Here is a 57180-nt window from a genome sequence, read left to right as displayed (position 1 = left end):
CGCATCGAGCGCGACGACCAGGGCCGGATCGTCGCGCTCGACGGTCCGGACGGTCGTGTCGAGTACGCGTACGACGACGCCGGGCAGCTCGTCCGCGCGGGCGACTCCGCGTGGGAGTACGGCGACGGCGGGCGGCTGCTGCGCGAGGTCGTTGACGGTGCTGCGACGACGTTCGAGTACGACGCTGCTGGGCAGCTCACGGCCTCTGTTCGGGACGAGGAGCGGACGGAGTACCTGTACGACGGGCTCGGTCGACGGATCCGTCGTACCCGCCCGGACGGGTCGACCGAGGAGTACGCCTGGTCCGGCCTCGGGTCCCTGACCGCCGTCGTGTCGCGGGACCGTTCGTACGGTGAGACCGGTCGGGTCGAGATGTGGACCGACGTGCTCGGGGAACTCGCCGAGGTCGGCGGCGCCGAGGTGTGGTGGGACGCCGCCGCGCCGCTGCCCGCGATGGTGTCGATCGGCGGGGAGAGCGTGCTCGACCTGCCGGGCGGCGCGGTCGCCGTGGGCGATGCCTGGTCGATCGCAGGCTGGCGGAGCGCTCGTTCCACGGACCCTTCGGACCCGTGGGCGGTGCTCGCCTCGGTTCAGGGAGCGGCGCTACCCACCGGCGTCTCGCTCACCGCGGACGGAGGGCTGTCGATCGCCGGGCTGGAGTGGCTCGGGGCGCGCGTGTACGACCCGGCGGCGCGGGGCTTCCTGTCGACCGACCCGTTGGCGCCCGTGCTCGGTGCAGCGTGGTCGGCGAACCGGTACTCGTACGCCGGGAACGACCCGATGCACGCGATCGACCCCCTGGGGCTCCGACCGGCGACGGACAAGGACCTGGCGGCATACCGGGATGCGAACCAGAGCTTCTTGTCGCGGGCTGCGAACTGGGTCGGAGACAACTGGGAGTACATCGCCGCCGGAGCAGCGATCGTCGGGGGGATCGCTCTCATGGCTACTGGCGTTGGGGGACCCGCCGGTATCGCTCTCTTGGCCGCGTCGGGGGCGCTTCTCAGCGGAGGAGTGTCTGTTGCTTCTCAGAAGGCCACCACCGGAGAGGTGGACTGGAAGAAGGCGGGCGTCGACACGTTGGTTGGCGGGTTGCTCGGTGGCCTCGGTGGTGCTGGCAGCCTCATCGGAGCTGGCGCCAGGACTGCAGTTCAAACGGCGGGGCGAGCGTTGGCTTCACAAACCGCCCGCGCTGTAGCAGTCAACGTCGGTGTCAACGGGAGTGTGGGCGCGGTTGGTGGCGCAGCTGGTTACTTCACAGAGCACGGTTTCACCAACTTCGACGGACGGAAGTTCTTGGCGTCGACCGTGGGAGGAGGCGCAGCTGGGGCAGCAGGCGGCCTCGCCGGTCCGGCGGGAGGCACTGTGGCTCAGAAGCTTGGCCCGGTACTCGGGCTCAGTAGTCGCAGCAACGGAGCGCTGGGCACGATATCTTCATCGCTGTTGTCCGGCGCAGCATCTGCCAGCGGATCGGTTGTGACCAACGTCGTCGCTGGTGAAGACGTGAATCCGATTGCAGCAACCCTCAGCGGACTGACTGGGGCTGGCCTCGCTCCAGTTGGGGGCGGGCCACACGTGCCGGAGATGCGCGGGGTCAACACCCTCAGCCAGCTACCGGTCGGGCACCCTCGATCGTGGTCGAGCACATTCGATCTCAGCAAGCCGAACACTCGGGGTCTCTGGGCGTCTTCAATCGGAGGTACAGTCATTGGAGGCGCTGCTGACTGGGCCGAAGACGTTACCGGACTCAAGGATCTACTGGGAGCAGGATGACGAGGAACAGCAAGAGTTCCCGGCCTGAGAATTCGTCGCTCGACCGATCGCTGCTCCTTGTCTACTTGGGAATTCTGGTTCTTGCGCTCTTGACGGGCGCATTCTGGGCAACCATCGGTCTAGGGGGCTCCAGTGTCGCTATCGCGATTGGCATAGGCGCTGTGGCCATGCCGATCGGGGCCGCCACGGGCAGAGCCCGACACAAATGGGTGCGACGGGCTGGTCTGTTGTTGATTCTGGTGCTCCTCCTGGTGTTGTCAGCGGTGGCCGGGAGAGGGCACTCTTACCAATTTGCTTGGCTTTTTCCGGCCATCAGTGGGCTGCTTCTTGCTCGAAGTGAATGGCCTTGGTGGCGGGCGGTTCCCAGTCGGGATGGAGCGAGCGAGAGCCGCGCCGAGTAGAGGTGAGCCAGCAGCAGTTGCATGCCGGTCGACAAGACGTTGCCGGAAACATTGCCCACCGGAGCGGTGGGGCGGATTGTAGGATGTGACATGACTGTCCTGCTTGTTCGGCCTCGCGAAAGTCGGCGCGGCGGATGATTCCCGTGGCGCAGGGTTGTGACGGTCCTCCCGTCGAGGTTCATCGGGAATGGTGAAAGGCGGGAGGCGTGGCGTCCGAATGACTGGGAGCTCGTCTGTTGCGGCGAGGAAGAAGCGTCCGGTCGTCGGAATCGCCATAGTATTGCTGCTGTTCGTCGTTCCAGGGCTGCTCTTCTTCGTGATCCCCGTCGGGCTCACGGCGTACGATGACTCGCACCGATTGTCAATCATGTGCACCATCAGTAGCGCCGTCACTGGAGCGGAATCGAGCGGATCGTTCAAGGGGGGCGGTGCGTCGGGGCATCAGGTCGTTGTCGTGACCGAGCAGTGTGGCAAAATTCTGCTTCAAGACCGCATCACTTCCTCGAACGCGGATGCCGTCGCGAGGGAAGTGTCGGATGCCGACCGCGTTCGTTTCAGTGTTGGCGTCGCGGCCTACCGGCTTCGCGCTCAACTTGCACTCTTCGGCGTGTCACCGACTGCCTACAGCTTTGAGGTAGTGGATGGCAGCTGATCCGAGCGGGAGGCCTACCGGACCGTGACGAACGAGCGGCGCCGACTCAAGCCGGACGGTGGTGGCGTTCGACAGCCTCGGGGGGTGTTGATCGCTTGCGGAGTGCTCGTCGTTGTCGGCACTCTGATCCCTCTCCTCTTCGCTGCGCGACCTACTCCATCGTGTGCGACAGGCGGTTTTCGTGCGCGACGCGACTCGATGCCGCGGTGCTGCCACGGTTGACCGCGGCGGAATGGGAGGAGAGTCTGAGCCACCCCGGCCTGATACGTTGGATGCAGGCACCGGCCTTGCTGGCGCCTGACATCGAGTACCGCGCACAGGGGGCGCCGGCGCTCGAGGGGGCGTGTGAGACCGGCCGCTGGGCGGCATGAGCACAGAACTTCGGGGACGTCCGGCGCGCGAGTGCTGACCGTGAAGGACCACCATGACGACGCCGAACAACGGGCAGCCCGGCGACTGGCAGCCGAACAACGGGCAGCCCGACAACGGACAGCCGAACCAGCAGACGCCCGGGTTCCAACAGCCGAACCAGCAGGCGCCCGGCTTCGGGCAGCCGAACGAGCAGCAGATGCCCGGCTTCCAGCAGGCGGGCCAGCAAGCTCCCGGGTACCAGCAGCCGGGCCAGCAGGCACCCGGGTACCAGCAGCAGCCCTACGCCGGCGCGAGCGGGAGCGTTCCCCCCTGGCAGCCGCCGACCCCGGAGAAGAAGGGGAAGAACGTCGCACTCCGGATCCTCATCCCGGTCGTCGCCGTCATCGCCGCGGTGGGTGCGTCGCTGGGCGTCCGCGCGTTCTTCAACGCCACCGCCGAGCCCTCGCCGTCGGCCCTCGCGACCGAGGCGGCGAAGCAGGTCAACGAGAACTACACCTTCCCGCTCGAGCTCGACGAGGTGACCCGCTGGGACGGCGTGACGGCCGACGGCGCGCAGCTCGAGTACGCCTACACGATCGACTCCTCGGTCGATCCGGCGAGCCTGACCGCGGCGGACCTCAAGTCGTCGGTCGTGTCGAACGTCTGCCAGAAGAAGGAGTCGCGCGACCTGCTGTCGAAGGCGATCGTGATGCGCTACTCGTACGTCTTCGACGGCACGGACCGCACGATCGACTTCTCGGTCACCAGCGCCGACTGCTGACCCCGGGCGGAGGCTGAGGAGGGGTGACTCCTGCACGCCGGGTCTTCCATGCGCTTCTCGCGGCGGTGGCGCTGACCAGCAGCGGGCTCATCGAGCTCGGGCACTTCGGCGTCCCGGGCTGGGCGTTCGCCGTCGTCACCGTCCTCGGACTCGGCTACGGTGCGGCGCTCGTGCGCGTCCGCGCAGCGGGTTGCCTCGTACCGACGGTGCTGTTCCTCGGGAGCTTCGTCGTGCTCGTCGTCCTCGTCGACCACGCGTCGGACTGGGGGCCGCTGCAGTACGGGTGGCTGCCCGCGGTGCTCGCCGGGGCGCTCCTCGCTCGGGTGCTGTTCCCGGACGTCGGGGCGAGGCGGCGCAAGGAGACGGCGGGCCGCGGGCTGCGCACGGCGGGTGGGGAGTGGCTGCGTGAGCTCGGCCCGTTCATGCTGTGCACGGGCGCGTTCTGCGCCGCCGCGCTGGGGGCGATCCTGCACAGCGAGGGCGACGAGGCACTGCGCTACGACGACGCTCTCCGACGGACCGGTGTGATCGTCACCGGCGAGGTCGTGCACGTCGAGCGTGTGCACGTCACCGGGTACAAGGGGCGAGGACACAGCGAGTACACGCCGGTGACCCGGCAACGGTACGAGGGCGTGGAGTACGAGACGATGCTCGACGAGTACACGGTGTCGAGCGATCCAGACTTCTACCGGGTCGGACAGCGCCTGCAGATCATGGTCGACCCGGACGATCCGACGACCGCCGGCGTCCGGTCCGAGGAGCTGCACGGGATGTTCGCGCGGAACGTCGACGACGGTCGCAACTACGCATTCACCGCGCTGCCGCTGCTGGCTGTGGGCGCACCGCTCCTCGCGGTGCAGACGGTCGAGGGCATCATCCGGAAGATCCGCACCAGGCACAGGCGGCGGTGGGCGAGAGCCAGGCGACAGGTGCTCGCCGCTCGACGGCGCGCTCGCCGTCTGGCCGCCGGTGTCGCGTCAGCCCACCGCGCTGGATCGTTCCCGCCACGCACCCCGACCGAGTGACCGCGCGACCGTCACCTGAGCAGCACGCGACAGCAGGAGGCGATCGCCCCGACGGAGCGGCCGTCCGTCGGACCGGCACCGCGCCTCCAGGCCGGGTCGTGCGGGATCAGCTGCCGACGGTCAGCGCGGGAGCCCGTTCACCCACGCGCGGAAGGTGACGGCATCGCTGTCACGGAGGACGACTGCCGGTGCGTCCTGCGCCTCGTACAGGAGCGCGAGGCTCTCCGGCGGCAGACCGGCCAGCTGCCGACCCCCGAGCGACGTCGGGGCGACGAGTGCCGGGCTGGCGAGGAACGCGAGGGGCTGCGAGTCGGATTCGACAACCCCTGTCCTGCCGTCGATGAGCGCGCGGACCTCTCCGGGTTGCAGCGCGACGACGTCGCCGCCGACGAACAGTCGGATGACCGGGCGTGGGCGACCGCCGGGGCCGAGTGGGACGGTGGTCCAGTCGGCGCTGCACGCGGCACCCCGCCAGGGCGGGATCGAGACGCCGTCCGGTCCGAGCGCTGCGGGGGCCACTGCACGGGGACGGACGACGCGCTCCTGCAGGTAGGCCTCGAGCTCCGCGTACCCGCGGGCCAGGCCCATGACGGAGAAGAGGCGCTTCCCGGTCACGTCACGTGCCTGCAGGCCGCCGTACTGGTTCGCGATCGGCAGCACCGCCGCAATCTCGGCCAGGTCGACGCGGCGCTCCTGGTGGAGGCCCTGGCGGACCAGCAGGTGGTCCTCCATCGCGAGCACCCGAGTCCGGCGCATCGAGCGGGACAGCACGATGCCGCCGATGCCGGCCAGCAGGAGGACGACCGCCACGATGACGAGGCTGTGCTCGATGCCGGTCGAGATCGTCGTGGCGGCGCCGAGTGCCAGCAGGGCTCCGACCACGACGAAGACGATGGCGACCACGCGGATGAGGACCCACTGGAAGGTCCGCAGGCGCACGGTGACGAGCGCGCCGTCCTCGTTGGGCAGCGACTCCCCACGCTCACGACGTCGGCGGTCGCTGTGCTTGGTCGCGGCTGTCACCGACCTCGTGATGACGAACGCCGCCACCATCGCGATCCCCACGGACGTGATCGTGATCCACATGTGTCGTCCCCCTCGTGCTGCGGCCACTGGACAGAGTGGTCGACCGCCACGTTCGCGACGGTCGACCACTCGATCATGCATCCCCGACCACCGGATGGTGTTCGGTGATCCCCCCAGGGCGCGTTGTGCAGAGTATCAATTCCAGCAGGCCCCGCAAGTTCGCATGTCGCCGTGCTGTGGCTCGAACGGGGGTGGTCTCCTCCTGTGGAGGACGGAACCTCACGGTATTTCAGCGGCTAGGATCGACCACGCAGTCGATTCTTGAGGGGGACGATCGTGATGTTGACGCGCGCCGGGGGAACCGGGAACCGGCAGGGGAGCCGCATCGCGGGAGTGGTGGCCGTCACGGGCGCACTCGCGCTGGTGCTCGCCGGGTGCACCGCCGACCAGGACCAGGTGACGGATCCGTCACGCGTGCTGCAGACGGTGGACACGACGCTCACGACGAACGGCGCCGTGAACGCGATCTCGGACACGACGATCTCGGTCGCCGGCACGCGCTCGTCCTCGAAGACCGTCGACCACGACGTGCAGGACGCGGCGGGGGACCTGCCGCTCCGGATCACCACGCAGTACACGACCGACAAGCGCTCCGGGACCGACCTCGCCGACCTCGACGGGTACTCCGGTCGCGTCGAGATCGACGTCACCGTCGAGAACCTCACGGTCCGGTCGCAGAACCTGTCGTACGACGTCGCAGGGGCGTCCCGTTCCACGCCGGCGCTGGTCGGCGCACCGTTCAGCGTCGCCGCGTCGACCGTCCTCGACGGGGTCGCACCGGACCGCATCGTGACCGAGTCCGTCGACGGCGGCGCGTCCACCGACGGGGTCGTGAGCACCAACGCCTCCGGTGACGCAGTCGTGCAGTGGGGCCGGCTGCTGGCGCCGCCGACGTCGGGAGCGAGCAGCACGCTGCACCTCGTCGCCGACGTCCGTGACTTCTCGACGCCCGCCATCGACGTCGCGGCGCAGCCCGGGCTGACGACCGACCTGTCGACCAGCGGCGTGATGAACGGGGCGTTCGGGTCCGAGACGGACTCCGAGCTCGCCCTGCAGCGTCGGACGATCGACCTCATCGCGCAGGTCAACGAGGTCCTCGCCCGTGCCGGCGGGACCATCACCGAGGTCCGCACGAACCTCGAGTCGACGTCCGAGACCCTCGGTGTGCGGACGGCGGAGCGGCTGCAGGAGAGCAGCGCGTCGCTCGCGAGCACGATGCAGTCGCTGTCGGGTGAGCTCGGTTCGCTGAACGGTGACCTCGGCTCGACCGTGCAGGCGACGCAGTCGACGGTGCTGCAGCAGCTGCAGCAGACGACGGGCAGCCTCGACGCGCTGCTCGGGGACACGTCGGCGACGGCGCCGAAGGCGGTGCTCGACGGTGAGGGATGCAACGCGGTCCCGCAGACCGGTGCAGCGGGCTCGAGCGTCTACGGGAACCTGCTGCGCGTGTCCGCGCAGCTCGAGGGCTACGCCGACGCGAGCGAGGCGTGCAAGCAGCAGGTGAGCGCGCAGCTCGCGACCTCGGTGGGGCCGACCTCTCCGGATGCCACGGCCTGCGCCGCCGAGGAGGCCCGTGGTTCGTTGACCTGCGCGCTCTGGGAATCGTCGGCTGCCGTCAACACCTCGCTGATCGGCCTGGTCAGCAAGGGGCAGCAGCTCGCGGACGGGCTGGACCCGGACCTCGCGAAGAAGGCGATCGAGCAGTCGGACGACCTGAACGGGGATCTGCAGCAGATCTCCGAGGCGCTGCAGGACATCGCGAGCGACGAGGACGGCACGGTCGGCGAGAAGCTGCGAGCACTCGACGCGCTCGTCACCACCACCAACGCGTCGGTGCGACCGGTGCAGGAGGCCGTCACCAGCGTGCACCGGCGCGCCGTCGCCGCGCGTGCGGAGGTCGGGGACCTCGACGATTCCGGCCTGTTCGGGAAGTCGACCCTGCAGGCGCAGAACCGGGCGCTCGCCGATCGCCTGTGCCAGCTCGCCCGACCGGGCGTCCTCAGCCCGGGGGACCTCGACCAGGACCAGGTCGACACCCTGCGGGGTTACCTCACCGCGGAGCCCTGCCCGGGAACGGATCAGCCCGAGGGCACGACGCTCCGCCCCGGCTTCGGCTTCTCGACCCCGATGGACGAGCGGCTCGACGAGCAGGCGGCGGCGTGGGACGACGTCGTCACCGGTACCGATCTCTCGGCCGCCAGCGGTGTCGGGCCCGCCGTGCGCGACCTCGCCGCTGCTGTCGACTCGCTCGAGCCCGGTGTGCGTGACCTGCGTGAGGCGATCCGGGACGACAGCGGGTCGGTCGACCAGTCGGTCACGGACCTGCAAGCCCTGCTGGACCCAGCGATCGAGTCGGGCGCTGTCGTCAACGACCAGCTCCAGCAGGTGCGTGACCAGCAGGCGGAGCTGCAGGACGCCGTGCGCGAGGCGTTCCAGCAGGCGTCGGACGACTCGGGCAAGCAGGTGCAGGCCCTCATCGACGAGCAGGTGCGCAAGGTCAGCGACACCGCCGGCACGAGCCGAGAAGCCGTCGTCGACGCGTTCGACAAGTCGATCGCCGGCCTGCGCACCACCTCGGGCGAGGTCACGAGCGACTCGAAGGGCACCATCGACGAGCAGAAGGGCTCGCTGCAGGAGCAGAGCAGCAGCCTCGCCTCGTCCGTGGACGAGCAGACCGCGGCGAGCCTCCAGCGCATCGACGCGAGCACCAGCGCCTCGGTCCGCGACGTCGAGGGCGCCAGCACGCTGCTCACCGGCGACCTCAACCGCGTGATGCTCGACCTCGGCGACCGCGAGGTCAACGGCTCCGGCATCCTCGGTGCGATGGCCACGAGCGCAGCGAAGTCCGACTCCGCCGACTACCAGCTCGCCCTCGCGTCGCAGAACGCCTCCGGCTACGCCAACGTCCGTGCCGAGGACGTCGCGGGCATCCTCCTGCAGCAGCAGCAGTTCCGCGCCTCGCTCGACCGGGCGGCGAAGCTCCCCGCCTTCCGTCTCGACGTTCCGTCCAGCGCGACGTCGACGACGCTCTACGCCTTCCGGATCGGAGCCGAGCGATGAGCCACGTGCAGGACCACTCGACCGAGGCGGCCGCAGAGGAGCCCGCGGAGACCGCAGCGCCCGACGCCGCCCGGACCCGGAGGCGCCGCCGCACCGCGATCATCGTCGCGGTGGCCGTCCTCGTGGTCGCCGCCGTCGTCACCGCGCTGCTCGCGGTGCGTGTCTCCGCCTCGACCCCGGCCGAGGCGGTCTCCGCGACGGCACCGGTGCCGATCAGTGTCGCCCACGTCCCCGACGGCACGAAGATCGGCGTCGTGGTCACCCTCGGCGACGGCGAGGGTGCCCAGTGGGACGACGCCGCGCAGGGTGCCCTGGTGGCGCAGCGTCGCCTGGAGCTCGGCGGCACGGACGTGCAACTCGTGACGGAGAACGACGGCGGGTCCGCCGACGGCGCACGGAAGGCCGTCGAGGCCCTCGCGTCCGACGGCGTCTCGGGCATCGTCGTGGCCACGTCCGGCGACCACGTCCGTGGGGCGTTCACCGCGGCGGCCGACGCCGGCATCCCGGTCGTCGCACCGTACGCGGCCGGCGCGGACGATGCCTGGTCGACCGCGCCGTCGACGGAGTCCGTCGCGACGGCGCTGCAGGACGCGCTCGGCGACGCCGCGTCGCCGCTGCTCGTCGACCTGGGCGGCGGAGCGCCGTCCGGTGTGCGGTTCGCCCACGTCCTCGACGCGACGAGCGCACCCGACCTCGGCGCTCTCGCCACCACCGTCGCGCAGCGCACCGGCGCGGCGGCGGGCTCCACCGACGCCACGACGGCCGACGCCACGACGGCCGACGACCAGGCTGCAGCCGAGCAGGCCGGAGCCGAGCAGGACGGCGACGAGCAGGCGGCACCCGACTCCGACGCCGTGGTCGTCAGCGGTCCGGCCGGACGACAGGGAGCGCTCGTCGCCGCCCTCCAGGAGGCCAACGTCACCGCTCCGGTCGTCCTGACCCCCGAGGCCACCAGCCCCGCCTTCGCGGCTGCGCTCGCCCAGGCGGGCGGCAGCCTCAGCGGCGCCTTCCGCACCGTCGGGGTCGAGACCGACGACGCCCGCGCCCTGTCCTCGGACGCCGAGGGCCGCGCCATGTCGGCGTTCCTCGGCGGCGTGCGGGTCCTCGCGGACGACGCGGACGCGAAGAACCTGACCGGCGACCGGTCCTTCGCATCGGTGGCGTCGGTGGCGGACGCCCGCAGTCACGACGCGGTCGTCGCGCTGGTGACGGCCGTCGGGTCGGCCCGGAGCACGGACGCCGCCGAGGTGTCGGACGCGTTGGCCCGGCTCGACCTCGGGGCCGGAGACGGCCTCGCGGGCCCGGCACTCGACTTCGGCGCGCGACAGGCCCTCGGCGATCCCGCCGGTGTGCTCGCCGCCTCCGCGCAGGACCTCGGGCTCCGCCCCGCCGCCGCGACCGAGGACGACGGGGCCACGCCCGCGCTCGTCTGGTTCTCCGACTCGACCGACTGACCCCGTCCCACCTGCACCACCCGCACCGCCGCACCACGCCCAGGGAGGACCGCCCATGCGCCTGCTGATCGAGCTCGACGACCGCCGCGAGACGATCGAGGCCGACGGGTGGGCGGAGTCCTCCACGCTGGGAGACCTCGTCGCGGCGTCGCTCGGCACCCCGCTCGACCCCGGCACACCCCTGGCGGTCGACGGTCACCGGACGAGCTCCGACACCCCGTTGCGCGACCTGGTGCTCCTCGAAGGGTCCCGGGTCGCCCGCACCACCGAGGAGCCACCGCGCGTCGTCGACGGGTGGAGCGTGACCTTGGCGGGCGGCCTCGGGGCGGGCGTCGTCGTCCCGGTGCCGCGCAGCCGTCGGCTCGTCGTCGGACGCGCTCCGCAGGCGGACGTCGTGCTCCCCACCGAGAGCGCGTCCTGGGAGCACTGCACCGTGGAGCGCGAGGACGACGGTGTCCGGGTGCGCGACTCCGGGTCCACGAACGGCACGGTGATCGCGGGGGAGCGCATCGACGACGAGGGCGTCCTGCTGACCGGGACCACGAGCGTCATCGTGGGCGGCGCGGTCCTGCTGCTCCGTCCCGAGCTGCCGGAGACGACCGTGCCGGCAGCGGGCACGTTGCCCAACCTCACGCCGGCCGCCACGGCGCCGTTCAACCGACCGCCCCGGCCGGGACGGCTCACCGACACCGAGCCGGTGTCCCCGCCGACGCGCAGGGACGTCGCCCCGGCGTCGAAGTTCAGCTGGATCACGGTGGCGGCTCCGCTCGTGCTCGCCGGGGCGATGGTGCTCCTGCTCGGGGACGCCCGCTTCGCACTGTTCGCGCTGCTCAGCCCCGTGACCGCGATCGGCATGTGGTTCGAGCAGAAGCACCGCCGGGCGAAGAACCTGAAGGAGGAGGAGACGCGCTTCACCGAGGCGGTCGAGACCTTCCGCGGCGAGATCGCCGCGGCCGCGGCCGTCGAGGCGGCCCGCCGGCAGGACCTCGTGCCCGACCCGGCGACCGTCGTGCGTCGAGCGCTCGTCCCCACCACCGACCTGTGGCAGCGTCGGTCGGACGACGACGACTTCCTCAGCCTGCACGCCGGCACCGGTGACGCGCCGTGGCGTCCCGAGGTCGACCAGCGGGCGGCGTCGTCGAAGCTCGAGGACGAGGCGAAGGCCGCGATCGCGGACAGCCGGCTCACGGCGGCGCCGGTCGTCGCCGACCTGTCGGACGCCGGCGTCGTCGGCATCGTCGGTGACCGCGACGGTGCGCTCGCCCTGGCCCGCAGCCTGCTGGCGCAGGCGACCGTGCACTGCGGACCCGCGGACCTGACGGTCGGGGTGTTCTGCGACGCGGGCCGCGAGGACGACTGGTCCTGGGCCTCCTGGCTGCCGCACACGCGCGTCGCGGGCAGCAGCACCGGCGCCCGGTGGATGTCGGCGCAGCGCGACCAGAGCGCCGCCGTCCTGCGTGGGCTGCAGGAGTCGCTCGACGAGCTGCCCACGCCGAACCTGCTCGTCGTCGTGGACTCCGACGTCCTCACCGAGGGCCGCGACGCCCCGGCACGCAGCCTGCTCGGCCGGGGCCGCGCGGTCCCCGGTGTGTCGCTGCGCCCGGGGGAGCGGCGCCAGCGGGTGAGCGGCATCGTCATCGCGACGAACGAGCAGCAGCTGCCCGCCGCCTGCACGTCCATCGTCACGGTCGGTGCGGACGCGGCCGCGACGGTCTACCGCCCCGAGGACCGCACGCGGGTCGAGGACGTCGTGCTCGCCGGCCTCACCCCGGACACGGCGGAGCGCGCCGCCCGCGCCGTCGCCCACTTCGACGACCCGGAGCTCACGGTCCCCGGTGCATCGCTGCCGTCGCTCGTCCGCCTGCCCGAACTCCTCGCGCGGAGCGCCGCGGCCCCTGGCGGCACCGCCCGCGCCACCGCCCCGGGCGCGGGCCACGGTGCCGCCATCGTCGACACGACCACCGCCGAGGGCATCCGGACCCTCTGGCAGACCAGCACCGGTACCTCGACCCCGGTCGGTTCCTCGGAGTCCGGCGTCCTCGAGATCGACCTGGTGCGCGACGGCCCCCACGGCCTGGTCGGTGGGACCACGGGTTCCGGCAAGAGCGAGTTCCTCCGCTCGTTCGTCGCCGGCCTCGCGGCCCGGAACGACCCCACCCGGCTCAACTTCCTCCTCGTCGACTTCAAGGGCGGCGCCGCCTTCGCCGCCTGCGAGCGGCTGCCGCACACCATCGGCACGATCAGCAACCTCGACGAGCAGCTGGCAGACCGAGCGATCCGCGCGCTCGAGGCCGAGCTCGAGCGTCGCCAGCGGGTCTTCGCGACGGCCGGCGCCGACATCGACAACCTCGACGCCTACCTGGCGACACGGCCGACCGAGCCGATGCCGCGCCTGCTCTTCGTCGTCGACGAGTTCGCCATGCTCGCGAAGGAGTTCCCCGACGTCCTGACCTCGCTCGTCGCGATCGCCGCCGTGGGCCGCACGCTCGGCGTGCACATGGTGCTCGCGACGCAGCGCCCCGCGGGTGTCGTGAGCGAGGACATCCTGGCGAACACGAACCTCCGTGTGGCGCTCCGCGTGCAGAGCCGCGAGGACTCGACCAACGTCATCGGGGTCCCCGCCGCGGCAGGCATCGGCCGGCAGCAGACCGGCCGCGCCTACGTGAAGCTCGGGCAGGACGACATCACCCCGGTGCAGACCGCACTCGTCACCGGCCGCGCGCGCGACGAACGGGTCGAGCAGCCGGTCTCGGTCCGTCCGACCGACGTCTTCGGCGTCCCGGCACCCGCGCCAGCGCCCGCACCGAGCGCGTCGGACGACACCGACCTCGACGTCCTCATCGAGGCGATCCGCGCAGCGAACGACGCCGCCGGGTACGCGGCACCCCGCCCCATCTGGCCCGAGGCGCTGGGAGCCCGGGTCGACCTGGCGGAGGTCCCGGAACCGCCCAGCGGCAGCGGGCGTCGTCTCGTGCCGGTCGCGCTCGCCGACGACCCCGACCACCAGCGCCAGGTCGCCGGCGGCTGGGACCTCGACGAGGGCAACCTCGTCCTGATGGGCATCCCGGGCAGCGGCACGAGCACCGCCCTGTCCGCCCTGGCCCTGCGTCTCGCGCGGACGACGAGCCCCGACGACCTCGACCTCCTCGTCCTGGACATGGGACCGGGGGACCTGGCACCGCTCGCGCAGCTGCCGCACACGACGGCCTACGTCGGGTCCGGCGCCGGGGCGGGCGAGCTGCAGGCCCGCTTCCTCCGACACCTGCGCGCGGACCTCGAGCGCCGTCGGGCGAGCCCCGGTGGACGTCGCGCCGTCGTCCTCATCGACGGCCTCGCCGCGCTCCGCGACGAGTACCAGGACTTCGAGGGCCAGCAGCTCCTCGACGCCCTGTACCGCGTCTACGCCGAGGGGCCGGCGCTGGGGATCTCCTTCGCCGTCTCCACGACGCGGGCGAAGGCCGTCCCGTCCGCCATGGACGAGGTCACGACCCAGAAGTGGATGTTCCGCCTGGCCGACCCGTACGACTACGCGTCCATCGGGGTCCGTCCGAAGGACGTCCCGCCGCCCGTGCCGGGTCGGTACATCGACTCGACGACGAAGCTGCAGAGCCACGTCGCGACGCCGTCGGTGCCCCTCGCCGGAGCCGTCGCCGAGGTCGCCGCGGCGTGGCCGGACGCCGCGGCGAAGACGAGCGCCGTCGGACGTCTGCCCGATGCGGTCCGGGTGCAGGACCTCCGGACCCCGGCCCGCTTCGACACCGAGCCGTGGCGCCTGCCGGTCGGCATCGCGGAGGACGACCTCGGCACCGCGGCGCTCGAGGTCTACGACGGCGAGCACGTGCTCGTCGCCGGCCCGGCGCGCTCCGGCAAGTCGACGGTGCTCCTCGCCCTCGCCGACCTGGCACGGTCCGCCGAGGGCGTCCGCCCCGCCGTGTGGGCGGTCTGCGACCGCCGGTCCCCGCTCGCCGACGGTGTGTTCGACCGCCTCGCGGTCGGTGCGGACGAGGTCTCCGCCCTGCTGGCCGGCCTCCGCCTGGAGCGGGGCCCGGTCCTGCTGCTCGTCGACGACGCCGAACGCTTCGACGACGCCGACCAGTCGATCGCCTCGCTGCTGTCCTCCGAACGGCCGGGCCTGTGCGTGGTCGCGGCCGGCCGGTCCGCCGACCTCCGATCGCTCTACAGCCACTGGACGCGATCGGTCCGGAAGTCCCGCTGCGGCGTGCTGCTGCAGCCCGACGTCGACTACGACGGCGAACTGCTCGGTGTCACGCTGCCGAGACGGGCCCCCGTCGCGCTGACCGTCGGCCGCGGCTACGCCGCATCGGGCGGTGCAGTCCGGCTCGTCCAGACGGCCGCTGCCGGCGCCTGACCGGCGCGACCACCACCGGACGGGAGGCGCATCGCACCGCCGCCACGTGCCTCCCGTCCGGCGGGTCCGCGACCGGGAGGCACGGCGCACCGCCGCCACGCACCTCCCGTCCGGCGGATCCGCGACCGGGAGTCGCGGTGCACGCCCGCCGCGCGCGTCCCGGCGTGACCCACGTCACGTCCCGTGACGGCGGACGCCGGTCAGTCGCGGGTGGTGATGCCGAAGGGCGAGCTCTCGAGGTCCGTGAAGTTGCCCACCGTCGCCCGGACGGTGCAGGACGGCGCGACGGACAGTGCGGTCACGACGAGGCCGTCCGAGGACACGGCCAGCGCACCCGAGCACCCGTCGGCGAAGCGCACCCCGGCCTCCCCGCCGGCGACGTCGGTGAGCATCTCCGACGGCTTCCCGGTCGAGGGGCTGCGGTAGAGGGGGTTCAGTTCGTCGGCACCGCTCGGCCACACCGGCACGAGCGTCACGGGCAGCGTGGTCTGGCTGACCGTGCGGTCGGGCGTGCGGACCTCGACGCCCTGCAGTCGCTGCACGGGGTACGAGGTCCCGGTCACGGCCTGGTCGGTGACGGCCGTCGTGGTCGCGCTGCCCGCCGCGTCGAGCCACTCCTGGAGCCCGGCCTGGTCGGGCACGTCGGACAGTCGCACGGTCGCCTGCACGGTCAGGTCCTCGCCCGCCGGGACCACCACGTCGGAGAGCGTCCAGCCGCAGCGGACGTCGACGCCGGTCAGCGACGGTTGGTTCCGGGCACCGCTCACCTCGTCGCCGGTCCACGTCACCGCGGGACACTCGGACCGCGCTCCGACCCCGGGCACCACCTCGAGCAGCGGGCCGCGGAGCGTCGCGGACTGGGCGGCGTACGTGATCGACAGGTCCACCGTGCCGGCCTGCGGGTCGACGGTCGCCTTGCGGGTCGTCGAGAGTCCAGTCGGCAGCGGACGGTCCTGCTGGTAGGCGCTCGCGGCCTGCGCCGTGCGGGCCGCACTCGGGGTGTCCTTCCCGCCCAGGGCGCCGGGGAGCCAGACGACCCCGCCGACGACGAGTGCGGCGACGAGCACCACGCCGAGGGCACCGAGCCCGAGCATGCGGTTCGTGAGCCAGTCCGGGCGCTGCCACCGGCCGCGCGCCGGCGCCTCGGGTTCGCGAGCGGCGGCGACCGGGGGACGTGCGAGCGGCCGGAAGACCGTCTGCGAGCCCGCCTGCCCGAGTTCGGGCACCGGTCCGGCGTCCTCCGCAGCGGGTGACGGGCCGGAGCCGTCCGCCGGGGGACCGTCGGGCGCGGCACCGCCGCCGGGACGGAGTCCGCGCACCACGGTGGCGGGCCGCTCGACCTCGGCGAAGGACTCCGGATCGGCAGTCGGGGCCAGCGCCGGGGCGTCGTCCAGCTGTCGGGCGAGGCGGCGCAGGGTGGCCGCGGCGTCTGCGGCCGCGGGCCGTGCGGCCGGGTCCTTCGCGAGCATCGTCGACATCGCCGACCACAGCGACGCGGGGACGTCGAGCTGCGGCGGGTCCGAGGTGACGTGGCGGTAGGCGACGGCGAAGTCGGTGCCCGGTCCGGCGAAGGGGGTGCGTCCGGCGAGCAGCTCGTAGAGCATCACCCCGGCGCCGTACACGTCGGCCGCGGGGCCCGAACGCCCTTGGCTGATCGACTCGGGGGCCATGTACTGCGGCGTGCCGAGCAGCCCGGTCGTGGTTTGCTGCCGGTCGGCCATGACGGACGCGATCCCGAAGTCCGACACCCGGACGTCGCCCGTGGCGCCGGGTACCCACGGGGACGCGAGCAGCACGTTGTCGGGCTTGACGTCGCGGTGGGTGACGTCCTGCCCGTGCGCGGCGGCGAGGGCGTCGAGCGTCTCGGCGGTGATCGTCAGGGCGTCCCGGGGCGGCAGCGTCCCGGCGTCGGCGAGCAGGTCGCGGGCGGAGCCCCCGCCGACCAGGTCCATGACGATCGCGAGTCGGTCGCCCTCGACGACGAGGTCGCGCACCCGGACGATCGACGGGTGCTGCAGGCCGAGCAGCACGGTGCGTTCGCGGACGAACCGCTCGACGACGGCCGGGTCGGCGGCGAGCTCGGCGCGCAGCAGCTTGGCGGCCACGTGCTCCCCGGTCGCGGTGTGCTCGGCGCGCCAGACCTCGCCGGTCGCGCCGGTGCCGAGCAGGTCGACCAGCCGGTACGACGCACCGAGCGGTTCGCCGCGGCCGTACTGCGCCCGACCCTGCTCCGTCACGTTGCCCCCGACTGCCCCCGGTCGACCCCTCGTCGACCTCGCGTCATGTTACCGGCCGGACCCTGCGGCGTACTGCACGTCGATCGCGTGCTGCGTGAAGCCGGACCGGCGGTAGAGCGCCAGCGCGGGCTCGTTGTCGCCCTCGACGTAGAGCGCAGACGCGGTCAGTCCACGACCGGCCAGCCGGGCCGAGCCCGCGCGCATCAGGACCCCGCCGAGCCGACGCCCCTGCAGGTCCGGCCGGACCGCGACCGCGTAGAACTCGCCGACGCCGTCCTCGACCTTGAGCCAGCACGATCCCGCGAGCGCGCCGGAGTCGTCGCGCAGGAGCAGCAGGTCGTCGCCGGAGAACCACGGCTCGGCCTCGCGGGCGCGCAGGTCCTCGAGCGTCATCCGGCCCTGCTCGGGGTGGTGCGCGAAGGCCGCGGCGTTGAGGGTCAGCCAGGCGTCCTCGTCCTCGGGGTCGCCCGGGCGGAAGGCGTCGATGCGGTACCCGTCGGGGACATCGGCCCCGGTGGGTTCGTCCGACACCGTCGCCCGGAGCTGCAGCAGGGTCCGTACCGGCGTCCAGCCGTACCGGTCGGCGAGGGCACGGGCGGCCGGGTGGTCCCCGTGCGCCCACGCGAGGCGCGGAACGCCCGAGGCCGCCGTCGCGCCCCCGGCGCCCGGGGTGAGCACCTGCGCGACGAGTGCCGACCCGACGCCCTGGCCACGGGCCTCCGGGGCGACGACGAGTTCCAGCTCGCCGTCCCGGACCACGGCGACCCCGCGTTCGTCCCCGACCACCGCGGCACGGCCGGCGCGCACGTCGACCAGGGTCTGGTCGGAGAACGGCGGGGCCTCGCCCGCGGCGGTCGCGGCGGCCGCGAGCATCTCGACGACGGCGAGCACTACTGGGCCGCCAGCCGGTCGGCCTCGTCGTCGTGCACGTTGAAGCGGTAGCCGACGTTGCGGACCGTGCCGATGAGCGACTCGAGGTCGCCGAGCTTGGCGCGGAGCCGTCGCACGTGCACGTCGACCGTGCGGGTGCCGCCGAAGTAGTCGTAGCCCCAGACCTCGCTCAGGAGCTGCTCGCGGGTGAAGACGCGCGAGGGGTGGGAGGCGAAGAAGCGCAGGAGCTCGAACTCCTTGAAGGTGAGGTCGAGCGGCCGGCCCCGCACCTTCGCCGAGTAGCTCGCCTCGTCGATGACGACCCCGGAGGCCTGGATCTTCGAGCCCGACGGGTTCTTGGCGGCGCGTCCCGTGGTGAGGCGGATGCGCGCGTCGACCTCGGCGGGCCCGGCGCTCTCGAGCACGACGTCGTCGACGTTCCACTCGCTGTTCACCGCGGTGAGCCCGCCCTCGGTCACGACGAGGATGACCGGCGTCGTCGAGCCGCTCGTCGCGAGGATCTTGCACAGCGCCTTGGCGCTCACGAGGTCGAGGCGGGCGTCCACGAACATCAGGTCGCTCTGCGGGGCGTTGACCAGCTGGGCGGCCTCGGCCGGGACGTGGCGGATCCGGTGGCTCAGCAGACCGAGACTCGGCAGGACGTCGCCGGGCGCGGCTGAGGTGAGTACCAGGAGCTGGGCCACAGGACCTCCAGAACGAGGGGACGTCGTGGAGCCATCCTAGTGATGTGTCGGAAGGGGCCCGCCGACCGGCCGGTCGGTCGGGCGTCCCGGTCGGCGAGGCCCTGTCATGATGGAACGCGTGACCGAGCCCGTCCCACCCCTCGACCAGCGCCGCCTGCGGCTCACCTCCGTGCTGCCGGTCTGGATCCTCGCCGTGGTCGGTGCGGTGCTCGTGCTGGCCCTGACGCAGAAGGACTCGTTCGCCTGGCTCCTGCTCGTCTTCGTGCTCTGCGTGCTCGTGAGCTTCGTGCTGCAGCTCATCACCGCGACCAAGGACGGGCTGGTCGAGCGGATCAGCATCGCGTCCTCCGGCGCCTTCGTCGTCGTGCTCGTCACGGCCGTGGTGCTGCTGGCGCGCTGAGCCGCCCGACCCGCGATCTGCGACCGCGCGACCTGCGGCCGCGCGGCACGCCCCCTGGCGCCGTCAGGCGTCCCGCGTAGACTCGCGGCATGGATTCGCTGCTTGCGCTCGAGCTGTTCTACGTGGGCCTCCTCGGCCTGGCGTCGCTCGCGATCGCGTTCATCTCGGTCGTCGTCGTCGTGAAGCTGTTCAAGGGTCAGCGTTGATCGAACTGCCCGAGGGTCTGGCGCCCGAACTCGTCCCGCTGTCCTGGCTCGTCGGTGTCTGGGAGGGCACGGGCGTCGTCGAGTACCCGGTGGGTGACGAGGACGAGCCCCGCAAGTACGAGTTCGGCCAGCGCGTGAGCTTCAGCCACGACGGCCTGCCGTACCTCAACTACTCCTCGACGACGTGGCTGCTCGACGACGACCACACGCCCCTCGCCGCCGAGATGGGCTACTGGCGCATCGACCGGCCGAACGAGCCCGGTGACCGCGGTCCCGCGATGCTCATGGGCGACGGCCCCGCGCCGTTCAGCACGGTGGAGAGCGTCGAGGCGCTCCGGAACACGACCGACGGCTTCGACGTCGAGGCCGCGATCATCCACCCGACCGGGGTCAACGAGCTCTACGTCGGACGCGTCAGGAAGGGCCGGATCGACCTGGCCACCGACGCCGTGATGCGCTCGCCGAACGCGAAGGACTACTCGGCTGCGACCCGCCTGTACGGCCTGGTCGAGGGCAAGCTCTTCTGGGCGTGGGACATCGCCGCGCTCGGGCAGCAGCTCACCTCGCACGCCTCGGGGCAGCTCGCGAAGGTCGACTGATGTCCGCCTTCAGCGGGCGCGACGGCTTCGTCGCGACCGAGGCCGGTCCCGCCGCCCACTTCGGCAGCCCCGTCGGTGAGCAGCGGGCGCTCGCCTCCGGTCGCGCGGTCGTCGAGCTCGGCCTCGGGGTCGTCACGGTCAGCGGACCGGACCGGCTGTCCTGGCTCAACTCGATCACCTCGCAGCTGCTCACCGGCCTCGCACCGGGCACGAGCACGGAGACGCTCGTCCTCGACCAGTCCGGCCGCGTCGAGCACGCCGCCCGGGTGGTCGACGACGGCGAGGCCACCTGGCTCCTCACCGAGCCCGCGGACGCCGCACCGCTCGCGGCCTGGCTCGACTCGATGCGCTTCATGCTCCGCGTCGAGGTCACCGACCGGTCGGCCGACCTCGTCACGCTCGGCCGCTTCGCGGGTTCGGCAGCGCCCGACGGCGTGGTCGTCGAGTGGGTCGACCCGTGGTCGTCGGTCACGCCCGGCGGATGGGGCTACGCCGCCCCGGAGGCCCACCCCGCCTCCGACTGGACCCTCCGCATCGACGTGGTCACCCCGGACGCCGTGTCTGCGCTGGCAGCGTCGGACATTCCGGTCGCGGGGCTGCTCGCGTTCGAGGCCCTGCGCATCGCCGCGTGGCGGCCCTCGCTCGCGGACGTCGACGAGCGGACGATCCCGCACGAGCTCGACTGGCTCCGCTCCGCCGTGCACCTGTCGAAGGGCTGCTACCGCGGGCAGGAGACCGTCGCCAAGGTGCACAACCTCGGGCACCCGCCGCGCCGCGTGGTGATGCTGCACCTGGACGGCTCGGACGGCGTGCTGCCCGCGCCGGGCACCGCGGTCGAGCTCGACGGCAAGGACGTCGGGCGGCTCACCGCGTCGGCGCTCCACCACGAGCTCGGGCCGGTCGGGCTCGCGGTCGTGAAGCGCTCGCTCGACCCCGCCGTGACGCTGACCCTGACCGTCGACGACGTCGTGGTCACGGCCGCGCAGGAGACGATCGTCCCGCCGGAGGCCGGCGCGACGGCGAACGTCCCGCGCCTGCCCCGGCTCGGAGCCGTGCGCCGTTCGTAGTCGTCGCCGGACGCGGTCCGGCGAGACCCGGCCCCGCGGACGTCTTCGCGCCCGCACGACCATGGACGTGTCCGCCCGGGCGAGTCTCGTGGCGCGGTGGCCGCTCAGGCGGGAGCGACGGCGGACCAGGGGACGCTGAGCTCACCGAGGCGCCACCGGTGCACCCCGTGCAGCACGGGCCAGCCTCGGTCGCGCATGCCGTGCACCGTCGCGATCCACCGCTGGCGGGGGCCGTACGTGCCGAGCGGGGCGGCGACCGCCCACGCACGGTCGAGGTCGAGCAGGAACGCATGCACCCGTTCCCCGGGGACGTTGCGGTGGATCAGGGCCTTCGGCAGTCGCTCCGCCACGATGCTCGGCAGCTCGAGGTCGGCGACGCGCAGGGACAGCGTGAACGTGTGCGGCTCGTGCTCGTCGAGCGTCACCCAGGACGCCACGCGGCCGACCTCGTTGCAGGTGCCCTCGACGAGCGCCCCGCCGGGCTGCAGGCGGTCCTGCATGATCCGCCACGAGTCGACGACGGCCGACTCGTCGTACTGCCGGAGGACGTTGAACGCCCGGATCACTGCGGGCCGGCGGCCACCGGGCGTCGGCGTCTCGAAGCCGCCGAGCCGGAACGTCACCCCGTCACGGGTGCCCGCGTTCGCCAGCGCCACGCGCGACGGCTCGATCTCGATGCCGGTGACCTCGACGTCGGGTCGGACCCGGGCCAGCCGGTCGCGGAGCTCCAGGGTCGTCGTCGGTCGGGCGCCGTACCCGACGTCGGCCACGAGCGGGTCGTCCGTCCGTCGGAGCGCGGGGAGTGCGGCGATCCAGCGGTCGACACGACGGAGCCGGTTGTACCCGGTGGTCCCGCGCGTGACGTTCCCGATGGGCATGGACCCCAGGGTACCGAGGCGTACCCGCTCGGTAGACTCGGACGCATGACCTCCACGCTCGTCCTGCTGCGTCACGGCAACAGTGACTGGAACCAGAAGAACCTGTTCACCGGTTGGGTCGACGTCCGGCTCTCCGAGCTCGGCGAGAAGGAGGCGAAGCGTGCCGGCACCCTCATCGCCGAGTCGGGCATCGTCCCCGACGTCCTCTACACGTCGCTGCTGACCCGCGCGATCCAGACCGCCGACATCGCCCTGCTCGAGGCCGACCTGGCCTGGCTGCCGGTGAAGCGCGACTGGCGCCTCAACGAGCGCCACTACGGAGACCTGCAGGGCAAGGACAAGGCCCAGACGCTCGAGCAGTACGGCGAGCAGCAGTTCATGGAGTGGCGTCGCTCGTTCGACGTGCCGCCGCCCCCCATCGCGGACGACGCCGAGTGGTCGCAGGCCGGGGACCGCCGCTACGCCGACCTCGGCGACCAGCTGCCCCGCACCGAGTCGCTGAAGCTCGTCATCGACCGTCTGCTGCCGTACTGGGAGTCCGACATCACGAAGGACCTGGGCGAGGGGAAGACCGTCCTGGTCACCGCGCACGGCAACTCGCTCCGCGCCCTCGTGAAGCACCTCGACGGCATCTCCGACGACGACATCGCGGGCCTCAACATCCCGACGGGCATCCCTCTCGTGTACGAGCTCGACGACGACTTCCGTCCGACGAAGCCCTCGTACTACCTCGACCCGGAGGCCGCCGCCGCCGGTGCCGCCGCGGTCGCCGCGCAGGGCGTCAAGAAGTAGCACCAGCACGACGAACGCCCCGCCGGACACCGGCGGGGCGTTCGTGCACCCGGGGCGGCCTCAGACGAAGTGGTCGGCGATCTCCTGCACGAGCGCCCCGACGTCGTAGGGGCGACCGGTGTCGACCCGCACGACGGGGACGCCCGGCAGCCCGATCGGTGCGGCCGCGTCGCCGTGCTCGTCCCAGAAGGCCAGGATCTCCGCCAGGTCCCCGTGCACCTCGTGCCGGACGGGCAGTGTGCCGGGCTCGTACCGGTCGCGCAGCCGGTCCGCGGCGGTGACCCGGTCGACCTGGCAGAACACCTCGACGGCGCGCGGTGAGCCGGCGGAGGCGAGTCCGGCCTCCAGACGGTCGCGGTCACGGGACGGCAGCCAGACGGCGTCGAGGACGACCCCGTTCTCGACGGCCCGCGCCATCGACCACATCGTGTCCATCGCGATCCCACCGAGCTCGCGCGAGCCGATCATCGGACCGACCACGTCGGCCAGGGGTTCCTTGATGCGGTCCTTCGACAGGAAGGGACAGCCGAGCACCTCGGCCAGGGCGGCGCCCACCGTGCTCTTGCCCGAACCGGGCATCCCGTTGACGACGATCGCGACCTGAGCCATGCCACGATCCTGGCAGAACCCGTCAGGCGGGGGAGGTCGTCACCGACGCGGCGCCGGTCCAGTCGCCGGTCGCCAGGTACTCGACCTTCTTCGCGATCGAGACCGCGTGATCCGCGAAGCGCTCGTGGTAGCGCGAGGCCAGGGTCGCGTCGACCGTGTCGATCGGGTTCCCCTTCCAGGTCTCGCCGAGCACGAAGTCGAACACGCTCGCGTGCAGCTCGTCGACGGCGTCGTCCTCGTCGCGGATCTCCGCGGCCAGGGCGATGTCCTCGGTCGCGAGCAGGCGCGTGAGCTTCTGGGCCATCTGCACGTCGTGCGCGCCCATCTGCTTGAAGGTGCCGCGCAGGCCCTTCGGCACGACCTTCTCGGGGAAGCGCTGGCGCGCGAGCTGCGCGATGTGCTCGGCCATGTCGCCCATGCGCTCGAGCGACGAGCTGACGCGCAGCGCGGTCACGACGACGCGGAGGTCACGGGCGACCGGCGCCTGCCGCGCGAGGATGTCGATCGCGATCTCGTCGAGGCTGTTCGCCGCGTGGTCGATCATGGCGTCGTCGGCGATCACCTCCTCGGCGAGGGCGACGTCGGACTCGCTGAACGCCTGCGTCGCACGGGTGATGGCGGACTCGACGAGTCCGGCGATCTCGGTCAGACGCTCCTGGACGTCCTGGAGCTCCTGCTGGAAGACTTCGCGCATGGGGGATGTGCCTCTCTGATGCGTACCGGACGAGTGTCGTCAGCCCAGGTGAACGAACGGTGACCTGCGGCTGAACACCTCACGATCCGGGGCCTCGACTGCGCGGAAGCGGGGTGAACGGCGTCGGAACCCCGCGTGACGATCCCTACACTGGCGGCATGGACAACGCGTGGCTCGTGCCACTGTCGATGCTCCTCGGCGGGGTCTTCGGCGCAGGGGTCGTGGTGCTGGTCATCACGGCGGAGCGCACGGCCCGGGCAGCCGACGTCGCGGAACGGACGCTGCCCGACGGCGTCGCCGCGGTCATCGCCACGATGCACAACCCGGCCGTGGTCGTCGACCCCTCGAACACGGTCGTCGCCGCGTCGCCGCAGGCACTGACCGTCGGGCTCGTCGTGCGGCGGAAGCTCGTGCACGCCGAGCTCGTCGCCCTGGTGGACCAGGTGCGCAGGAGCGGGGAGATGGGGTCGGAGGACCTCGAGCTGCCCCGCGGGCGCAGCGGGGAACTGGTCGGCTACCTGAGCTTCCGGGCGGCGCAGCTCGGCAACCGCTACGTGCTCGTCACGGCCGACGACCTGACCGAGAGCCGCCGCATCGACGAGGTCCGACGCGACTTCGTGGCGAACATCTCGCACGAGCTGAAGACCCCCATCGGGGCGATCGGCCTGCTCGCCGAGACCCTCGTCGTCGCCGCCGACGACCCGGACCACGTGAAGCGGTTCGCCGGGCAGCTCATCACCGAGTCCGAGCGGCTCGGGGCCCTGACGAAGGACATCATCGAGCTGTCGCGGCTGCAGTCGGTCGACACCCTCGAGAACAGCGAGGAGACGTCGGTCGACAAGATCGTGCAGGCGGCGATCGACGCGAACGAGGTCGTCGCCCGCGCCCGGGAGATCGAGATCGTGCGGGCCAAGCGGTCGAAGCTGCGGGTCATGGGCGACCCGGGGCTGCTGCAGGTCGCGGTGTCGAACCTCATCGCCAACGCGGTCAAGTACTCCCCGGACCACACCCGTGTGGGCGTCGGCGTCCGCTCCACGAAGGGCTTCGTCGAGATCGCGGTGACCGACCAGGGCGTCGGCATCCCGGAGGCCGACCTCGACCGCGTGTTCGAGCGCTTCTACCGCGTCGACCCCGCACGGTCGCGGGCCACCGGCGGCACCGGTCTCGGGCTCGCCATCGTCAAGCACGTCGTCGGCAACCACGGCGGCGACGTCCGCGTCTGGTCGCAGCCCGGCAAGGGCTCGACCTTCACGATCCGCCTGCCCGAGGCGGATCCCGAACTCACCACCGCACTCGAAGAGCAACTGGAAGAGCAGGCATCGTGACCAAGATCCTCATCGTCGACGACGAGCCGGCCCTGAGCGAGCCCCTGGAGTTCCTCCTGCAGCGCGAGGGGTACGAGACCGCCGTCGCCGCGGACGGCGTGACCGCGCTGTCGAAGTTCGACACCGAGAACCCCGACCTGATCCTGCTCGACCTCATGCTGCCCGGACTGAGCGGCACCGAGGTGTGCCGGCAGGTCCGGACGCGCTCGAACGTGCCGATCATCATGCTCACCGCGAAGGACTCCGAGGTGGACATCGTCGTCGGGCTCGAGCTCGGCGCCGACGACTACGTGACGAAGCCGTACTCGACCCGGGAGCTCCTGGCCCGGCTCCGGGCGGTGCTGCGTCGGCGCACCGAGGACGACCCGGGTGACAGCGGCATCCTGCAGGTCGGCGGGATCCGGATGGACGTCGAGCGGCACACCGTGTCGGTCGACGGGGTGGAGACGCCGATGCCCCTCAAGGAGTTCGAGCTGCTCGAACTCCTGCTCCGGAACGCCGGACGCGTGCTCACCCGCGGGCAGCTCATCGACCGCGTGTGGGGGTCGGACTACTTCGGGGACACGAAGACGCTCGACGTGCACATCAAGCGCATCCGGTCGAAGATCGAGCGCGTGCCGAGCGCCCCGGAGGTCCTGGTGACGGTGCGCGGTCTGGGGTACCGGATCGAGGGCTGACCGGCGACGCACCGGAGGCCCGGTGCCGGTTCCGGGAACCGGCACCGGGCCTCCGGTGCGTTGCGTGTGTGCGTGCCTGCGTCGCGCCCGTCCGGCGCGCGGCGGTCAGTTCGTGCCGCTGTCGCCCTCGGACGAATCGGTCTGCGAGTCGCCCGACTGGGTGCCCGGAGCGGTGGCGTCACCGGTGGGCTCGGAGCCGCTCTCCGACGGCGAGGTCTCCGTGCTCGACGGGGTGGCCGACGGAGACGTCGTCGGGGCGAGGGTCTGGTACTCCTCGAGCGCGCTGGTCAGCACCGGGACGTTGGCGGACACGCCCTCGGCGCCCGAGTACGAGAAGTACGTCTTGACGAGCGAGCCGGGAACGGCGTCGGCGCCCGAGAAGACGAGCTCCGGCTGGCCGGCGGAGCGCGTGCCCTGCGTCTCGGCTCCGGACTGGACGCTGGACTCGGCCTCGCTCGAGGGGCCGGCCGGGACAGCGGGATCGACGTGCGAGTTCGCCGGGATCTCGACCGTCTGGGTCACGCCGCCGACCTCGACGCTCATGGTGACGTCCTTCGACCCCGTGTTGATGAAGCTCCCGACGAAGCGCGCGTCCTCGCCGCCGTCGGAGATGAGCAGCGCGTTCCGGATGTCGATCGAGCCGGTGCTGACGTTCACGCCGTCGGTGATCTGCTTGATCTCCTTGGTGTGCGCGGGCGACATGAACTCGCAGCCGGTGGCGCCGAGCGCGATGGATGCCGCAACGGCGACGGACACGAGTACCCGAGCTCGCAAGAGATTCCTCCGGAAGATCACGATGTGGACCAGGCGGTCCGCGTCCATCCTACCGATCGTCGGGGGTGCGGGCCGCCCAGGCCCCTTACCCGAAAGGTCCTTGTGGTAAACTGGGGGTCCTGGGAACGGAGCCTGATACATGCAATTCGAGGTCGGCGAGACCGTCGTCTACCCCCACCACGGGGCGGCAACCATCTCTGAAGTCAAGACGCGCGTCATCAAGGGCGAGGAAAAGGTGTACCTGAAGCTGCGTGTCACGCAGGGTGACCTGACGATCGAGGTGCCGGCGGACAACGTCGACCTGGTCGGCGTCCGTGACGTCATCGGCAAGGAAGGCCTCGACAAGGTCTTCGAGGTCCTGCGGGCACCCTTCACGGAAGAGCCCACGAACTGGTCTCGCCGGTACAAGGCGAACCTGGAGAAGCTGGCGTCCGGTGACGTCATCAAGGTCTCCGAGGTCGTGCGCGACCTCTGGCGCCGCGACCAGGACCGCGGACTCTCCGCGGGTGAGAAGCGGATGCTGGCCAAGGCCCGGCAGATCCTGATCTCCGAGCTCGCCCTGGCCGAGAAGACCGACGAGGACAAGGCATCGACCGTCCTCGACGAGGTCCTCGCCTCGTAGCGCGGACCGCAGCTGGACACCACGACGACGACCGTCCTGCTTCCCGATCGGGTGAGCAGGGCGGTCGTCGTCGTCGCAGCCGGGTCCGGCACGCGGTTGGGCATCGGGGACGCGAAGGCGTTCGTCCCCGTCGCGGGCGAGCCGATGCTGAACCGTGCCCTGCGCACCGTGCTCACCCTGGCCGAGCCGACCTTCCTCGTGGTCGTGGCACCCGCAGCACGGCTCGACGAGTGCCGCGCCCTGGTCGCGGCGACCGCCGGACACGCGGTCGACCTCACCGTGGTCGTCGCGGGCGGTGCTGACCGCCACGCCTCGGTCCAGGCGGGCCTCGACGCCCTGCCGCACGGCATCGAGTGGGTCGGTGTCCACGACGCCGCCCGCTGCCTGACGCCGTCGGCGCAGTTCGACGCCGTGTTCGACCGTGCACGCGCGACCGGTGACGGCGCCGTCCCGGCCCTGCCCGTCACGGACACGGTCAAGCGTGTCGACGCGGACGTCGTGGTCGAGACCGTCGACCGGTCGGCGCTCGTCGGGGTGCAGACGCCGCAGGTCTTCCCGCTCGCCGCACTCCGGGCCGCCTACGCGGGCGCCGAGCGCTCCGAGACCGACGACGCGGGTGTGTTCCGGGCGGCCGGGGGAACGGTCCGCACGGTGCCGGGTGACGCAGACGCGTTCAAGATCACCACGCGGTGGGACCTCGCACGGGCCGAGGCGCTCGTGGCCTCCCGCACCGGTGCGGCAGCCGCGGCGCCCGACGTCCGCGTGGGCCTCGGGGTCGACGTGCACGCTTTCGACGCCGCGTCGCCGTGCCGGGTCGGGCTGCTCGACTTCCCCGGCGAAGCGGGTCTCTCCGGGCACAGCGACGGCGACGCGGTCGCCCACGCGGTCTGCGACGCACTGCTGTCGGCGGGCGGCCTCGGCGACATCGGCGGGCGCTTCGGCACCTCCGACCCGCGCTACGCCGGGGCCACCGGTGACGTCTTCGTCCGCGGGGCAATCGAGCTCCTGCGCTCGGCCGGTCTCGCGCCGACCTCGGTCACGGTCCAGGTGATCGGGAACCGTCCCCGCATCGGTGCCCGACGCGACGAGATGCAGGCGGCCCTGGCCGCGGTCGTCGGTGCTCCCGTCGCGGTCTCCGGCACGACGACGGACGGCCTCGGCCTGACCGGGCGCGGTGAGGGGCTCGCCGCGATCGCGACCGCCGTCGTCCGGCCGCGCTGACCGCTCCCGAACCCCTCCGTCACCCGGCGCGTCCGACGTCCTAGGCTTGGGGCGTGACCGTTCGCCTGTACGACTCCCGCGCCGCAGCCGTCGTCGACCTCGTCCCGCTGGTCGACGGACAGGTGAGCATGTACGTGTGCGGACCGACGGTGCAGTCGTCGCCGCACATCGGACACCTGCGCTCGGCACTGGTCTACGACGTGTGGCGCCGGTGGCTGACGTACCGCGGGTACCGGGTGACCCTCGTGCGGAACGTCACCGACATCGACGACAAGGTGCTCGACCTGGCCGCGGGCACCGACGAGCAGTGGTTCGCCCGGGCGTACCGCGTCGAGCGGGAGTTCACCGCCGCGTACGACGCCCTCGGGATCCTCGCCCCGACGTACGAGCCACGGGCGACCGCGAGCGTTCCGCAGATGCACGAGATCATCGCGCGGCTGATCGAGCGCGGGCACGCGTACGCCGCCGCCGACGGCACGGGCGACGTGTACTTCGACACCGGCAGCTGGGAGTCCTACGGCGCCCTGACGCGCCAGCGACGCGAGGACATGGTCGAGGCCACCGACGCCGACCCCCGCGGCAAGCGCGACCCGCGGGACTTCGCGCTGTGGAAGGGCGCCAAGCCGGGTGAGCCGACGACGGCGACCTGGGACTCCCCATGGGGGCCGGGCCGCCCGGGCTGGCACATCGAGTGCTCGGCGATGTCGCGGCGCTACCTCGGCCCGGCGTTCGACATCCACGGCGGAGGCCTCGACCTGCGCTTCCCGCACCACGAGAACGAGCTCGCGCAGTCGACCGCGGCCGGCGACCCGTTCGCGTCGTACTGGCTGCACAACGGCCTGGTGACGGTCGAGGGGCAGAAGATGTCGAAGTCCCTCGGGAACTCGATCTTCGCCGCCGACTTCCTCGCGTCCGCCCGTCCGGCCGTGGTCCGGTACTTCCTCGGCGCGGCGCACTACCGGTCCTCGATCGACCACCACGACGGCTCGCTGGCCGAGGCCGAGGCCGCCTACGACCGGATCGAGGGGTTCCTGGCCCGTGCGGAACCCCGGCTCGAGGGGGTCCCGCTCCGCGACGCCCCGGCCGTGCCCGACGCGTTCGCGGCCGCGATGGACGACGACCTCGCGGTGCCGCAGGCACTGGCCGTGCTGCACGAGACGGTCCGTGCCGGGAACGCCGCGCTCGACTCCGACGATGCGGAAGCGCTCGGGGTCGCGTACCATCAGGTGGCCGCCATGGTCGAGGTCCTCGGCATCGACCCGCGAGCGGCCCACTGGTCCGGTGGTGCGCAGGACGTCTCGGCCGCACCGCTCGCCGCGCTCGTCGACCGCCTCGTGCAGGAGCGCGCCGACGCCCGTGCGGCACGCGACTTCGCCACGGCGGACCGGGTGCGGGACGACCTCGCAGCCGCGGGGATCACCATCGAGGACACCGCAGCAGGAACACGCTGGAGCATCGCCTGACAACGGCCGTGCCGGACAGGAGAGAGCAATGAAGAACGTCTCGGGGAGCAAGAAGGGCCGGCCCGGCGCCGTCCGCTCCGGCCGCAAGGGCAACAAGCAGGTCGGCTCCGGCGGCCAGGGCGCGCAGGCGCTCGAGGGGCGCAAGCCCACGCCGAAGGCCGAGGACCGGCCGTACCACCCCGCCGGCAAGCGCAAGGCGGCGAAGGACCGGCTCGACGCTGCCCGCGGCCGTCACGGTGCGTCGAGCTCGCCGCAGCAGCGCACCGGCCGGCCGCCGCAGCGCAAGAGCGACGACTCCGAGATCGTGACCGGGCGCAACTCCGTGCTCGAGGCCCTGCGCACGAAGACCCCGTCGACGACGCTGTACATCGCCGCCCGCATCGAGGTCGACGACCGCGTCAAGGAGATCCTGGCGCTCGCCAACCACCGCGGCGTCCCGATCATGGAGATCATGCGGCCGGAGCTCGACCGCATCACGGGCCACGACAGCGTGCACCAGGGTGTCGCGCTGAAGGTCCCGGCGTACGAGTACGCCGTCGCCGAGGACCTTGCCGAGCGCGCGTTCTCCCGCGACCAGGTCCCGCTCATGGTCGCCCTCGACGGCATCACCGACCCGCGGAACCTCGGCGCGATCATCCGCTCGACCGCCGCCTTCGGTGGCCACGGCGTCATCGTGCCGCAGCGCCGCTCGGTCGGCGTCACGGCGTCGGCGTGGAAGACGAGTGCCGGTGCCGCTGCGCGCACGCCCGTCGCGATGGCGCCGAACCTGACGCAGACGCTCAAGTCGCTGAAGTCGATGGGGCTCTTCGTGCTCGGTCTCGACGGCGACGGGGACGTCGAGCTCGACGCCCTCGAGCTCGCCGACCGGCCGATCGTGATCGTCGTCGGGTCCGAGGGCAAGGGACTGTCCCGCCTGGTCACCGAGACCTGCGACGCGATCGTCTCGATCCCGATCTCCAGTGCCACCGAGTCGCTCAACGCGGGCATCGCCGCGAGCGTCACCCTGTGGGAGGTCGCTCGGCGCCGTCGCGCCGAGTAGCGCCCCGCGCACGGACGCACGCGCAGGAGGCCCGGTGCCGGTCCACGAGACCGGCACCGGGCCTCCAGTCCGTCCGGTGCGCGTCCCGCGAGCGGGCAGGACACGCCGCGGGACGGAGGTCCGTCGGGCAGGACACGTCGCCCGACGCCACCGAGCGCGCCAGGTCTCGCCCGCTCGGGCGAGGGCGCAGGGGAGCGGGACCGTCAGACCGTCGCGCGCCAGTCCTCGACGTCGTCCTCGTCTGCCGTGTCGTCGTCGACGACGGGGATCGGCAGCGTCATGGACGACGTCGGCGGGTTGATGAGCAGCCGCTCGTCGCGGCGGTGCCGCAGCACGTCGTTGATGTACGCGGTCGTGGCCTCGGGCAGGGAGACCGAGCGCTCTTCCTCCTGGGACATGAACCAGCGGTGCTCGAGCAGCTCGTGGAAGACCTCGGCGGGCTCCAGACGTCCGCGCAGGTCACGCGGGATCGAGCGGATCACCGGCTCGAACACCCGGGACACCCACTCGTGCGCCACCATCTCCTCGTCGAGCTGGTCCCGCCCGTTCCGCGCCCGGTAGGCGTCGAGGTCGTTGAGCAGCCGCCGCGCCTGGTTCTCGCCGGCGTCGAGCCCGGTCAGCCGGAGCAGACGCCTCTGGTGGTGTCCGGCGTCGACGACCTTCGGCTGGATCCGCACCTGCGAGCCGCCCTCGGTGGTGTGGATCGAGAGCTCCTCGATGTCGAACCCGAGGGCGTTGAGGCGCTCGACCCGGTCGTTGATGCGCCAGCGCTCCTTGACGTCGAACTGCTCGGTGCCGGTCAGCTCCTTCCAGAGCGTCCGGTACTGCGCGACGATCCGGTTCGACACGTCCACGGGGTCGGCGTTCTCGTCGAGGCGCCCGCCGGCCTCGAGGTCGAGGAGCTCACCGGCGATGTTGACCCGGGCCACCTCGAGGTCGTTCTCGCGCTGGCCGTTGGAGAGGCCGCCCGGGTAGAGCTTCCCGGTCTCGGCGTCCACGAGGTACGCGGCGAAGGCACCAGCGTCGCGGCGGAACAGGGTGTTCGACAGCGAGACGTCGCCCCAGTAGAAGCCGATGACGTGCAGGCGCACGAGCAGCAGCGCGAGGGCGTCGACCAGGCGCGTGGCGGTCTCCGGTCGCAGGGTCTGCGAGTACAGCGCGCGGTACGGCAGCGAGAAGCGCAGGTGCCGGGTCACGAGCACCGGGTGCAGGGGCTCGCCGTCGGCGTCGGCTCGGTTCGTGATCACCGCGACCGGGTCGACGCACGGCACGTCCATGCGCTGCAGCGTGCGGAGCATCTCGTACTCGGCCCGCGCGACCTCCTCCCCGGTCTCCTTGACGGCCGCGACGTACCCGCTCAGGTGCACGAAGCGCACGAGGTGCCGCGAGATCCCCTTCGGCAGGGCGACGATGACGTCGTCGGGCCAGTCCTCGAGCGGCAGGTCCCACGGCAGGTCGAGCAGGCCGGGGTCGACGGTGGCGGCGGTGATGGCGAGGGAGTCGGGCACGGTTGGCTCCTGGAGGGCGCGGCACCGGACGTCGGGCTCGTGGCGGCGGCACCACGCGCACGGCGTCCGGTGGGTGGAACAGCGGGAGCCCGCGCCCGCCCTGGTGAGGCGGGCGCGGGCTCCCGGGGGAACTGCGCAGACTACGCGCTGACGACTGCCTTGTCGTCGAGGCGCTCGCCCGACTCGGTGTCGAAGGCGTGCACGTGGCCCTGCTTCGGCGTGATGACGATCGTGTCGCCGATCGACGGGTGCGAACGCCCGTCGACACGGGCGACGATGTCCGTGCGCTGGCCGTTCACGTCGGCGTGGCCGTAGAGGTAGCCGTCCGCGCCGAGCTCCTCGACGACGTCGACCGTCACCGGCAGGCCCTCGCCCGAGGTCGACACGACGACGTCCTCGGGGCGGATGCCGACGGTGATGTTGCCGGAGCGCGCGTTCGACAGGGTGTCGCGGTCGAGCGGGTGGTTCAGCGTGCCGAACTTGATGCCGCCCTCGATGACGTCGGCCGGCAGCAGGTTCATGGCCGGCGAACCGATGAAGCCGGCGACGAACACGTTGTTCGGCTTCTCGTACAGGTCGCGCGGGGAGCCGACCTGCTGCAGGATGCCGTCCTTGAGCACCGCGATGCGGTCGCCCATGGTCAGGGCCTCGGTCTGGTCGTGCGTGACGTAGACCGTGGTGACGCCGAGGCGACGCTGCAGCGACGCGATCTGGGTGCGGGTCTGCACGCGGAGCTTGGCGTCGAGGTTCGACAGCGGCTCGTCCATGAGGAACACCTGCGGCTGACGGACGATCGCGCGGCCCATCGCGACGCGCTGACGCTGACCACCCGAGAGCGCCTTCGGCTTGCGGCCGAGGTACTGCTCGAGGTCGAGGAGCTTCGCGGCCTCCTGCACGCGGGTGGCGCGCTCCTCCTTCCCGACACCGGCGATCTTGAGCGCGAAGCCCATGTTCTCGGCGACGGTCATGTGCGGGTACAGCGCGTAGTTCTGGAACACCATCGCGATGTCGCGGTCCTTCGGCGGGACGTCGGTGACGTCGCGCTCGCCGATGCGGATGGCGCCGGAGTTGACCTCTTCGAGGCCGGCGAGCATGCGCAGGGAGGTGGACTTGCCGCAGCCCGAGGGGCCGACGAGGACGAGGAACTCGCCGTCGGCGACGTCCAGGTCGAGGGAGTCGACCGCGGGGCGGGTGCCTCCGGGGTAGAGACGGGTTGCCTTGTCGTAGGTGACGGACGCCATGAGCGTTCGATCCTTCCTTCACCGGCAGGTACGTGCCGGACGATCCGTTGTGAAGCGGTTGCCCGTGGGGGCCCCGGATGGTCGTCGTCGACCATCGGTGCTCATACAACACGAGTTCCCCCGCCAGCGCCAGTGTCCGGTCCGACCTGGTTGGCTGGTCCCAGGAAGGACCACTACGATCGGCGGGTCCGTCCGGCGTACGGGGGAAGGCGAGGCCGTGCGGACGTCAGGAGCAACGTGAGGACCAACGACGCATGACCAACCGCCCCGAGGGTGACGCACGCGCCGCGCGCAACGAACGCCGAGAGGCCGCACGGCAGCGGGCCCAGCGAGCACGGACCCAGCAGAAGCGCCGGCAGCGCGGCACACGCCTGGGACTGCAGATCGGGCTCGGGGTCGTGCTCCTCGCCGCGGTGGCGGTCGTCACGCTGGTGCTGGTCGACTCGGTGAAGCCCGCCGGCCCCGGACCGTCCACGATGTCGCAGGGCGGCATCACGATCGGCGAGGGCCTGCGCCCGGTCAGGGCGTCCTCGTCGTCCCCGACGCCCGACGCGACCGACGCGTCCGACCCGGTGCGGATCACCATGTACGTCGACTACCTCTGCGACACCTGCGCGCAGTTCGAGGACGCCAACAGCGAGTACATCGCGAGCCTGGTCGACTCCGGCGCCGCGACGGTCGACATCCACCCGGTCGCCGTGCTGACGAACCGGTCGCAGGGCACGAAGTACTCGCTGCGCGCCGCGAACGCCGCGGCCTGCGTCGCGGACCGGTCGCCCGACCAGTTCTACGCCGTGAACCAGGCGCTCTTCGCGCGGCAGCCCGACCAGGGCACCTCCGGCCTCACCGACGCGCAGCTCGAGCGGCTCGTCACCGGGGTCGACGGCGTGCAGGACGCGGCTGCGATCCGCGACTGCATCCAGGACCAGACCTACGCCAAGTGGGTCGACGAGCGCACGGCCGACGTGACCGGCGGCGACATCCCCGGCTCGTCGCTCGACGAGTTCCCCGGGCCGCCCCTGGTGCTCGTGAACGGCAAGCAGTACGAGCTCACCGCGCCGATCACCAACGACGACTTCCGCACCTTCGTGGTGTCGGCGGCCGGGGCGTCGGACGCGACGCCGTCGCCCACCGCGACCCCGACCCCCTCCGCGAGCGCGTCCGCCGGCTGACGTCGCGACCGTTCGGCAGACCGACGGACGGGAGGCTCCCCACCGGACCGGTGGGGAGCCTCCCGTGCGTCCGGGGGCGGCTCGTGACCCGAGCGTGCGGCCGCGACCCGCGGATCAGAGCTGGGAGCCCGGCACGCTGAACGTGTCGCAGGCGGTGGCCCCGCGCTCGTAGCCCCGCGTGAACCACGCCTGGCGCTGGGCGCTGGACCCGTGCGTGAACGAGTCGGGGTCGACGCGACCCGTGGCCCGTTCCTGGATGCTGTCGTCGCCGACGGCGCTCGCGGCGGACAGCGCGTCGGCGATCTGCGCCCGGGTGACCGGTTCGAAGAACGTCTCGCCGTTCGCGTCGCGGGTGGTCGCGGCCGAGCCCACCCAGGAGCCCGCGTAGCAGTCCGCCTGCAGTTCGACGCGGACACTCCCCGAGGACGCGCCGGTGCCGGAGCGGTCGGTGTCGGCGAAGGTGCCCTCGAGCTGCTGCACGTGGTGGCCCCACTCGTGCGCGACGACGTACATCTGGGCGAGCGGACCGCCGGACGAGCCGTACCGGGACTGCAGGTCGTCGTAGAACGCCGTGTCGAGGAAGATCGAGCGGTCCGGCGGGCAGTAGAACGGGCCGGTGGCCGCCGAGGCCTGACCGCAACCGGTGTCCGTCGACCCGTCGAAGAGCACGAAGCCCGGCGTCGTGTACGAGATCCCGAGGTCGGCGGCCTCGGTCGTCCAGTAGGCGTCGAGCGACTCGGCCGCGCCCTCCATGCGGCACTCGACCCGCTGGTTCGCGTCGCGGCCGGTGCGGCACTCCTCGGCGGGCTGCACCGTCTCGTCCTGCTGCTGGATCTGGGTGGTGCCGCTGCCGTCGCCGACGATGCCGCTCAGGTCGACCCCGGTGAACTGCGCGATGAGGAACACCACGATCGCCGCGACACCGACGCCGCCACCACCGATCGCCGCCGTCCGCCCGCGGCGCTTCACCTTCCCGCCGCTGAGCTGCGAGTCCTCGTTGAACGTCATGCCGCCGACCGTACCCGCAGCCGACCCGCGTAGCGTCCGGTGCGTCGGCACCGCCGACACCTGTCGTACAACAGCACGATCCACCCGGAAGGAAGCAGCACCATGGCCACTCCGATCAGCACCGTCATGAGCCCCGCCCGCTACGTGCAGGGCAAGGACGCGATCACCCGCGTCGGGGAGTTCGTCGAGCCGATCGGGAAGCGTCCGTTGCTCGTCGCCGACGACGTGGTGTGGGGCATCGTCGAGGACGCCGTGCGCACGAGCTTCGACGCCGCCGGGCTGCCGGTCGAGCGGGTCGGCTTCGGACGCTTCGCCACCCCGCAGGCGATCGACGACCTCACCGCGAAGATCCGCGAGACGGACTCCGACGTGGTCGTCGGCCTCGGCGGCGGGTCCGCGATCGACGCCGCGAAGGCCTCCGGGCACCTCGCCGGGGTCCGCTGGGCGAGCGTGCCGACCGCCGCCAGCACGGACGCCCCGACCTCCGCGCTCGCGGTCGTGTACTCGGAGGAGGGCGAGTTCATCGAGTACCGCTTCTTCCCGCACAACCCGGACCTCGTGCTCATCGACACGAAGCTCGTCGCGAACGCCCCCGTGCAGTTCCTCGTCGCGGGCATCGGCGACGCCCTCGCGACCTGGGTCGAGGCCCGTGCCGCGAAGCGCGCGAACGCCGACACCATGGCCGGCGGGCTGCAGACCGAGACCGGTGTCGCGCTCGCGGAGCTGTCGTGGGAGCTCCTCCACGACAACGCGCTCCAGGCGATCGAGTCCGTGAAGGCGAAGGTCGTCACGCCCGCGCTCGAGAAGGTCGTCGAGGCGAACACCCTGCTCTCCGGGCTCGGCTTCGAGTCCGGTGGCCTCGCCGCGGCGCACGCGATCCACAACGGCCTGACCGCGGCCCCGCAGGCGCACGGCCTCGCGCACGGGCAGAAGGTCAACGTCGGCACGATCGCGCAGCTCGTGCTCGAGGGGGCGCCCGCCGACGAGATCGAGGACTTCGTCGTCTTCACGACGAGGGTCGGACTGCCGAACACCCTGACCGAGATCGGGCTGACCGTCGACGACCGGGACGTGCTCCGGGCCGTCGCCGAGGCCGCCACCGTGGAGAGCGAGACGATCCACAACATGCCGTTCCCCGTGACCGCCGAGGCCGTGGTCGACGCGCTCGTGGCGATCGAGGGCATCTCGCGCAGCATCCGTGCCGCCCACGGGCTGCCGGAGCCGGAACTGTACCGCGCCCACTGAGCGCGGACGGAGGGGGTGCGAGCAGCATGGCGGCATGGCCGACCTCGATGAACAGCACCCCCTCTTCCTCCTCGCGATGGACCAGCGGTCCTCGCTCCTGGAGCACACCTACGGCGACGAGTCCGGCGAGCCCGCGGACGAGGCCGACGCCCAGCGCGTCCGCGCGGGCAAGCAGCTCGTGTACCGCGGCGTGCTCACTGCGCTCGCCGCAGGGGCCTCCCGCGCACGCACCGGCGTGCTCGTCGACGAGCGCTACGGCGACAACGTCGCCCGGCTCGTCCGCGAGGCCGGGCTGCAGCTCGCGATGCCGATCGAGCGATCCGGCCGCGACTGGTTCGAGCTCGAGTACGGCGACGACTGGCTCGCGCACGTGGACTCGTTCGACCCCGACTTCGTGAAGGTCCTGGTCCGCGACAACCCCGCGTTCGACGCCGGTGACCGGCAGGCGCAGGCCGAACGGCTCGCCGAGGTCTCCCGCGCCCTGCACGACGCCGACCGCGCGTTCCTGGTCGAGCTCCTCGTCCCGGGCACCGACGACCAGCAGGCGCAGGCGGACGACTACGACCGCGACGTCCGCCCGGGACTCGTCGTCGAGACCATCGGGTACCTGCAGGAGCACGGGGTCGAGCCGGACGTGTGGAAGCTCGAGGGCCTCGACCGCACCGAGGACGCCGAGCGCGTCGTCGCCGCCGTGCGCGCCGGAGGTCGGGACCACGTGCAGTGCATCGTGCTGGGCCGCGACGCCCCCGAGGACCAGCTCGACCGGTGGCTGCGCGTCGCAGCACCCGTCGACGGCTTCGTCGGCTTCGCCATCGGGCGGAGCAACTGGGAGGACGCGCTCGACGACGTCGTGCAGCAGGGGCTCGACCACGAGGCGGCCGAGCAGGTGATCGCCGCCAACTACCGGCACTTCGTCGACACGTGGCTCGAGGCGCGCCCCGACGTCGTCGACGGGGTGGACGCCGGCGCGGCCTGATCCCGTTCCCGCCGACGCCGGGTCGGTGTCGGGCGCGGGCCGGCGTCAGGTGCGGACGAGCGGATCCATCGTCGCCAGGTCCGCTCCGATGCCGACGTCGACGAGCTCGATGCGCCCGGCGAGCGTCGCCCCGGGGCCGGTGAGCAGGCCCGCCTTGACCCCGCCGAAGGTCTCGGTGACGTCGGCGTGGAGCACGTGGTCGTCGGCCACCGCGCCGGTGTCGACGTCGATGCCGCTCGGCACGTCGACGGCGACGACGAACGGGGCGCGCTGGTCGCGGGCGAGCTCGCGGATCGCGTCGACGACCTGCCGAGCGGGGGAGCGCAAGGGGGTGCCGCCGCCGGCACCGATGCCGAGGATGCCGTCGAGCACCAGGTCGGCTCCCGCGGCGGCCTCGGCGGCGACCGCCGCCAGGCGCTCGGCGTCCGGGGTCGCGGCGGCCCGCAGGATGTCGGCCGCACCCGCGTCCGTCCGGTCCGCCCGGGGACCTGTCGGGCCGTCCAGGAGGCGCGCCCCGGCGTCCAACGCCGCAGCCAGGCCCGCCTCGTGGACACGTGCGCCGACGCGCAGCACCGCCACGTGCCTCCCGTCCGACGCCAGCTGCGCGCCCGCGAACAGGGCGTCACCGCCGTTGTCGCCGCTGCCCACCAGCAGCAGGACCGACCCCGGGCCGTCCTGCGGGCGGACCGCCGGGTCGTCGAGCAGCTCGCCGACGATGCGGGCCAGCCCCGCCGCCGCGCGCTGCATGAGGGGTTCGCCCGCCTCGAGGTGCGGCCGCTCCGCCGCCCGGACCTGATCGCCGCCGTAGCCGTCCATGACCACCACCATGCCCCGGTAGCCTGGTCGCGCCATGTCACTCGTCCCCGAAGCGCCCCGTCCCCGTGCCGTGATGTCCCCGGACGGCCTGAAGCTCGCGACGTACGACTTCGGCGAGCCGGACGCCCCCGTCGTGGTGGCCGTGCACGGCTTCGCCTCCGGCGCCGTCCTGAACTGGCACGCCTCGGGGTGGACCCGTGACCTCGTCCGAGCGGGCTACCGCGTCGTCGCGCTCGACCAGCGCGGGCACGGTGCCTCGTCGAAGCCGCACGACCCGTCCGCGTACTCGATGGACCTGCTCGTCGCCGACGTCACCACGGTCATCGACACCTACCTGCTCGACGACGTCGCGTTCCTCGGGTACTCGCTCGGCGCCCGTGTCGGCTGGCACACGGCCGAGCAGATCCCGGACCGGATCTCGCGGGCCGTCCTCGGCGGGATCCCGGACGCCGACCCGATGCGCCGCGTGGCGGTCGACCAGGCGAAGGCGTACATCGCCGACGGCACCCCGGTCGAGGACCGGGTGACGAACGGGTACCTGCAGATGGCGGCGAACGTCGAGGGGAACGACCTCCGCGCGCTCGTCGCGATGGTCGAGGGGATGCGGAACAGCGTCGAGCCGACGCCGGAGAACGCCCCCGCGCAGCCGATCCTGATGGCGGCGGGCAGCGAGGACGGCATCCGGGACAGCGCCGTGCGGCTGGCCGAGGCGGCGCCGGACGCGTCGTTCTTCGAGATCCCGCGTCGGAACCACTTCAACGCCCCCACGTCGCGCGACTTCCGTGAGCGTGCGATCGCCTTCCTGTCCGAGGGACGCTGAGGGGGCGGTGCGCACCCCTGACGGGTACTGGCAGGTCCCCGCTGGCGGAGGAGACCGGGCGTAGCGTCCCGGCCATGGACTACAGACTCCTCGGCAACAGCGGGACATCGGTGTCGACGCTGACCCTCGGCACCATGACGTTCGGCAGTGAGGCCGACGAACCCACCTCCCACCAGATCCTCGACACGTTCGTCGCAGCGGGCGGCACGCTCGTCGACACCGCGGACGTGTACTCCGGCAACGAGTCCGAGCGCATCATCGGCCGGTGGCTCGCCGCCCACCCGACCGAGGCGCAGCAGGTCGTCCTCGCGACGAAGGGCCGGTTCCCCCAGGGTGACGGCCCGAACGACCTCGGCCTGTCCCGCCGTCACCTGCGCGTCGCGCTCGACGCCTCGCTCGAGCGGCTCGGTGTGGAGCACATCGACCTCTACCAGATGCACGCGTGGGACGCCCTGACCCCGATCGAGGAGACCCTGCGCTTCCTCGACGACGCCGTGTCCGCCGGGAAGATCGGCACCTACGGGTTCTCGAACTACCTCGGCCACCAGGTGACGAAGGCCGTGTACGAGGCGAAGGCACACGGCTGGGCACCGCCGGTGACGCTGCAGCCGCAGTACAACCTGCTCGTGCGGGACATCGAGCACGAGGTCGTGCCCGCGTGCCTGGACGCCGGCATCGGTCTGCTCCCGTGGTCGCCCCTGGCCGGCGGCTGGCTCTCCGGGAAGTACCAGCGCGACGAGGCTCCGACGGGCTCGACACGTCTCGGCGAGAACCCGCAGCGCGGCATGGAGGCGTGGGAGGCCCGCAACGGCGACGAGCGCACGTGGAAGGTGCTCGACGCGGTCTCCGCGGTCGCCGACGCGCACGGTGCCTCGAAGTCGCAGGTCGCCCTCGCCTGGCTGCTCGCGCGGCCCGCGGTGACGAGCGTCATCCTCGGCGCCCGGACGGTCTCGCAGCTCGAGGACAACCTCGGCGCTGCCGACCTCGTGCTCACCGACGACGAGCTGCAGGCCCTGACGGACGCGAGTGCCCCGCGGGTCGACGACTACCCCTACGGCACCGCCGGCGTCGCCCAGCGCGAGCGCCGCATCACGGGTGGACGCTGATCGCGGTCGGACACTGACCGCGGTCGGACGCAGAGCACGGCCGTGCGCGCCGGGCATCCGCCCGGCGCGCACACAGCGGGGACGCAGTCCGACCGGCCGGTTCCTGCACGTCCGTGCGGGTTCGCGTGGATCGGACCGGAACCGTGGACACGTCACCGGGTGCGGTGACACCATCGAGGGACGACCGGCTGGTTACCGCGTCGAGCGCGCGGAACGCCTCCTGATCCGCGTTCCGCGCGCCGGAGGGCCCGGGACGTCCATCGTCCGGGCCCTCCGTGCTCCCGCCGGAGCGCGTCGGCTCCCGCCGTAGGATCGTCCGGTGCCCGGTCGACGCCACGCCCTCGTGCTCCAGGACCGCCGAGCGGTGCGGATCGTCGCCCTCGTCCTGCTCGCCCTGGCAGCCGCCTACCAGTGCTTCTGGCGGATCGCCGACGAGAACACCGGCGGCGACGAGTCCACCTACGTCCGCGCCGGCTTCGCGTACGTGCACGGCGCGTTCGACCAGAACCGCGAGCACCCGCCGACGGCGAAGTACCTGTTCGGGCTCGCGCAGCTCGTCGGGGGCGAAGGGGCCACCGCGCCCCCGGGTCCTCGTGAGTGCCCTCGTCGTCCTCGGCGCCGCCGTCATGTTCGTGTGGCTCCGTGCCGAGGTCGGCTTCTGGGTGGGGTGGACCGCCGCGGCGCTCTGGACGCTGACGCCCCGCGGCGGATCCGGTGCGCGGCTCGACCGTGTCGCGCTCCTCGACCCGGTGATGGTGTTCTTCGCCCTGGCCGCGCTCTTCGCCGTGTGGACCTGGACGCGGACCGGCCGGTGGTGGTGGCTCCCGCTGTCCGCGGTGCTCATGGCCGCCTCGGTGACGTCGAAGGCATCGACGCTCGTGCGGGTGCCCGTGTTCCTGCTCGCCCCGCTGCTGTTCCGGCAGTGGCGTCGGCTCGTCGTCGGCGGCGTCGTCTGGGCAGTGGTCTTCACGGTGACGGTCGTCGCGCTGTACGCCCCGATGGGCATGCGCTCGACGGTGCTCTACATGCTGTCCTTCCAGGAGGGGCAGAACGAGGACGGCCACCTCGCCGTGATCGCCGGGCAGACCCACCAGTTCGCACCGTGGTGGGCGAACTGGTGGTTCCTGGCGCAGGGCGTCGGGCTGCCGGTGCTCGTCGTCCTGGCCGCCGGGGTGCTGCTCGCGTTCGTCGTCCGTCCGGACCGGCTCGTGGTGTTCCTCGCCGCACCGCTCCTGCTGCTCGTCGCGTTCTACACGGTGGCGGCGAAGATCGCGCTGCCGACCTACTACAGCGCGTGGACGCCCTGGATCGTCCTGCTCGCCACGGTCGGACTCGGCCGGCTCGCGGTGCTCCGCCCCCGACCGCTGACCGGCGCGCTCGCCGCGCTCCTCGTCGTCGTCGCGCTCGTCGGCAGCATCCCGACCGCGCGGGCGGTCTGGCAGACACGCCCCGAGGGGGTCGGGCGCCTCCTGCCGCTGTTGCGGAGCGAGGGCATCCGGGACGGCCGCATCTTCTTCGGCGCGATCACCCCGAGTGACTACGACCAGTACGTCGGCGCGCGCGGTGTGCGCGACGTCGACGACGCACCGTTCGAGGCGATCGTGGTCGGCCGCGACCGGCGCTTCCCGCTGCCGCAGGAGGTCACGGACCTGCTGCGCGACGAGCGGTCGTCGTTCGAGCGGGTGCGCCTGGACCGCATCGTCGTCTGGATCCCGGACGGCGAGATCGAACGGGACGCGGACGGCGAGCTCGACGTGCGGTGACGGCGAGCTGCGGACGACGGCTCCACCTCGGGCTGCACGAGGAGCCGTGATCTGGGGCCGGCAGCGGGACTCGAACCCGCAACCCCCGTATTACAAGTACGGTGCGCTACCAATTGCGCCATGCCGGCTGACGCGCCCATCCTACCGGCGGACGCGCCGGGGGCTCATTCGCCCTGCTCGGAGAAGTTCAGCGACAGGGAGTTCATGCAGTAGCGGTCACCCGTCGGGGTGCCGAAGCCGTCGGGGAACACGTGCCCGAGGTGCGAGCCGCAGTTCGCGCAGCGGACCTCGGTGCGGACCATGCCGAGGGACTTGTCCTCGATGAGCTGGACCGCCTCGGGGCGGACCGACTCGTAGAACGACGGCCAGCCGCAACCGGAGTCGAACTTCGTGCCGCTCTGGAACAGCTCCGCACCGCACGCCGCACACGTGTACGTGCCGGCGCGCTCCTCGTCGAGCAGCTCACCCGTCCACGGGCGCTCGGTCCCGGCCTGCCGGAGCACGGCGTACTGGTCCGGGGAGAGCTCCTCGCGCCACTGGGCGTCCGACTTGTCGACGTTGTACGCCATTGCTTCCTCCTGCTTCCGGTCGGGGCTCGATGGTGATGCCCGACCCCTTCAGTAAACTCGCGACGATGTCCGAGCATTCCGTCCGCCACGCCCGCTGGACCCGCCTGACGACGGACGAACTGTACGGCATCGTGCGGCTGCGGAACCGCGTCTTCGCCCTCGAGCAGCGGGTCACCGCCGACGACTTCGACGGCCGTGACCGCGAGCCCGACACCGAGCACTGGTGGTTCGGAGCGGACGGCGATCCGGTCGGGTACCTCCGCCTCGTCCGGCCCGCCCCGGACGAGGACCACCCCGCGGCCAGCGAGCCGCCGGCCTGGGTGATCGGCCGGGTCGCCACCCACCCCGACCACCGGGGGCAGGGGATCGCCGGACGGCTGGTCGCGGGGGTGCTCGAGGCGCACGGCCACGAGCCGTTCGTCCTGCACGCCCAGGAGTACGTCGCGGGCCTCTACGAACGCCACGGCTTCGTCCGGTTCGGTGCGCCCTACGACGAGGCCGGCATCCGTCACGTCGGCATGCACCGCCCGTGACCGGCACGCGCGAGCGGTACGCCACCTACGCGGCGCGCATCGCTCCGGCCTCGCCGTCGTACGCGGCATGGGCACGCTCGGTCGACGACGACCTGGTCGCGCTCCTCGACGCGGTCCCCGAGCAGCAGCGGCAACCGGAGCTGGTCTTCGCCGTCGCACGTCGGCTGGGTGCCGACCCGTCGGACCCCGGAGCGCTCCGTGCGCTCGGCCGGGAGGCCCGTGCCGCGTTCGTCACGGCGCTCGCCGCCGCCACGGTGCAGGCCAACGACCCGCGGCGGCTCGGTCCCGTCGTCCCGCTGTTCGCGGCGCTCGCCGCGGCGGACCCGCGGCCGCTCGGCCTCGTCGACGCCGGGGCCGCCGCCGGGCTCTGCTCGATCCCGGACCGGGTGACGCTCGACCACCGGACCGGGGACGGCACGGTCCGGGTGCACACCGCCGTCGCCGAGCCGTCGGTGCACCTGACGGTCGACGCCAGCGGCGCGGTCCCCGAGCCGGCCGGCACCCCGATCCGGATCGGCGCGCGGGTCGCCCTCGACCCGAACCCGATCGACCTCGCCGAGCCCGGTGCGTTCGACCGGCTGGTCGAGGCCGTCCCGCCCGAGGCGACGGACCGCACCGCCCTGATGCGCGAGGCGGCGCGCGCGACGCTCGCCGTGCCTCCCGTCCGGATCCGTGGCACGCTGCCCGGCGACCTCGACCGTGCACTCGACGCGTTGCCGGACGGCGTCCGCCCCGTGGTGCTCACCACCGGGACCCTCGTCTACGTGCCGGGTGCCGACCGCCAGCGCGTGGTCGACCGGCTGGCCGAGCGTGGCGTGCACTGGGTCGCGGTCGAACGGACGGGCACCCTGCGCGGGGTGGCCGCGACGCTGCCCGACGACGTCGACCCGGCGGACCCGGACGCCTTCGCCACGGTGTCGCTCGACGGCGTGGCGACGGCGGTCTGCGACCCGTTCGGCGTCCGGGTGCGGTGGTTCCCGCGGCCCGGAGCCTGAACCGGGCTTCGCGACAGTCCAGCGGCGTGCCAGGGTCGGACCGCCGGGCACCCCTACGATGTGCGAGACCCGTGACCGAACCGTGACCGGAAGTGCCGTGACCGCCCTCCCCACCGACGAGCTCAGCGAGCTCGACCAGCGCGTGCTCGCGTTCGAGCACGACCGGGCGCGGCACGACCGCACGAAGGAGGCGGAGATCCGGGTCGAGTTCGACATGTCGCCGGCGCGCTACTACCAGGTGCTCAACCGCGTGATCGACCTTCCCGCCGCGCTCGCGCTCGACCCCCAGCTGGTCGGTCGGCTGCAGCGGCTCCGGCACGCACGCACCCGAGCACGAGCGGCGCGCGCGTTCGTCGCCCCCGCGCCCGATCCCCGTGAAGAGGAACGATGACCGAGAGATTCCCGCGAGACCGGTTCGACGACGTCACCGACGGCCCCCGGGTCGGAGCGCACCGCGGTGCCCGTCGTCGTGGACGCGGGTGGATCGCGTTCGCCTGGGGCGCCCTCGCGACCGGTGTGCTCGTGCTCGTCGGTGTCCTCGTGCTCGCGCTGCTGAACGGCAGCTACTCGTTCCCGGGGTCGACCTCGTCGCCGCGCCCGTCGTCGAGCTCGTCGGCGTCGGCCGCGCCGTCGGAGTCGCCCTCGGAGTCGCCGTCGGCGCCCGCCTCCGAGGAGCCGAGCGCTGCGGAGCCCTCGGCGCAGGGCGCGACGAGCGTCGTCGTGCTGAACGGCACGACGACGACCGGTCTGGCCGCCCGCGCCAGCAGCGCACTGACCACCGCGGGCTGGCAGGTCGCCTCGACGGGTGACGCCGGGACGACGGGGACGACGACCTCGGTCGTGTACTACCAGCAGCCCGAGCAGCAGGCCGTGGCACAGGGTGTGGCGAAGGCGCTCGGCATCGCGACGGTGGAGCAGTCGTCGGCGTTCCCGAACGCCGACGTCAGCGTCGTGCTCGGCGCCGACTACGGCGGCTGACGCGCGCTGTGTGACGGAGGTGTTTCGGGCACGTTGATTTCTGACGCGATCGGCGTGCAAGAACGTCACACCTCTTGCCTTGCCGCCGTTGTTGCACGAGAGTCATCGCCAGACGGCGATGGCGTCGTCCGCAACTGCAGCACCAGGGAGCAAGAGATCATGGCCAACGGAACCGTGAAGTGGTTCAACGCCGAGAAGGGCTTCGGCTTCATCACCGTGGATGGAGGGGGCCAGGACGTGTTCGTGCACTACTCGGCGATCGACATGTCGGGGTACAAGGTCCTCGAGGAGGGCCAGGCGGTGACGTTCGACGTCGGCACCGGGTCGAAGGGCCCGCAGGCGGAGGCGGTCCGTCCCGCCTGAGCCCAGGACCACTCGACCGACGCGCCGTCCCCTCGGGGGCGGCGCGTTCGTCGTGCACGGCGCCCCGCCCGCCGAGCAGCCACCACCCGGGCCGACCGTGCCGGGTCCCGGCCGCAACGTGTCCTGGGAAGTCGAGCCGCGCCTCCCGACTGTGTTGCACTCACACCCGGCGAGTGCCAGAATCGGCGTTGGCACTCGCTTGCGCTGAGTGCCAGTACGACCCCCACGCACGACGTCCGGGAGGGACGAGAAACTCACATGGCTAAGATCATTGCTTTCGACGAGGAGGCCCGTCGTGGCCTCGAGCGCGGCCTGAACACCCTGGCCGACGCCGTGAAGGTGACGCTCGGCCCGCGCGGCCGCAACGTCGTCCTCGAGAAGAAGTGGGGCGCCCCCACGATCACGAACGACGGTGTCTCCATCGCCAAGGAGATCGAGCTCGACGACCCGTACGAGAAGATCGGCGCGGAGCTCGTCAAGGAGGTCGCCAAGAAGACCGACGACGTCGCCGGTGACGGTACGACCACCGCGACCGTGCTCGCCCAGGCGCTCGTCCGCGAGGGCCTCCGCAACGTCGCCGCCGGCGCCGACCCCGTGTCGCTCAAGCGCGGCATCGAGAAGGCCGTCGCCGCCGTCTCCGACCAGCTCCTCGCCAACGCGAAGGACATCGAGACCAAGGACCAGATCGCCGCGACCGCGTCGATCTCGGCCGCCGACCCCACCATCGGTGCGCTCATCGCCGAGGCGATCGACAAGGTCGGCAAGGAGGGTGTCGTCACCGTCGAGGAGTCGAACACCTTCGGCACCGAGCTCGAGCTGACCGAGGGCATGCGCTTCGACAAGGGCTACCTGTCGCAGTACTTCGTCACGGACCCGGAGCGCCAGGAGGCCGTCTTCGAGGACCCGTACATCCTCATCGTCAACTCGAAGATCTCCAACATCAAGGACCTGCTCCCGGTCGTCGACAAGGTGATCCAGGCGGGCAAGCAGCTCCTCATCATCGCCGAGGACGTCGACGGCGAAGCCCTCGCGACCCTCGTCGTGAACAAGATCCGCGGCATCTTCAAGTCCGTCGCCGTCAAGGCACCGGGCTTCGGTGACCGTCGCAAGGCCATGCTGCAGGACATCGCGATCCTGACCGGCGGCCAGGTCATCTCGGAAGAGGTCGGCCTCAAGCTCGAGAACGCGACCCTCGACCTGCTGGGCAAGGCCCGCAAGGTGATCATCACCAAGGACGAGACCACGATCATCGAGGGTGCCGGCGACGACGAGCAGATCGCGGGCCGCGTCCGTCAGATCCGCTCCGAGATCGAGGCGACCGATTCCGACTACGACCGCGAGAAGCTCCAGGAGCGCCTCGCGAAGCTCGCCGGTGGTGTGGCGGTCATCAAGGCCGGTGCCGCGACCGAGGTCGAGCTCAAGGAGCGCAAGCACCGCATCGAGGACGCCGTCCGCAACGCGAAGGCCGCCGTCGAGGAGGGCATCGTCGCCGGTGGTGGCGTCGCCCTCATCCAGGCGTCCGTCGTGCTCGACACGCTCTCGCTCGAGGGTGACGAGGCGACCGGTGCGAACATCGTCCGCGTCGCGATCGACGCGCCGCTCAAGCAGATCGCGCTGAACGCCGGTCTCGAGCCGGGCGTCGTCGCCGCCAAGGTCCGCGAGCTCGAGTCCGGCCACGGCCTCAACGCCGCGACCGGCGAGTACGTCGACCTCGTCGCCGCGGGCATCATCGACCCGGCCAAGGTCACGCGCTCGGCGCTGCAGAACGCCGCGTCGATCGCCGGTCTGTTCCTCACGACCGAGGCCGTCGTCGCAGACAAGCCGGAGAAGAACCCGGCCATGCCGGCCGGCGACCCCACGGGTGGCATGGACTTCTAGTCCCGGTAGCCGGAAGGGCCCCGCACGCGCTGCGTGCGGGGCCCTTCCGCGTGCGGCCGCCGGCGGGCGCCGCCGGCGGGCGGCCGCGTGCGGGCGGCCGCCGGCGGGCCGGCGGGCGGCGGCCGGGCCGGGCCGGGCAGCCCTGGCTCGGTTTCGGTCGCAAGACTTGCCGCTCAGAACCGGCAGCGACGGCAGGTCATGCGCCCGCAACGACCGCGCGCGGCATGCCGTGCTACCAGGACGTAGGTGCTTCTCCCGCACGGGAGGCTCGGCTGCGGTCGTTCTCCACAGGTGCGCCCGCCTCTGGCTCGGGTGGTGCCGTGCGCCTCCAGGCTACGAGCATGACCACTCCGCGCGCACTGCCCAACGGCCTCGCGGAACGGGCCTTCACCGTCGCACAAGCTCGTCGGTACGGCGAGGGTACGAGCCGCATGCGCCGCGCTGATCTCCGGCGCCCCGTCCACGGCGTCCGCGTGCCTCGTGACCGCGACGCGAGCCTGGTCGACTGCATCGCCCTGGTGCTCCGCCCCGACCAGCGGTTCAGCCACACGACCGCAGTCAGCGTGTGGGGAGCGCCGGTGCCGAGGGAACACCGCGAAGGGTCGCGGGTACACGTGGCGACCATCGGCGGAGCGAGCCTCATGCGGCGTCCGGGTGTCACGGCCCATCGTGTGGCCGACGACGAGACCGTCGAGCAGGACGGCCTCCCGGTCAGCACGCCGGCCCGCGCCTGGGCCGAGTGCGCGACCCTCTTCGACTTCCGAGCGCTCGTCGTCCTCGGCGACCACCTCGTCGGACGGGCGGGACTCGCCACGATCGAGGATCTCGCGCGTGCGCTCCGTCCCCGCGGGCACGGGGTCGTCCTCGCGCGGGCTGCACTCGAGGCCGTGCGTCCGGGGAGCGAGTCACTCATGGAGACGCTGATCCGCCTCGACGTCGTGGATGCAGGATTCCCGGAGCCCGAGCTCAACCACGAGGTGTTCGACGAGCGCGGTACGTTCCTCGGACGGGTGGACATGTGCTGGCCACAGCTCCGTATCGCGCTCGAGTACGACGGCGACCATCACCGCGAGCGCGACGTCTTCCGACACGATCAACGCCGAGGGAACGGGTTCGCTGTCAACGGGTGGATCGTGGTGCACGCGACGGCTGCCGACGCGGCTCGACCTGCGGTGCTGTTCGAGCGACTCCGTCAAGCGTTCGCCGCCCGTTCCTGAGCCGGTCCGGCAGCTCTGATGTCGCTCGCTCCCACAGGTCCGCGCCGTGCTCCGGTCGCACGACCTGCCGCCTGCGACCGTTCGAGTCGCACGACATGCCGCGTCGGCCGGAGTTGAGCGGCAAGCCGTGCGACCAGAACGGGCGGCGACGGCCGGGGCCGGCGCGTCAGGCGGCGGGGGACTTCGGGGTGGGGGTGTAGTCGCGGGGGAGCAGGGGGAGCCAGACGCGGAAGGTCGCGCCGCCGCCCTCGGTGTCGAACACCTCGACGGAGCCGTTGTGCGCGTGCACGATGCCCGACACGATCGCGAGGCCGAGGCCCGAGCCGCCGGTGTCCCGCGCGCGCGAGGTGTCCGCCCGCCAGAAGCGCTGGAAGATCTTCTCGCGCAGCTGCGGCGGGATGCCCTCGCCGTGGTCGATGACGTCGATGTGGGCCATGCCGAGGTCGTCGTCCACGCCGATGCCGATCTCGATCGGGTCGTCGTGCGCGGTGAAGCGCATGGCGTTCCCCATCAGGTTCGTCACGACCTGGCGGATCTTGTTCTCCTCCGCCAGGACGATCGGCGGACGGGCCGGCAGCACGACGGTCGGCAGGGGTGTGGTCTCGTCGGTCGGTACGCCGCCCTCGACGCCCATGGCGCGGTTGCGGCGGGCACGGAGGCGCGCGATCGTCTGCCGCGAGAACGCGATCGGGCCGGTCGAGTTCGCCGACGGCGGGGAGACGGGCGTCTCGCCGGTGTCGACCTGCCCGAACGCACCCGGGCGGACGGCCTGCGGCACGCTGACGCCCGTCACGGCGTCCTCGACGAGGACCTGGATCTCGCGGTCGGGGTTCGACGCCATGGTGTCGAGTGCCGAGTCGCGCGCGATGGCGACGAGGTCGACCGGGCCGAGCTCGAGCGGCTTCGACTCGTCGATGCGGGCGAGCTGGAGCAGGTCCTGCACGAGCAGGCCCATCCGCTGCGCTTCCTTCTCGATGCGGTCCATCGCCTGGGCGACGTCCTCCTCCTTGCGGAGCGCCCCCATCCGGTAGAGCTCGGCGTAGCCGCGGAGCGACACCAGCGGCGTGCGGAGCTCGTGGGAGGCGTCACCGACGAAGCGGCGCATCTGGTCGATCGTCCGCTCGCGGTCCTCGAACGCGGAGTCGATCCGCTCGAGCATCGCGTTGAGCGAGCGGTTGAGGCGACCGACCTCGGTGTTCGGGGTGTCGGCCTCGAGCCGCTGGTTGAAGTCACCGGCGGCGAACCGGGCCGCGGTGTCCTCAACGTCGCGCAGCGGGTCGAACGTGGCCGTCACGAGGAGCCGTGTCAGCATCGCGCCGAGCAGGATCACCGAGATGCCGAAGCCCAGGAAGATGATCGTGAAGCGGCCGATGGTCTTGTCGGTGTCGGCGCTCGACACGGCGACGAGCACGTACCCGGTCTCCGAGGTACCGCTCGACTGGTTCTGCAGCGACGCCGGGATGATCTGCGCGCGCCACTCGTGGTCGTGCTGGCTGTCGTACAGCGAGAACCGCTGCGAGCTCTGCGCCGCGGCGGAGAAGTCGAGCGAGCGGATGTCCGGTCGGCTCGAGGCGCGGGTCTGGCAGATCTTGTCGCCGCGGGAGTCGTAGGCCGCGACGTAGGCGCTCGGCGACAGGACGATCGACAGCGTGCAGTACTGCTGACCGTCGCTGATGTTCTGGCCCTCGAGCTGCTCGGACGTCTGCTTGACCGTGTTGTCGAGCTGCTGCATGAGGTACGTCGAGAGCACCGTCATGGTGCCGAGCCCGGCGACGAGCAGCCCGAGCGCGACGAGCAGCACCGTGATGCCGGTGATCTTGGTGCGGAGGGAGATCCCGTCCCACCAGTGGCTCATTCGCGTGTGCATGCTGCCCCAACGATAAGCGGCGACCGCCCGGTGAAACCGGACGGTCGCCGTGTGCCCGGCGTCAGGACGCCTTGGACGCCTTCAGCATGTAGCCGAACCCGCGCTTCGTCTGGATGATCGGCTCGGTCGAGTACTGGTCGAGCTTGCGGCGGAGGTACGAGATGTACGACTCGACGATGCCCGCGTCGCCGTTGAAGTCGTACTCCCACACGTGGTCGAGGATCTGCGCCTTCGACAGCACGCGGTTCGGGTTGAGCATCAGGTAGCGCAGGAGCTTGAACTCGGTCGGGGACAGCTCGATCTGCGCGTCGCCGATCGTGACCTCGTGCGTGTCCTGGTCCATCGTGAGCTCGCCGGCGCGGATGATCGCGTCCTCTTCGTCGTTCATGGTGCGACGGAGGATCGCCTTGATGCGCGCGACGATCTCGTCGAGCGAGAACGGCTTGGTGACGTAGTCGTCGCCGCCGACGGTGAGCCCGGTGATCTTGTCCTCGGTGTCGTCCTTCGCGGTGAGGAAGAGGATCGGCGACGTGTACCCGGACGAGCGGAGGCGCTTGGTGACGCCGAAGCCGTTCATGTCCGGGAGCATCACGTCGAGGATGATCAGGTCGGGCTCCTCCTCGAGCACGGCGGAGATCGCCTGGGCCCCGTTGCCGACCGCACGGACGGCGAACCCGGCGAAGCGCAACGAGGTCGTGAGGAGGTCGCGGATGTTCGGCTCGTCGTCGACGATCAGGATCTTGGGGCCATCGGTCATGGTCCCATCCTCTGACCGTTCCCTAGAGGTTTCCTGGGAGCGGGTCGTGTGGTGGCTACGCGGCCGCCAGCACCTGGTCGGCGTCGAGGATCGTGTACGCGTACCCCTGCTCGGCGAGGAAGCGCTGCCGGTTCTGCGCGAAGTCCTGGTCGACCGTGTCCCGCGTCACGAGCGTGTAGAACGACGCCGGCAGGCCGTCCTTGTTCGGGCGGAGCAACCGGCCGAGACGCTGCGCTTCCTCCTGTCGGGAGCCGAACGACCCGGACACCTGGATCGCCACGGTGGCGTCGGGGAGGTCCACCGAGAAGTTCGCGACCTTCGACACCACGAGCACGTCGATCGAGCCCTCGCGGAACGCCTGGAACAGCCGCTCGCGCTCGTCGACCGGTGTCGACCCGGTGATCTCGGCGGCATCGAGTGACGCGGCGAGGTCGTCGAGCTGGTCGATGTACTGCCCGATCACCAGGATCTGCTCGCCGTGGTGCTTCTCGATGAGCTCGCGCACCACCGGGGTCTTCGCCGGCGAGGTCGCCGCCATGCGGTAGCGCTCGTCGTCACCCGACGCCGCGTACTCCAGGCGGTCCTGGTGGGGGAGGTCGATCCGCACCTCGTAGCAGGCCGCCGGGGAGATGTAGCCCTGCGCTTCGATCTCCTTCCACGGGGCGTCGTAGCGCTTCGGCCCGATGAGCGAGAACACGTCGCTCTCGCGGCCGTCTTCGCGCACCAGGGTGGCCGTGAGCCCGAGCCGCCGCCGTGCCTGCAGGTCGGCGGTGAGCTTGAACACCGGCGCGGGGAGCAGGTGGACCTCGTCGTAGACGATCAGGCCCCAGTCGAGGGCATCGAGGAGCGACAGGTGCGTGTACTCGCCCTTCCGCCGAGCGGTCAGGATCTGGTACGTCGCGATCGTGACGGGACGGATTTCCTTCGTGGTACCGGAGTACTCGCCGATGTCCTCGGGGGACAGGGTCGTCCGGCGCAGGAGTTCGTCACGCCACTGCCGGGCGGACACGGTGTTCGTCACGAGGATGAGCGTCGTCGCCTTGACGGTCGCCATCGCCCCGGCGCCGACGAGCGTCTTGCCGGCACCGCACGGCAGCACGACCACGCCGGAGCCCTGCGCGAAGAAGGTGTCGACGGCCTGCTCCTGGTACGGCCGCATGTGCCAGGACGCCGTGTCGAGGTCGATCGGGTGCGGCTGCCCCGGTGTGTAGCCCGCGAGGTCCTCCGCCGGCCACCCGAGCTTGACGAGCTCCTGCTTGACCTGCCCGCGTGCCCAGGGCTGCAGCTCGATCTCCGAGGGGGAGCGCTGGTCGCCGAGCAGGGGCTTGATGCGCTTCGACCGGGTGACCTCGGCCAGGACCGACGGGTCCTCGGCGGTGAGGAGCAGGAGCGGCTGGCGCTCGAGCTCCTCGCTCGGGGAGTTCGCGATCGCCGGGGCGTCCTCGCGCTCCTCGCGCCGGATGACGAGCCGCCCGTACCGCGAGACGGTGTCGCGGATGTCGACCGTGACGCTCTGCGGGACCGGGAACTTCGCGAACCGCTCGAGCGTGCCGATCATCGACTCGGCGTCGTGCCCGGCCGCGCGGGCGTTCCAGAGCCCGAGGCGCGTGATCCGGTAGGTGTGCACGTGCTCCGGGGCGCGTTCGAGCTCGGCGAAGGCCGCGAGCTCGTGCCGGGCGTCCTCGGCCTGGGGGTGGGCGACCTCGAGGAGCACGGTGCGGTCACTCTGCACGATCAGCGGTCCGTTCATGACGGATCAGCCTAGGCGGCGCGGCTGCGAGCCGCCGCCCCCGTTGCGCAACGGTGGAGAACCGGCTCGCGGGGCACGGTTGTGCAGGGACGCGCGGCTCAGGCCTCGCTCTCGACCGCGACGACGAGCGACAGCGGCAGCGTCCGCTCCACGTCGACCGCGGTGTCACGGCCGCGGACCCGTCCGGCGGCGACCGACGTCGGCACGATCGAGATCGGTCGCTCCGACCCGTCCGGCATGCGGACGGTCAGCCGGATCGGCGTCTTCCCGCGCACCGCCAGGTCGATCTGCCGCCCGAGCCACTCCTGCTCCGGCTCCGCGTCGCCGCGCTCCGTCGTCAGGCGCAGGCGTTCCACGAGCGCATGGGCGGCCTGTTCCGGCGTCCGACCGGCGCCACCACGCCGACGGCCGGGAGGCGCGTCCGAGGCCACGGGGCGGGCAGCGGCCGTCAGCACGGCCGGGTACCGCTGCTCCTCGAGCGCCGCGTGGACCACGTGCGGCGGGTGCGGGGCGGTGAGCGTCGTCAGGTCGGCGCGTTCCCAGGTGAGCTGGCGCAGCTCGGCGTCGACCCCGACCAGGTCGAGCTGGTCCGGCGTCCCGTGCACGACCGCCCCGCGACCGTCCGGCGCGACGTCGACCACGAGGCCGCCGTCCCGCGACGCCACCTGGTCGACGAGGTAGGTGAGGGGCTGCGGCACGTCGGTCGCCGAGAGTCGGTCCAGCAGCGCGAGCAGGTCCTCACGCGTGCTGCCGGCCCGGACCGCCCGCCGCACGGAGTCCTCGGAGACGCGGTACCGGGCGGCCAACCCCGGTGCCTCGAGGTCGGCGACGCTCCGGAGTGCGTCGTCGTCGGCGGGAGTGAGCGGCCCCGGGGCGATGACCGTCAGGTCGTGCTGCAGGTAGACGCCGTCGACGGTCGGCGGCAGGTCGTCGGCTGCGGCGTCGGCATCGCCGTCGAGGACCGCTCGGCCCGTCGCCGTCACCGTGCCGTCGACCGCGAGCCCGAGGACCTCGGCGGTGCCGGCGACGTCGAGCAGGACGGCGTCGAGCCACCGGGCGCCCGCCGGGAAGGCCCAGCGTCCGACGGCGACCAGGTCGTGCAGGTCGTCGTCGGCCGCCCGGAGCACGTCGTGCACGGCCGGGTCGAGCGAGCGCCACCACCGCCCGGCCAGGTCCACCCAGCGGTCCGGCCAGGCCGCGACGAGCCAGGTGCGCCCCTCGGACGACACGGCCCAGCGCCCCTCGCCGGGGTGCGCGAGGCCGGTGCGGTCCAGCAGCGTGAGCCGGTCCGGCACGACGTCCGGGTCGGTGCCGACGCGCTCGCCGAGGGTCCGGGCGAGCGGCGTGCCGATGCCGCCCTTGACGAGTTCGCGGACCTCGCCGGCATCGACCGCGCGGAGCAGCTCGGCGAGCACCGTCATCGTCGTGAACGCACGCTCCGCGCCGGTCGCGCGGGCGCGCTCCTGGTCGGCCACCTGCTCGTCGGGCGCGGCGGGGCGGACCGGTGCCGTGCCTCCCGGCCGGAGGTCGGCGACCTCGGCGTGGGCGGCCAGTCGTCCGGCGACGGCGTCGTCCACCGCGCCCGCGTCGTCGGCGAGGCCCAGCGCGACCGCCGGGGCGAGCGCGTCGGCGTCGGCCGACCCGTCGCGGAGGGCGAGGAGGGTCGCTCGGGGCAGGTGCTCGAGCGCGGCGTCGACGGCGTCGTCGGTGCGCAGCGCCTCGGCGAGGTCGAAGAAGTCGGCCGCGTGCTGCGGGCCGGACTCGGCGAGGACGGCCGCGGGCAGACGGCGGGCGACCACGAGCCGTTCCAGCTCGTCGTCGGACATCCCCCGCAGCCGGGCGGCGAGGTCGGCGGTGGTCGTCATCGTCCGCCGCTCCGGTCCGCGCGGGTCCTCAGCGGTCCGACCGGTTCTCGCGGGCGCGCTTGGTCCAGGTCAGTCCGAGCAGGACGAGGACCAGCACCATGCCGATGGGCAGACCGATGAGCGGGACCGCCATGATCACCGGCCACGGCATCGATCCGTTGGCGCTCGGGACGGTCAGCCACATCACGACCATCGCGATGATGCAGAGGAGACCGGCGATGAAGATGCCGCCGATCATGAACCCGAGGACGCGTTCGGTACGATTGAACGTCACCGGGGTGTCCGCGGGTTCGCGCGTGTTCCCGGTGGATCGGGTCGGCTTGGCCATCGGCCCAGGATATCCGACGCACCACGGCCGTTCCACGACCACGAGGAGTCCACGCATGCCCACCGGCAAGGTCAAGTTCTACGACGACCAGAAGGGGTTCGGGTTCATCACCGGCGACGACGGTGAGCCGGTCTTCCTGCACGCGTCCTCGCTGCCGGACGGCGTCACCTCGGTCAAGGCCGGCACCCGCCTCGAGTACGGCGTCGTGCAGGGCAAGAAGGGCTCGCAGGCGCTGTCCGTGCGGCTGCTCGAGCCGGCGCCCTCGCTCGCGAAGATGTCCCGCCGCTCCGCCGACGACATGGCGGTGATCGTCGAGGACCTGGTGAAGGAGCTCGACCGGGTCAGCGGCGACCTGCGCCACGGGCGCTACCCGAAGAACGGCGAACGCCTCGCCGCGATCCTGCGCCACGTCGCAGACCAGTTGGACGCCTGATGATCGACCACACGGAGCTCGCGCGGAAGGCGCTGCTCGAGGTCACGCCGGAGTCGACGGTCGGTCAGCCGGTCGGCACCGTGGACGAGGGTGACGGCGTCGTCTCGGTCCTGTTCTCGAACCGGATGCCCGGTTACCCCGGGTGGCGCTGGACGGTCTCGATCGCGCAGGTCGAGGGCGACGAGCCCACCGTGCTCGAGGTCGAGCTGATGCCCGGCGACGGCTCGCTGGTCGCTCCGGACTGGGTGCCGTGGGCGGACCGGATGGCGGAGTACCGCGCCGGCCAGGCGGACGAGGACGACGACGAGTCGGACGACGAGGACGACGACGAGTCGGACGAGGACGACGACCTCGACGACGCCGAGGAGTCCGACTACGACGACCCGGACGACGACGAGGCAGACGACGACGCCTCGGACGACGACGACGACGAGTTCGAGGACGACGAGGACGACCTCGCGGAGTCGGACGACGACGAGCTCGACGGCGTCGACGTCGACGCGGCGGACGACGACTCCGATGACGACGCGGCGGACGACGTCGCCGAGGACCCCGCTCCGGTGCGCTCCCGCGGCTCGCGTCGTCGGGCGTCCCGCGTCCGGCCGACCGACCCCGACCAGGACCTCGAGCTCGACCGGCTCGACCCGTCCGAGACGGACCCGGAGCGCCACGGCGCCTGACGCGCCACGGACGGACGGGAGGCGGGGGGGGCCGGGGGCCCCCCCCCCCCCCCCGCGGGGGGGGGGGGGGGGGGGGGGGGGCCCCCCCCCCCCCCCCCCCCCCCCCCGGGGGGGGCGGCCCCCCCCCCCCCCCCCCCAGGGGGATGGGGGGGGGGGGGCCCGGCCCGTGTGGGGGGTGGCGCG

General features: G+C 72.2%; 50 protein-coding genes and 1 tRNA gene (1 of these 51 only partly in view). 32 read left to right on the top strand and 19 right to left on the bottom strand.

All coding sequences use genetic code 11. The features are described from left to right. The 4 genes from J2X59_RS13490 to J2X59_RS13475 all read left to right on the top strand — a co-directional run. Positions 1–1773, top strand: the 3' portion of a protein-coding gene (locus J2X59_RS13490) for a DUF6531 domain-containing protein (protein WP_326497024.1). It extends 3708 nt beyond the left edge of the window; 1773 of the gene's 5481 nt are visible here — the last part of the coding sequence; its start codon lies off the left edge, out of view; its stop codon occupies positions 1771–1773. A gap of 681 nt (positions 1774–2454) precedes the next feature. Next, positions 2455–2826: a hypothetical protein gene (locus J2X59_RS13485; protein WP_326497023.1), complete on the top strand. Its 372-nt coding sequence runs from the start codon at positions 2455–2457 to the stop codon at positions 2824–2826. Positions 2827–3250: 424 nt separating this feature from the next. Further along, positions 3251–3958 carry a hypothetical protein gene (locus J2X59_RS13480; RefSeq protein WP_326497022.1) on the top strand — a complete coding sequence of 236 codons (708 nt, stop codon included), beginning with the start codon at positions 3251–3253 and terminating at the stop codon, positions 3956–3958. 23 nt (positions 3959–3981) lie between these two features. Then, a complete protein-coding gene (locus J2X59_RS13475) occupies positions 3982–4983 on the top strand; it encodes a DUF3592 domain-containing protein (protein ID WP_326497021.1) in 1002 nt (333 codons plus the stop codon). A gap of 120 nt (positions 4984–5103) precedes the next feature. Here the strand turns inward: J2X59_RS13475 and J2X59_RS13470 are convergent, their stop codons facing one another. Then, on the bottom strand, positions 5104–6069 hold the full coding sequence (locus tag J2X59_RS13470; RefSeq protein WP_326497020.1) for a hypothetical protein: 966 nt from the start codon (positions 6067–6069) through the stop codon (positions 5104–5106). A gap of 276 nt (positions 6070–6345) precedes the next feature. Here J2X59_RS13470 and J2X59_RS13465 point away from each other — a divergent pair, with 276 nt between their 5' ends. From J2X59_RS13465 to J2X59_RS13455, 3 genes are read left to right on the top strand one after another with little or no spacing between them, the layout of a single operon-like run. Further along, the gene (locus J2X59_RS13465) at positions 6346–9129 is read left to right on the top strand and encodes a hypothetical protein (RefSeq protein ID WP_326497019.1); all 2784 of its coding nucleotides are present in this window, start codon (positions 6346–6348) and stop codon (positions 9127–9129) included. Continuing rightward, entirely contained in the window at positions 9126–10583 is a 1458-nt protein-coding gene (locus J2X59_RS13460) for a hypothetical protein (RefSeq protein ID WP_326497018.1), read from the top strand. Before J2X59_RS13465 ends, J2X59_RS13460 begins: the two co-directional genes overlap by 4 nt. Before the next feature lie 55 nt (positions 10584–10638). Continuing rightward, positions 10639–14952: an FtsK/SpoIIIE domain-containing protein gene (locus tag J2X59_RS13455; protein WP_326497017.1), complete on the top strand. Its 4314-nt coding sequence runs from the start codon at positions 10639–10641 to the stop codon at positions 14950–14952. A gap of 200 nt (positions 14953–15152) precedes the next feature. On the opposite strand, the gene J2X59_RS13450 is transcribed toward J2X59_RS13455, so the two are convergent. Genes J2X59_RS13450 through J2X59_RS13440 form a run of 3 tightly spaced genes read right to left on the bottom strand, consistent with a single transcriptional unit; the run spans position 15153 to position 18763 of the window. Beyond that, on the bottom strand, positions 15153–17189 hold the full coding sequence (locus tag J2X59_RS13450) for a serine/threonine-protein kinase (protein WP_326497016.1): 2037 nt from the start codon (positions 17187–17189) through the stop codon (positions 15153–15155). 48 nt (positions 17190–17237) lie between these two features. Further along, entirely contained in the window at positions 17238–18080 is an 843-nt protein-coding gene (gene mshD / locus J2X59_RS13445) for a mycothiol synthase (RefSeq protein ID WP_326497015.1), read from the bottom strand. Then, a complete protein-coding gene (locus J2X59_RS13440; protein ID WP_066656694.1) occupies positions 18080–18763 on the bottom strand; it encodes a response regulator transcription factor in 684 nt (227 codons plus the stop codon). Before J2X59_RS13440 ends, mshD begins: the two co-directional genes overlap by 1 nt. 118 nt (positions 18764–18881) lie before the next feature. On the opposite strand from J2X59_RS13440, the gene J2X59_RS13435 reads away from it, so the two are divergent. From J2X59_RS13435 to ygfZ, 3 genes are all read left to right on the top strand, one after another. Next, the gene (locus tag J2X59_RS13435) at positions 18882–19163 is read left to right on the top strand and encodes a hypothetical protein (protein ID WP_326497014.1); all 282 of its coding nucleotides are present in this window, start codon (positions 18882–18884) and stop codon (positions 19161–19163) included. A 202-nt stretch (positions 19164–19365) separates the two neighbouring features. Then, positions 19366–19968: an FABP family protein gene (locus J2X59_RS13430; RefSeq protein WP_066656691.1), complete on the top strand. Its 603-nt coding sequence runs from the start codon at positions 19366–19368 to the stop codon at positions 19966–19968. After that, on the top strand, positions 19968–21035 hold the full coding sequence (gene ygfZ / locus J2X59_RS13425) for a CAF17-like 4Fe-4S cluster assembly/insertion protein YgfZ (protein ID WP_326497013.1): 1068 nt from the start codon (positions 19968–19970) through the stop codon (positions 21033–21035). The genes J2X59_RS13430 and ygfZ overlap by 1 nt, the downstream gene beginning before the upstream one ends. 104 nt (positions 21036–21139) lie before the next feature. Here ygfZ and J2X59_RS13420 read toward each other — a convergent pair whose 3' ends face one another. Beyond that, positions 21140–21913, bottom strand: a complete 774-nt coding sequence (locus J2X59_RS13420; RefSeq protein ID WP_326497012.1) for a class I SAM-dependent methyltransferase — start codon at positions 21911–21913, stop codon at positions 21140–21142. A 45-nt stretch (positions 21914–21958) separates the two neighbouring features. On the opposite strand from J2X59_RS13420, the gene J2X59_RS13415 reads away from it, so the two are divergent. Further along, a complete protein-coding gene (locus tag J2X59_RS13415) occupies positions 21959–22705 on the top strand; it encodes a phosphoglyceromutase (protein WP_326497011.1) in 747 nt (248 codons plus the stop codon). Between the two features lie 60 nt (positions 22706–22765). On the opposite strand, the gene J2X59_RS13410 is transcribed toward J2X59_RS13415, so the two are convergent. Beyond that, complete coding sequence (locus J2X59_RS13410; RefSeq protein ID WP_251160948.1) at positions 22766–23314, bottom strand: AAA family ATPase; 549 nt, start codon at positions 23312–23314, stop codon at positions 22766–22768. A gap of 22 nt (positions 23315–23336) precedes the next feature. Continuing rightward, a complete protein-coding gene (gene phoU / locus J2X59_RS13405) occupies positions 23337–24008 on the bottom strand; it encodes a phosphate signaling complex protein PhoU (RefSeq protein WP_326497010.1) in 672 nt (223 codons plus the stop codon). A gap of 158 nt (positions 24009–24166) precedes the next feature. On the opposite strand from phoU, the gene J2X59_RS13400 reads away from it, so the two are divergent. After that, positions 24167–25333 (top strand): sensor histidine kinase, encoded by a 1167-nt coding sequence (locus tag J2X59_RS13400; RefSeq protein WP_326497009.1) that lies wholly within the window; start codon positions 24167–24169, stop codon positions 25331–25333. Continuing rightward, positions 25330–26010, top strand: coding sequence for a response regulator transcription factor (locus tag J2X59_RS13395; protein WP_326497008.1), 681 nt, complete (start codon positions 25330–25332; stop codon positions 26008–26010). The genes J2X59_RS13400 and J2X59_RS13395 overlap by 4 nt, the downstream gene beginning before the upstream one ends. Before the next feature lie 105 nt (positions 26011–26115). Here the strand turns inward: J2X59_RS13395 and J2X59_RS13390 are convergent, their stop codons facing one another. Beyond that, on the bottom strand, positions 26116–26766 hold the full coding sequence (locus J2X59_RS13390; RefSeq protein WP_066656653.1) for a hypothetical protein: 651 nt from the start codon (positions 26764–26766) through the stop codon (positions 26116–26118). A 157-nt stretch (positions 26767–26923) separates the two neighbouring features. Here J2X59_RS13390 and J2X59_RS13385 point away from each other — a divergent pair, with 157 nt between their 5' ends. From J2X59_RS13385 to rlmB, 4 genes are read left to right on the top strand one after another with little or no spacing between them, the layout of a single operon-like run. Beyond that, the gene (locus J2X59_RS13385; RefSeq protein ID WP_017888066.1) at positions 26924–27406 is read left to right on the top strand and encodes a CarD family transcriptional regulator; all 483 of its coding nucleotides are present in this window, start codon (positions 26924–26926) and stop codon (positions 27404–27406) included. A 51-nt stretch (positions 27407–27457) separates the two neighbouring features. After that, positions 27458–28627: a 2-C-methyl-D-erythritol 4-phosphate cytidylyltransferase gene (gene ispD / locus J2X59_RS13380; protein WP_326497007.1), complete on the top strand. Its 1170-nt coding sequence runs from the start codon at positions 27458–27460 to the stop codon at positions 28625–28627. A 53-nt stretch (positions 28628–28680) separates the two neighbouring features. Continuing rightward, the gene (gene cysS / locus J2X59_RS13375; RefSeq protein ID WP_326497006.1) at positions 28681–30090 is read left to right on the top strand and encodes a cysteine--tRNA ligase; all 1410 of its coding nucleotides are present in this window, start codon (positions 28681–28683) and stop codon (positions 30088–30090) included. Between the two features lie 28 nt (positions 30091–30118). After that, complete coding sequence (gene rlmB, locus J2X59_RS13370) at positions 30119–31129, top strand: 23S rRNA (guanosine(2251)-2'-O)-methyltransferase RlmB (RefSeq protein WP_326497005.1); 1011 nt, start codon at positions 30119–30121, stop codon at positions 31127–31129. A gap of 203 nt (positions 31130–31332) precedes the next feature. Here the strand turns inward: rlmB and J2X59_RS13365 are convergent, their stop codons facing one another. Both J2X59_RS13365 and J2X59_RS13360 read right to left on the bottom strand, forming a co-directional pair. Continuing rightward, positions 31333–32637 carry a DUF4032 domain-containing protein gene (locus J2X59_RS13365; protein ID WP_326497004.1) on the bottom strand — a complete coding sequence of 435 codons (1305 nt, stop codon included), beginning with the start codon at positions 32635–32637 and terminating at the stop codon, positions 31333–31335. A gap of 140 nt (positions 32638–32777) precedes the next feature. After that, the gene (locus J2X59_RS13360; RefSeq protein WP_066656626.1) at positions 32778–33878 is read right to left on the bottom strand and encodes an ABC transporter ATP-binding protein; all 1101 of its coding nucleotides are present in this window, start codon (positions 33876–33878) and stop codon (positions 32778–32780) included. Positions 33879–34132: 254 nt separating this feature from the next. On the opposite strand from J2X59_RS13360, the gene J2X59_RS13355 reads away from it, so the two are divergent. Then, complete coding sequence (locus J2X59_RS13355) at positions 34133–35050, top strand: DsbA family protein (RefSeq protein ID WP_326497003.1); 918 nt, start codon at positions 34133–34135, stop codon at positions 35048–35050. Positions 35051–35164: 114 nt separating this feature from the next. Here J2X59_RS13355 and ypfJ read toward each other — a convergent pair whose 3' ends face one another. After that, entirely contained in the window at positions 35165–36058 is an 894-nt protein-coding gene (ypfJ, locus tag J2X59_RS13350; RefSeq protein ID WP_326497002.1) for a KPN_02809 family neutral zinc metallopeptidase, read from the bottom strand. Between the two features lie 102 nt (positions 36059–36160). Between ypfJ and J2X59_RS13345 the strand changes: the two genes are divergently transcribed. Both J2X59_RS13345 and J2X59_RS13340 read left to right on the top strand, forming a co-directional pair. Then, a complete protein-coding gene (locus J2X59_RS13345; RefSeq protein WP_326497001.1) occupies positions 36161–37303 on the top strand; it encodes a glycerol dehydrogenase in 1143 nt (380 codons plus the stop codon). Between the two features lie 34 nt (positions 37304–37337). Beyond that, positions 37338–38279: a 2-deoxy-5-keto-D-gluconate 6-phosphate aldolase domain-containing protein gene (locus J2X59_RS13340; RefSeq protein ID WP_326497000.1), complete on the top strand. Its 942-nt coding sequence runs from the start codon at positions 37338–37340 to the stop codon at positions 38277–38279. Between the two features lie 45 nt (positions 38280–38324). On the opposite strand, the gene J2X59_RS13335 is transcribed toward J2X59_RS13340, so the two are convergent. Continuing rightward, positions 38325–39131 carry an NAD(P)H-hydrate epimerase gene (locus J2X59_RS13335; RefSeq protein ID WP_326496999.1) on the bottom strand — a complete coding sequence of 269 codons (807 nt, stop codon included), beginning with the start codon at positions 39129–39131 and terminating at the stop codon, positions 38325–38327. On the opposite strand from J2X59_RS13335, the gene J2X59_RS13330 reads away from it, so the two are divergent. The 3 genes from J2X59_RS13330 to J2X59_RS13320 all read left to right on the top strand — a co-directional run bounded on the left by J2X59_RS13330 (position 39130) and on the right by J2X59_RS13320 (position 42784). Continuing rightward, positions 39130–39915 (top strand): alpha/beta fold hydrolase, encoded by a 786-nt coding sequence (locus J2X59_RS13330; protein ID WP_066656580.1) that lies wholly within the window; start codon positions 39130–39132, stop codon positions 39913–39915. The genes J2X59_RS13335 and J2X59_RS13330 overlap by 2 nt on opposite strands. 74 nt (positions 39916–39989) lie before the next feature. Then, entirely contained in the window at positions 39990–41021 is a 1032-nt protein-coding gene (locus J2X59_RS13325) for an aldo/keto reductase (RefSeq protein WP_326496998.1), read from the top strand. 593 nt (positions 41022–41614) lie between these two features. Beyond that, positions 41615–42784, top strand: a complete 1170-nt coding sequence (locus tag J2X59_RS13320; RefSeq protein WP_326496997.1) for an ArnT family glycosyltransferase — start codon at positions 41615–41617, stop codon at positions 42782–42784. A gap of 52 nt (positions 42785–42836) precedes the next feature. Here the strand turns inward: J2X59_RS13320 and J2X59_RS13315 are convergent. Together J2X59_RS13315 and msrB are read right to left on the bottom strand one after the other, a co-directional pair. Further along, positions 42837–42912: transfer RNA gene (locus J2X59_RS13315), tRNA-Thr, on the bottom strand. Positions 42913–42948: 36 nt separating this feature from the next. Beyond that, positions 42949–43353, bottom strand: a complete 405-nt coding sequence (gene msrB, locus J2X59_RS13310; protein ID WP_066656573.1) for a peptide-methionine (R)-S-oxide reductase MsrB — start codon at positions 43351–43353, stop codon at positions 42949–42951. A 65-nt stretch (positions 43354–43418) separates the two neighbouring features. On the opposite strand from msrB, the gene J2X59_RS13305 reads away from it, so the two are divergent. The 7 genes from J2X59_RS13305 (at position 43419) to J2X59_RS13275 (ending at position 49317) form a co-directional block, all read left to right on the top strand. Continuing rightward, positions 43419–43886 (top strand): GNAT family N-acetyltransferase, encoded by a 468-nt coding sequence (locus tag J2X59_RS13305; RefSeq protein ID WP_326496996.1) that lies wholly within the window; start codon positions 43419–43421, stop codon positions 43884–43886. Beyond that, positions 43883–44881 (top strand): DUF2332 family protein, encoded by a 999-nt coding sequence (locus J2X59_RS13300; protein WP_326496995.1) that lies wholly within the window; start codon positions 43883–43885, stop codon positions 44879–44881. Before J2X59_RS13305 ends, J2X59_RS13300 begins: the two co-directional genes overlap by 4 nt. Before the next feature lie 97 nt (positions 44882–44978). Then, positions 44979–45272, top strand: a complete 294-nt coding sequence (locus J2X59_RS13295; protein WP_235426381.1) for a DUF3263 domain-containing protein — start codon at positions 44979–44981, stop codon at positions 45270–45272. Further along, positions 45269–45859 (top strand): LytR C-terminal domain-containing protein, encoded by a 591-nt coding sequence (locus tag J2X59_RS13290; RefSeq protein ID WP_326496994.1) that lies wholly within the window; start codon positions 45269–45271, stop codon positions 45857–45859. Before J2X59_RS13295 ends, J2X59_RS13290 begins: the two co-directional genes overlap by 4 nt. Before the next feature lie 159 nt (positions 45860–46018). Next, on the top strand, positions 46019–46222 hold the full coding sequence (locus tag J2X59_RS13285) for a cold-shock protein (RefSeq protein ID WP_066656547.1): 204 nt from the start codon (positions 46019–46021) through the stop codon (positions 46220–46222). Positions 46223–46480: 258 nt separating this feature from the next. Continuing rightward, the gene (groL, locus tag J2X59_RS13280; RefSeq protein ID WP_326496993.1) at positions 46481–48100 is read left to right on the top strand and encodes a chaperonin GroEL; all 1620 of its coding nucleotides are present in this window, start codon (positions 46481–46483) and stop codon (positions 48098–48100) included. Between the two features lie 341 nt (positions 48101–48441). Continuing rightward, positions 48442–49317: a hypothetical protein gene (locus J2X59_RS13275; RefSeq protein WP_326496992.1), complete on the top strand. Its 876-nt coding sequence runs from the start codon at positions 48442–48444 to the stop codon at positions 49315–49317. Positions 49318–49483: 166 nt separating this feature from the next. Here the strand turns inward: J2X59_RS13275 and J2X59_RS13270 are convergent, their stop codons facing one another. From J2X59_RS13270 to J2X59_RS13250, 5 genes are all read right to left on the bottom strand, one after another. After that, positions 49484–51184, bottom strand: coding sequence for a sensor histidine kinase (locus tag J2X59_RS13270; RefSeq protein ID WP_251155277.1), 1701 nt, complete (start codon positions 51182–51184; stop codon positions 49484–49486). A 61-nt stretch (positions 51185–51245) separates the two neighbouring features. After that, positions 51246–51941 carry a response regulator transcription factor gene (locus J2X59_RS13265; RefSeq protein ID WP_056120555.1) on the bottom strand — a complete coding sequence of 232 codons (696 nt, stop codon included), beginning with the start codon at positions 51939–51941 and terminating at the stop codon, positions 51246–51248. A gap of 55 nt (positions 51942–51996) precedes the next feature. After that, positions 51997–53691 (bottom strand): DNA repair helicase XPB, encoded by a 1695-nt coding sequence (locus J2X59_RS13260; RefSeq protein ID WP_066656535.1) that lies wholly within the window; start codon positions 53689–53691, stop codon positions 51997–51999. Between the two features lie 98 nt (positions 53692–53789). Beyond that, positions 53790–55556 (bottom strand): helicase-associated domain-containing protein, encoded by a 1767-nt coding sequence (locus tag J2X59_RS13255; protein WP_251160902.1) that lies wholly within the window; start codon positions 55554–55556, stop codon positions 53790–53792. 28 nt (positions 55557–55584) lie between these two features. Beyond that, positions 55585–55884, bottom strand: a complete 300-nt coding sequence (locus tag J2X59_RS13250) for a hypothetical protein (protein WP_066656531.1) — start codon at positions 55882–55884, stop codon at positions 55585–55587. A gap of 55 nt (positions 55885–55939) precedes the next feature. On the opposite strand from J2X59_RS13250, the gene J2X59_RS13245 reads away from it, so the two are divergent. Further along, the gene (locus J2X59_RS13245; RefSeq protein ID WP_066656529.1) at positions 55940–56317 is read left to right on the top strand and encodes a cold-shock protein; all 378 of its coding nucleotides are present in this window, start codon (positions 55940–55942) and stop codon (positions 56315–56317) included. Then, on the top strand, positions 56317–56997 hold the full coding sequence (locus J2X59_RS13240) for a DUF3027 domain-containing protein (protein ID WP_326496991.1): 681 nt from the start codon (positions 56317–56319) through the stop codon (positions 56995–56997). The genes J2X59_RS13245 and J2X59_RS13240 overlap by 1 nt, the downstream gene beginning before the upstream one ends. Positions 56998–57180 lie beyond the last annotated feature (183 nt).

This window comes from Curtobacterium sp. 260, assembly GCF_030803485.1.
Classification (GTDB): domain Bacteria; phylum Actinomycetota; class Actinomycetes; order Actinomycetales; family Microbacteriaceae; genus Curtobacterium.
This window is presented reverse-complemented; position numbering and strand designations above follow the sequence as displayed.

Bases quoted from the DNA above. Each gene is read 5' to 3' on its own strand.
- J2X59_RS13415 (WP_326497011.1), top strand. From the start codon at position 21,959: ATGACCTCCACGCTCGTCCTGCTGCGTCACGGCAACAGTGACTGGAAC.
- J2X59_RS13270 (WP_251155277.1), bottom strand. From the start codon at position 51,184: ATGCACACGCGAATGAGCCACTGGTGGGACGGGATCTCCCTCCGCACC.
- ypfJ (WP_326497002.1), bottom strand. From the start codon at position 36,058: ATGACGTTCAACGAGGACTCGCAGCTCAGCGGCGGGAAGGTGAAGCGC.
- J2X59_RS13455 (WP_326497017.1), top strand. From the start codon at position 10,639: ATGCGCCTGCTGATCGAGCTCGACGACCGCCGCGAGACGATCGAGGCC.
- J2X59_RS13305 (WP_326496996.1), top strand. From the start codon at position 43,419: ATGTCCGAGCATTCCGTCCGCCACGCCCGCTGGACCCGCCTGACGACG.
- phoU (WP_326497010.1), bottom strand. From the start codon at position 24,008: ATGCGCGAAGTCTTCCAGCAGGAGCTCCAGGACGTCCAGGAGCGTCTG.
- J2X59_RS13410 (WP_251160948.1), bottom strand. From the start codon at position 23,314: ATGGCTCAGGTCGCGATCGTCGTCAACGGGATGCCCGGTTCGGGCAAG.
- J2X59_RS13355 (WP_326497003.1), top strand. From the start codon at position 34,133: ATGACCAACCGCCCCGAGGGTGACGCACGCGCCGCGCGCAACGAACGC.
- J2X59_RS13275 (WP_326496992.1), top strand. From the start codon at position 48,442: ATGACCACTCCGCGCGCACTGCCCAACGGCCTCGCGGAACGGGCCTTC.
- J2X59_RS13400 (WP_326497009.1), top strand. From the start codon at position 24,167: ATGGACAACGCGTGGCTCGTGCCACTGTCGATGCTCCTCGGCGGGGTC.
- J2X59_RS13470 (WP_326497020.1), bottom strand. From the start codon at position 6,069: ATGTGGATCACGATCACGTCCGTGGGGATCGCGATGGTGGCGGCGTTC.
- J2X59_RS13330 (WP_066656580.1), top strand. From the start codon at position 39,130: ATGTCACTCGTCCCCGAAGCGCCCCGTCCCCGTGCCGTGATGTCCCCG.
- rlmB (WP_326497005.1), top strand. From the start codon at position 30,119: ATGAAGAACGTCTCGGGGAGCAAGAAGGGCCGGCCCGGCGCCGTCCGC.
- J2X59_RS13385 (WP_017888066.1), top strand. From the start codon at position 26,924: ATGCAATTCGAGGTCGGCGAGACCGTCGTCTACCCCCACCACGGGGCG.
- J2X59_RS13265 (WP_056120555.1), bottom strand. From the start codon at position 51,941: ATGACCGATGGCCCCAAGATCCTGATCGTCGACGACGAGCCGAACATC.
- J2X59_RS13260 (WP_066656535.1), bottom strand. From the start codon at position 53,691: ATGAACGGACCGCTGATCGTGCAGAGTGACCGCACCGTGCTCCTCGAG.
- J2X59_RS13340 (WP_326497000.1), top strand. From the start codon at position 37,338: ATGGCCGACCTCGATGAACAGCACCCCCTCTTCCTCCTCGCGATGGAC.
- J2X59_RS13460 (WP_326497018.1), top strand. From the start codon at position 9,126: ATGAGCCACGTGCAGGACCACTCGACCGAGGCGGCCGCAGAGGAGCCC.
- J2X59_RS13290 (WP_326496994.1), top strand. From the start codon at position 45,269: ATGACCGAGAGATTCCCGCGAGACCGGTTCGACGACGTCACCGACGGC.
- J2X59_RS13255 (WP_251160902.1), bottom strand. From the start codon at position 55,556: ATGACGACCACCGCCGACCTCGCCGCCCGGCTGCGGGGGATGTCCGAC.
- J2X59_RS13480 (WP_326497022.1), top strand. From the start codon at position 3,251: ATGACGACGCCGAACAACGGGCAGCCCGGCGACTGGCAGCCGAACAAC.
- J2X59_RS13245 (WP_066656529.1), top strand. From the start codon at position 55,940: ATGCCCACCGGCAAGGTCAAGTTCTACGACGACCAGAAGGGGTTCGGG.
- J2X59_RS13345 (WP_326497001.1), top strand. From the start codon at position 36,161: ATGGCCACTCCGATCAGCACCGTCATGAGCCCCGCCCGCTACGTGCAG.
- J2X59_RS13240 (WP_326496991.1), top strand. From the start codon at position 56,317: ATGATCGACCACACGGAGCTCGCGCGGAAGGCGCTGCTCGAGGTCACG.
- msrB (WP_066656573.1), bottom strand. From the start codon at position 43,353: ATGGCGTACAACGTCGACAAGTCGGACGCCCAGTGGCGCGAGGAGCTC.
- J2X59_RS13360 (WP_066656626.1), bottom strand. From the start codon at position 33,878: ATGGCGTCCGTCACCTACGACAAGGCAACCCGTCTCTACCCCGGAGGC.
- J2X59_RS13325 (WP_326496998.1), top strand. From the start codon at position 39,990: ATGGACTACAGACTCCTCGGCAACAGCGGGACATCGGTGTCGACGCTG.
- J2X59_RS13285 (WP_066656547.1), top strand. From the start codon at position 46,019: ATGGCCAACGGAACCGTGAAGTGGTTCAACGCCGAGAAGGGCTTCGGC.
- ygfZ (WP_326497013.1), top strand. From the start codon at position 19,968: ATGTCCGCCTTCAGCGGGCGCGACGGCTTCGTCGCGACCGAGGCCGGT.
- J2X59_RS13335 (WP_326496999.1), bottom strand. From the start codon at position 39,131: ATGGCGCGACCAGGCTACCGGGGCATGGTGGTGGTCATGGACGGCTAC.
- J2X59_RS13250 (WP_066656531.1), bottom strand. From the start codon at position 55,884: ATGGCCAAGCCGACCCGATCCACCGGGAACACGCGCGAACCCGCGGAC.
- groL (WP_326496993.1), top strand. From the start codon at position 46,481: ATGGCTAAGATCATTGCTTTCGACGAGGAGGCCCGTCGTGGCCTCGAG.
- J2X59_RS13420 (WP_326497012.1), bottom strand. From the start codon at position 21,913: ATGCCCATCGGGAACGTCACGCGCGGGACCACCGGGTACAACCGGCTC.